The sequence below is a fragment of the Brevibacterium ravenspurgense genome (assembly GCF_001584615.1).
Taxonomy (GTDB): Bacteria; Actinomycetota; Actinomycetes; order Actinomycetales; family Brevibacteriaceae; genus Brevibacterium; species Brevibacterium ravenspurgense.
Genome location: NZ_LQQC01000010.1, coordinates 1 through 57,330 on the forward strand (window position 1 = coordinate 1; position 57,330 = coordinate 57,330).

Consider the following 57,330-nt stretch of genomic DNA (forward strand, 5'->3'; position numbering starts at 1 on the left):
GAAACGCCCGGTCCCCATTCCGAACCCGGAAGCTAAGCCTGACAGCGCTGATGGTACTGCACACATGTGTGGGAGAGTAAGACACTGCCGCAATCACCCATAACGAAGGCCCTGACAGGTCGCCCCCGAGGGTTGAGCATTGATTTGCTCCCCGGGGCACCTGCAGGGCCTTCACCCATTTCTGCTGAAATCATCCAGCATGCTATGTAGTGTTACCGCATGGCCACAGCTATTTCGAACCGGATCATTCAAGCTCCTATGGCCGGTGGACCCACAACACCGTCTTTGGTGAAAGCAGTCCACGATGCCGGTGCACTCGGCTTCTTAGCCGGCGGGTATCTGAGCCCACAGGCCCTTGACCAGCAGATTGTCGATGTCGGCGACCGGCAGTTTGGCGTGAACCTCTTCGTTCCGGAGGCGCACCACCCTAAGTACGAGGATCTCGATTCCTACAGAAATGCTCTGCAGCCAGCGTTTGCCGAGCTTGGTGTAGACCTGCCAGCTGTCCCCTCGTTCACGGACGATTCTTTTAACGCGAAGGTCGATATTGTTCTGCAGCGCCAACCTGGCTACTGCACTTTTACGTTTGGGCTTCCTGACACGAGTGTCGTTTCTTCTCTTCAGTCCGTCGGCATTCGCGTCGGCATCACCGTCACCACCCCGTTTGAAGTAGTCATAGCTGAGGCAAACGGAGCGGACTTCCTGATTCTTCAGGGTCCGGAGGCCGGCGGCCACAGCGCACAGTTTGACCAGTGGGCCGAACCGAGCACGCTCCCTTTGACAGCGTTTATTGACGAAGCTCGCAGCAGAGTCACCCTTCCACTTGTTGCTGCCGGAGGCATCGGGACGCCCGCAGACGCAGCTATCCTTCTGGATCGAGGTGTCGATGCAGTTCAGATCGGAACTCGGTTCCTCACCAGCTACGAGGCTGGGACAAAACCCTGCCACCGCCGTGCTCTCATAGAAGGCACCTACACCGAAACCACACGGACGCGTGCATTCTCTGGACGTCCAGCCAGGGGTCTGCGCAACGAGTTCATTGACCGCTTTGATTCTGAAGCCGTGATCGGATATCCACAGGTGAACACCCTGGTCGGTTCTTTGAAGAAGGCAGCTGGCGATGATCCCGCTTGGCAGAACCTGTGGGCTGGAAGCAGATGGGCTGAATGCAGGGAACAGAGCGCGGTCGAAATCGTGCGCGAATTCTCGGAGTATCTGAACTCACACGGTTTCTGAACGTCCAAACTAGCTGGTAAGCGCGTCCACGATAGACTGTAGCCTGCAGATTTCAATAGGGGAGAACAGTGGCGAATTCATCATCACACGACGGACAGCGCAGCGAACGCCGTCCAGACCGCGGCAGCCGCTTCCAGCGCCGTGATTCCGGAACTGAGCGCAAGAACAACCGTCGCGACGGTCGTTCCTGGGATGGTGAGCGCCGCGATGCTGATCGTCGGAAGAAGTGGGACGGAGAGCGTCGCCGTGACGGTCGTTCCTGGGATGGTGAGCGCCGTGATGGTGACCGTCGGAAGAAGTGGGACGGTGACCGCCGCCGTGACGGTCGTTCCTGGGATGGTGAGCGTCGCGATGGTGGCCGTCGGAAGAAGTGGGACGGAAAACCGCGCTTCAAAGACAATAAGCGCTCGGACCGTCGCCCCAAAAAGCGTGACGACCGTCCACGCTTCAATGCCCCTCCCATCCCTGAGGGCATCACAGGAAAAGAACTCCCCGGCCACGTCAAAAGCGAACTGCGCGGCCTGAGTGCGGAAAACTCGGAACGGACCGCCAAGCACATCGTTGCTGCAGGCTTCCTTCTCGACGTTGACCTCGACCAGGCCTACGAACACGCAAAAGCCGCCGCACGCAGCGCAGGCCGAATCGGTGCAGCCCGTGAAGCACTCGGCCTCGTCGCCTACCACAAGGGCCTGTACGACGAAGCTTCCCGCGAACTTCGCACGCACATGCGGATCACCGGCTCAAAAGACAACCTCGCGGTCATCGCCGATGCCGAACGCGGCCGCGGCAGGCCCCAAAAGGCAATCGACATGTTCGCGGATGCCAATCGCAATGATCTGAGCAAAGACATCTGGCTCGAACTGGCAATCGTCGCCGCGGGAGCCCACTCCGACCTGGGTGACCTTGAAACGGCCCGCAAGACGATTGAAGACGTCGGATTCACTGGCCACAAGCCCGCAAGCGCAATCCGCCTGCTGCAGGCGTATGCCGATCTGCTGCGCGTCAGTGGAGACAGCGAAACCGCGGACAAGTACGACAAACTCGCTCAGGTCACCGCCGAACGCACCGGCCTGACCGATGCCTCTGAAGAAGTCGACATCATCGTCATCGAAGAAGAACTCGAAGACGAAGCCGCCGACGACAAGCAGACCGAAGAAGACCCCGCCGAAGACGAGCAGGCCGAGGAAGCGTCTGATAACGCGGAATCCGCGACTATCGAACTTGCTGAAGACGTTTCGGCTGACTCAGACTTGCGCGATGCTGGGACAGAGAAAGACGAGGAAGCCGGACCAGCCGTGGGGGACGACAAGTCTGAAGGAGCGCCCGCTGACGATGGGCCTGTTCCTGTGGCCGAAGGCAACACCCTCGAAGACGAAATCAACGAGGAAATGGCCGAAATCATGGCCGACATCGACGCTGCTCAGGAACAGCGAAAAGCCGATGAAAAGCCGGAAACCGCGGAAGCTGAAGCGGGTGAAGCCGCAGTCGCCGAAACAGAGGCTGCCAAATCCGAGCCCGCAGAAACCGAAACAGCTCCAGTATCCGAACCTGCACCTGAAGACACGGAATCTGAGGACGCCGAAGCCAAGCGCCAGCCGAGCGTGGACGACGATCCGGAGCCGGGAGACACTCCTCCCATGTTTGACCTGTGACAGGCTGGCTTTTCGACCTCGACGGTGTTGTCTATACCGGCCAAGCGGAGATTCCCGGGGCCGGTGCGGCGCTGAACGAACTCGCCGCTCACAGTCCCATCGCCTTCGTCACGAACAACGCTTCGCGCTCCAACGCTGCAATGGCTGAGCACATTCGCAGCTTCGGCGTCGACATCGCCGACAGCCAGGTCATGACGTCCGCCATTGCGGGAGCACAGTCCCTGTCCGAGGTGCTGCCAGCGGGTTCTCGTGTGCTCATCGTCGGCAGCGAATTCCTCGCCGCCTGTGTGGAGCAGGCAGGCCTCGAACCCGTCCTGCCGACTGCTGACCTCGTCGACGAACTCGACAGCCAAAGGCAGCGAGTTGATGCTGTTCTCCAGGGGCTTGCCGCTGATGTGGGGAACATCGATCTGTGCTGCGCAATCGCCGCGGTGCGCGCCGGCGCGAAGTTCTGTGCAACCAACCCTGACCTCCGCCTGCCGAAAGAAACCGGGTTCTTCCCGGGCAACGGCTCTTTTGTGCGCATCGTGCAGGAATGTACGGGCATCGATCCCGAGGTGTTCGGCAAACCCGAAGCCACCATGCTCACTCTTGCAGCACAAGCCCAGAAAATGAGCGACACCGTTATGGTCGGCGATCAGATCGCAACCGACATCGCTGCGGGCAAAGCAGCCGGTATGCGGACAGCCCTCGTGCTCACCGGCGTCGACTCCGTCCACTCGGCCCTGGCACTGCCGCCAAGCCAGCAGCCCGACGTCATTACCGCGTCGATTGCCACAGTCCGCGCCGCCGTCGAAGACATCCCGGCCGTCCGCTGCGACGGTGAGACCGCCGTGTGCGGCGAAGCCCGCGTGCACGTAGAAGACAACCGCATCGTTCACTCGGGACCAAACGCACACGCCACAGCCGCGGCTCTCGCTCTGTCTGCGCACCTCGATCGCCCGCTGGACGCTGGAACCCTTCCGGAGCGCTTCGCATGATTGGCTCCACGACACCCGGCGCGAAACCGCAGCCGCCACCCACTCCGGACCGCGAGGAGCACAACCTGCGGGCGGCGCTCGATAAGATTCTCAGCGCGGAAACACCAGAAGCGGTTGAAGCCGCAGAAGCGCTGATTGACCGCATCGAATCGATTCTCGACGCGCGCGCATCATGACGCTTCGCCTGGATGCAGCCCTCGTGGAGCGCGGCCTGGTCCGTTCCCGCAACCGAGCCCAACGCGAAATCCGCGCCGGCCGGGTCGCGGTCGACGGCAAGATCGCCATCAAACCCTCTGTTCCAGTCAACGACACTGCCGACATCACCGTGGACAACGCAGATCCCTGGGTTGCTCGTTCGGCTCACAAGCTCATCGGCGCGCTCGACGCCTTCGCACTTGATGCCACCGGACTGAAGTGCCTGGACGCGGGAGCGTCCACGGGCGGCTTCACTCAGGTCCTTTTGTCACGAGGCGCCGAGCATGTCTGGGCGGTCGACGTCGGCACGGACCAGCTCGACTCGAGTCTCCGCGAAAACCCGGCGGTGACGAGCCTCGAAGAGCATAATCTTCGGGAGCTCACGGAGGACTGGGTCGACGGTCACAAGATGCAGATGACTGTCGCCGACGTGTCGTTCATTTCGCTGACCCTCATTGTCCGTCCGCTGCTGGAGAACACCGACGGTGATCTTCTGCTCATGGTCAAACCGCAGTTCGAAGCCGGCCGCAGCGCCCTGGACAAACACGGCGTGGTCACCGATCCGCAGGACCGTGCCGAAGCTGTGCGCTCCGTTGCAGAACACGTCACCGGTCTCGGAGCTCACGTGCGCGGGATCGTTCAATCCTCACTGCCGGGACCGACCGGCAACATCGAATACTTCCTGTGGGCGCACAAGGGGCAGACACAGCGGCCCCTGAGTTCCACCTCGGCGGGGGAGGGCCTCGACCTTGACAGCATTGCCGAGCACATACGCACGGGAGCCGAGCACCCGCTGACCATCCCCGCTCGAACAGAGCGGGAGGGCAACCGGGCTGATAGTTTGGGTGGCAAGGAGGCTCGGTGAATCGAAGAATCGTCGTCGTGGTGCATCCGCACCGCAAGAGTGCCCGCGCGGCTGCGCAGACTGTGTGCGCAAGCCTGATCGACCGCGGAATCACACCGGTGATCGCACAGCGCGAATACGCCAGCCTGTCGTCCTATGGCGACTTGGATCTGACCGGCATTGAGGTCCTCAGCGACTTCGCTGAACTCGACTCTGAAACCGGCCCCGAACTCGTCATGGTCCTAGGCGGGGACGGTACGATCCTGCGCGCAGCATCTCACTTCCACGGCACCGGCGTGCCGATCATGGGCATCAACCTGGGCCACGTGGGCTTTCTCGCAGAAGCCGAGCGCAAAGATCTCCACGACACCGTCGAAGCCGCAATCGCCCGCGACTACGTCGTCGAACAGCGTATGAGCCTCGACATCACCGTCACCCTCGGCGACGAGGTGGTCCACGAAGACTGGGCGCTCAATGAGGCAACCGTGGAAAAAGACCGCGGCGCCTCGATGATCGAAGTGGTTGTCGGAGTCGACAGCCGTCCCGTTTCGTCATTCGGCTGCGATGGCGTCATCATGGGCACCCCGACCGGTTCGACCGCCTACGCGTTCTCGGCCGGCGGGCCGATTATCTGGCCGGACGTCGAAGCGCTCCTCATGGTGCCGATTTCAGCCCACGCGCTGTTCTCCACTCCGCTGGTCGTGTCGCCGTCCTCAACCCTGGGCGTGGAATTCCAGCCGGTGACACCCGGCACAAGGGCTGTCCTTTTCTGCGACGGGCGCTTCCGCTTCGACCTGCCGGAAGGTGCACGCGTGGAAGCTCGCCGCTCGGCCGTCCCGGTGCCGCTGGCACGCCTGAACAAGGGAGTGTTCACCGACCGTCTGGTCGCCAAGTTCCAGCTGCCGGTCGCCGGCTGGCGCGGACCGGGGGGCCCGCGATGATTGAGGTTCTGCGCATTGAGAACCTCGGGGTGATAAAGGCCGCCGAGGTGGAGCTCTCTCCCGGTCTGACAGTCGTCACGGGAGAAACCGGAGCTGGCAAGACGATGTTCGTCACCGCCCTTGACCTCCTGCTGGGCGCTCGCAGCGGCAGCCACGTTGTGCGCGCCGGAGAAGACAAAGCGGTTGTTGAGGGAATCTTCGATATCGACAACCAGCCCGCAGTTGCTGAGCGAGTCGAAGACGCCGGCGGGGAAGCTGAAGGCGAACTCATCGTCACTCGGACAATTCCCGCGTCCGGTCGTGCTCGGGCAACCGCTGGCGGACGCACCGTTCCGGCCGGCCTGCTGTCAGACATCGGCCAGGAACTCGTATCCATGCACGGCCAGTCCGAGCAGATGACCCTGCGCAGCCGCACCCGGCAGCGCGAACTGCTCGACAGCTACGGCGGTGACGAACTTGCCAAGGTGCGCGATGCCTATTCCGCGGCCTACGCCAAGTGGACCTCCCTGAAAGAAGAGCACGCTGAACTGACCGCCACCTCGACCGAAAGAGCACAGCGGATTGAGTTCCTGGAAACCGCGCTCGAAAAGATTGAGGAAGTCCGCCCGCTCGAGGGCGAAGACGCCGAACTGACCGCCCTTGCCAACCGGCTGGCATCGGCTCACGAACTCAAAACCGCAGTCGCGGCGGCCCAGGCGGCACTCACCGGTGCCGACTGGGACGACGCCGCCAATGCTGTTGACCAGGTCAATGCGGCCGCCGCACAGCTGAACCAGGCGGCCGCAGCGGATGAAACCCTCACGGAGCACGCCTCGGCTCTGACCGACCTGGGTCTGCAGCTGTCAGACCGGGCGGCACGACTGAGTGAATACCTGTCCGGCTTTGACGAGCTCGGCGAAAGGTCACTCGAAGACATCGAACAGCGGCGTGCAGACCTCGGCTCCCTGTCCGCCTACGGTGAGGACACCTCGGCGGTTCTGGCGTTTGAAACACAGGCCGGTGAGGAACTCCTGCGGCTGCGCGAAGCCGGTGAAAGCCTCGCCACCATGGATGCGCAGGTCGAAGCCGCCGAAGCGGACATGCTCGAGAAGGGCGCGCAGCTGACCGAACAGCGGAAGAAGTCCGCGGACGGCTTTTCACAGGCTGTCGGTGCTGAACTCGCCGCGCTGTCCATGCCGAAGGCGTCGATCACCTTCGAAATCGAAGAAGCCGAACCGGCCGCCCACGGCTGCGACAGCGTGTCGCTGCTGTTCGCCGCTCACTCATCGACCGTGCCCGGCGAAATCGGCAAACTCGCCTCCGGCGGCGAACTGTCGCGCGTCATGCTCGCCATCGAAGTGGTCATGGCCCGCAGTGTGGCGTTCCCGACGTTTGTCTTCGACGAGGTCGACGCCGGAGTCGGCGGCCGGGCCGCCATTGAAATCGGTCGACGCCTGGCACAGCTGGCTGGGCACTCGCAGGTCATCGTCGTCACTCACCTGGCGCAGGTCGCCGCGTGGGCGGACAACCACGTCACGGTTGCCAAAGACGACGCCGGAGAAGGCGTCGTCTCCGGAGTGACCGTGCTCAGCCGGGACGAACGGGAACACGAACTGGCACGCATGCTGTCCGGCCTGGCCGAATCCGATTCGGCACGCGAACACGCAGACGAACTCCTGGCGATCGCCGCGCAGGAAAAATCCTCCTTCAGCGGCGTGAAAGAATAGCCCCGTGGACACTGCAGAATCTGTTGAAAAAGGGCACGGCGGGATCATCGCCGACCTCGTCGACGACATGGCGACGTTCGTTCACGCTCATCCCGACCTCCTCTTCAGCGCACTCGACCTTCCGGACATCCCCAAATCGATGTTCAAACGCCAAGCGCTGGTCGTATCCGCCGGGTACAACTACAAAGAGGACTTGGCAATGCTCAAGTCCTACATTCGGGAATACCGTCCGCTGCTCATCGGCGTTGACGCAGGCGCCGACGCGCTGCTCGAGGCCGGCCACCGCCCCGACATTGTGATCGGCAACCTCGACGCCGTGGGCGATTCGCCGCTTCTATCCGGCGCTGTGCTCATCGCCCACTACGGTCCAGACCGCCCTGCCGAGGGCATCCAGCGTTTGGAAAAAGAGGGACTGCACTACGACGTCCTGAAAACCGCCGGAACAAACGAAGACGCGGGACTTCTGCTGGCGGACGCCCTCGGAGCGCCGCTCATCGTGTCCGTGGGCTCACCGGCCGTTATCGAATACGCCCACGCTGGTGCTGAAAGCCAGCCGTCGGCATATGTGGTCCGCATGATCCTCGGGTCACGCGTCGTCGACGCCAAGGGAGTGTCGCTGCTCTATCGGCAGCGCGCAGGATCCTGGCAGCTGGTGGTGCTCGCCCTGGCCGGCCTGCTGGCGCTCGCCGCAGCTCTGGCGGCCACCGAGTCCGGGCGTCTTCTGCTGGAGCTCATCGCCGCGCAGCTCGACGGCTTCTTCGGACTCTTCGGAGGCGGGAGCCCGCGCTCCGACGCACTGCTTCACACCCATCTACCGTCCGTTATCCAAGGCTGAGAACCCGTGATCGACTTCCGCTACCATCTGGTTTCCCTGTTTTCGGTGTTCCTGGCGCTGGCCGTTGGGATTGTGCTGGGCGCAGGCCCCCTCAAAGCACCCATCGGAGAGTCCCTGCAAGACCAAGTGCAGGCACTGCGCGAGGACCGTGACAACCTGCGCGGTGAGCTCGATAAGAGCCGTGAGGAAACCAGCAGCCTCAATGAGTTTGTCGAAGCACACGCGCCGGACCTCATCAACGGCAAACTGCGCGGCCGCACTGTTTCGATCATTAGCGCAGAAGAGGCCGCCGGCGCAGATGTGCGCGGGCTCGAGCAGCAGCTGACAGCCGCGGGCGCAAGTGTTGTCGACGGCGGGACGCTGACAAAGACGACGTTCTCGGTGGAAGACCCGCAGGGCGATCTGGTTGAGAAGCTACGCGAATATGTGGACGCGGGCCCACAGGATCCCACGCAGGCAGTTGCCGGAGCGCTGACCGAAGTGTGGGGTGTCGGCAGCAAAGCCGACTCCTTGTCAGAACAGGAAGCAGAAGACGTTCTGAAGATCCTGCGCGACCACGGCCGGATCACCGGCGGCAAGGCGGGCAAAGTCGACGCGCTTGTCTTTGTCGCGGGCGAAGGGACCGCTGTGGCACAGGCACGCGAAGGGGAAACAGCTGAGCCCGCCGAAGACACCGGCGATTACATCGAAGCGATCCGAGAAATGCAGGGCACACTGCCGCTCGTAGCTGCTGGACCGCTGGGCAACAGCGGGCTGATCCACCAGCTGAGGTCAGACCGCACGGGAACAACCGTCGACGGCATTGAAACCAGCGCGGGCGCCGTCATCACGGTGCTGGCGACAGCAGACCTCATCGACGGCGGAAAACCCGCCGCCTACGGCTTCGGCCAGCGCGCCGAAGAACTGTACCCCGGTATGAAGAAGTAGTCTTGGAAGGGAAGAAGGAGTTACACGTGAGCGACACGCTGGCCCCGCAGAAGCGCATTCTGCATGTTCTGACCGAGGCGTCTTCGCCTATTGCCGACACCGCCGCGACCATCATCGCCGGCCAACTCGAACGCGGGTACCGGGTTGCGGTTGCCTCGCGGGCAGATGTATTCCAGGCCCTGAGCGCCCAGCACCCACAGCTGCGGCACATCGATATTCCCGCCCGACCGTCAGCGTTTGACCTGTCAGCGGGCACCTCGGCATTTCGCCTGCACAAGATCTACCGGCACATCGACGTCGTCCACGCCCACGGTCGGCACGCGGCCGTGCTTGCCGGCCTCGGTCTGACCGGTCTGCCCACCAGGATGCACCCGCCGATCATCGCAACCGTCGGCCGTGACGAAGACGATTCCCTCTTCGGCGCGCAGCACTCGATTGTCGCCCGCACTGCAACCGCGGTTCTCGGCACCACGGAGCGGGTTGTTGCCGACTACGAAGACGACGTCGCCGTCGCTGAACGGGCCCAGCTTGTGCGCACCGACGATCAGGGCTTCCCGCGTCCGAACGTGTCCGCTAAGAAGATGCGCCGCCGCCTGTCCGCCGATGACGGCCGCATGGTCATCGCCGTGCCGATCGAAGCCAAAGACACCGTGGAACTGACCGAGGTGGTCGAAGCGATCGTCGCGCTTGACAAGACCCAGTCCGACCGCCGCTGGAGGGTTGTCTTCACCGGCCGCGGCGGAGTCCGTTCGCACCTCGAAAAGCTCTCCCACGCCCTGGACTACGTCACGGTTGCAGCACCCTCAGACGCCGTCAACGTCGTCAATGCCGCAGACATCGTCATTGCGTCTGCCCGCATGACCGGCCTTGATTCCGACGACGTCATGAACGTCGGCAAAGCCACCATCGTGGTCGGCAATGAGCGCCTGGCCAGGGCCTACGGCCCGCACGCCACGGTCGCCAACACGGCAGACGAAATCGGCCAGGCGATCGCAAGCTACGCGGGCAGCCCCGCCGACCGGATCAGCGACGGCTTCGCGCTTCGCAAACGCGTCCGCAGCGGCAACCGGGACCACCTGGTCGAAACGCTGCTGGAACTCTACGCGTACGCCGAGACCCTCAATGCCTGAACGACCACAGCTGGCTGATCAGCTGGTCGACTATCCGACCCACGGGCGGGAAGTCGTGTTTCGCGGTGCCGTGTGGGACGTGTGCCGCGAAACGGTCGACCTGCCGGAAGCAGCCGGTCTGACTCGGGACTTCGTCGACCACACGGGAGCGGTCGGCATTGCCGCAGTCGATGACGAGGACCGGATCCTCCTCATCCAGCAGTACCGGCATCCCGTCCGTCAGCGCGACTGGGAGATCCCAGCCGGTCTGCTCGATGTGCAGGGCGAAGATCCGCTGCTGGCCGCTCAGCGCGAACTGAGTGAAGAAGCCGACCTCCAGGCTGGCTCCTGGGCGGTTCTTGCCGACCAGCTCAGCTCGCCCGGCGGTCTGAGCGAAGTTCTGCGCATCTACCTGGCCCGTGACCTAGCCGAGGACGCCTCGGACTTTGTGCGCGAAGGCGAAGAGGCCGGCCTCGTGCTGCGCTGGACCCCGCTGGGTGAGGCATTCGAGGCGGTCCGTGAGGGCAGGATCGGCAACGCCACCGCGCAGCTGGCCATCCTGCACGCCCACGCATCGCGTGCCGGCGGATGGTCCGGTCTGCGACCGGCCGACTGCGCGTGGCCCGCATACCGCCACCTGCACGGCTGATATGGCCAGACGAGGAGCACAGCTGCTCCCGGACGATGCACCGCGCGCCCTGCGGCAGCCCACCGAGGAGTACCTGACGATGCTGCGCCTGGAGCGCGGCCTGGCACAGAACACCATCGACGGCTACGCCCGGGACCTGGCTGACTATCTGCGGTTCCTGGACGACGAGGGGCTGAGTGACTTCGCGCAGGTCGATCCCGAGGTGGTGCGCCGGTATTCGGAAGTTCTCGCCGAAAGGGGAGCGGCGGCATCGTCACGGGCACGCGCCCTGTCCGCTCTGCGCAGGTTCCACGCGTTCTATGCTGCAGAGGCGCCTGGTCGGATCGACCCGACCGTCGACGTCCAGCTGCCGAAGGACATCAGCCGGCTGCCGAAGGCACTGACAGTCTTCGAAGTCGAATCGATGATTGCCGCAACCGCGGGCGATGACCCGGTGAGTCTGCGTGCGAAGGCTCTTCTGGAAATACTGTACGCAACCGGGGCGCGCATCAGCGAAGCGGTCGGCATCGACATTGACGACCTCGACCTCGACGGCGGGGCTGTGCGCCTGTACGGAAAGGGCAGCAAAGAGAGGATCGTGCCGCTGGGCAGTCACGCAGTTGACGCGCTCGGTGCCTGGCTGACCCGCGGGCGGACCGCCTTCAGCCGCGGCAGCACCGCGGCCGTGTTCATCAACCAAAGGGGCGGGAGGCTCACCCGCCAGTCCGCGTGGGCGGCGGTGCGCACTGCCGCAGAGACCGCGGGACTGACCGGTGTGACGGCCCACAGCCTGCGGCATTCGTGCGCAACGCACCTGCTGGAAGGCGGTGCGGACATTCGTGCGGTGCAAGAGCTGCTGGGGCTCGCCTCGGTGTCGACCACGCAGATCTACACCAAGGTCACGGTGCAGTCCCTGCGTGAAGTATTTGCATCAGCCCACCCCCGGGCGCGGTAGGCTAGAAGAACAGTAGCAAAGAGAAAGGTGAGTGGTGTGGACAACCAGCAGGAAATCGACATCGATGTCCCCGAAATGGGGCCCACTGGACGTCCGCTGACTGATTTTCCAGTCCCACCGCCGGTTGAACAGCACGGTCCCGCGCGGATCATCGCGATCGTCAACCAGAAGGGCGGGGTCGGCAAAACCACCACCTCGATCAACCTGGGTGCTGCGCTGGCCGAATACGGCAGGCGCGTGCTGCTGGTGGACTTCGACCCGCAGGGAGCACTCTCGGTGGGGCTCGGCATCAACCCGCACAGCGTTGACCAGAGCGTCTACAGCCTGCTCATGAACTCCCGCCTGGACCCCCATGACGTCGTCCAGAGCACCGACGTTGAGGGCATCGACGTGCTGCCGGCAAACATCGACCTTTCTGCCGCGGAAGTGCAGCTGGTCGGCGAAGTCGGCCGCGAACGCGCTCTCGATCGCGCCCTGCAGAAACTCGCCCCGGAATACGACGTCATCCTGGTGGACTGCCAGCCCTCACTGGGTCTGCTCACCGTCAACGCGCTGTCAGCAGCCCACGGGGTCATCATTCCCCTGGAAACCGAATTCTTTGCCCTGCGCGGTGTCGCACTCCTTGTCGAATCCATCGAAAAAGTGCAGGAGCGGATCAACCCTGCACTCGAAATCGACGGCATCCTCGCCACCATGTTCGACACCCGCACACTGCACTCGCGAGAAGTTGTGCAGCGCGTTGTCGAAGCCTTCGGGGACAAGGTCTTCGAAACCGTCATCAACCGCACCGTGAAGTTCCCCGACGCGTCCGTCGCAGCAGAGCCCATCACATCGTTCGCATCGTCTCACCGCGGTGCCGAGGCCTACCGGACACTCGCCCGCGAACTCATTGCCCGCGGGGGCGCACCCTGATCGACACGGTCGAAACCCCCGGTCCTGCACAAGCCACAGACGAGGCGGACGCCGCCGAGGCCGGGTTCACGGTTGAGCTCGACGTCTTCACGGGACCCTTCGACGTCCTGCTCGACCTCATTGCCAAACGACGCCTGGACATCACCGACATCGCCTTAGCCGAGGTGACTGACGAGTTCCTCGCCTTCACTGCCCAGCTGCGCGACACCGACCACGCGTCAACCACGGAGGGGCTCGAACAGCTCTCAAGCTTCCTCGTGGTGGCAGCAACTCTGCTCGACCTCAAAACAGCCCGCCTGCTGCCGCAGGGCCAAGTGGAAGATGAGCTCGACCTCGAACTTCTTGAAGCCCGCGACCTCCTGTTCGCCCGCCTGCTGCAGTACCGCGCCTACAAACAGGTGTCCCTGCTGTTCCGCGAGCAGATGACCGCAGCGGGCATGCGGATCCCGCGCACCCCGGAACTCGAAGAGAAGTTCCGCGACATCCTTCCGCCTCTTGAGTTCACAGCGACCCCGGAAGTCATCGCGGCCCTCTACGCCACGGCCATCAGCCGAGACCACACACCGCCGACCGTGGCAGTCGACCACCTGCACCTCGAGCACGTCAGCGTTGCCGAGCAGCGCTCCGTCATTCTGGGGGAGCTGGCCAGCCGCGGGCGAATTGACTTTGCGGAACTGGCGGCCAGTGCCGAAACCACACTCGTCGTCGTTGCGCGGTTCCTCGCGCTGCTGGAACTCTTCAAAGCCCACCTGTGCGATCTGCATCAGGACACCCCGTTGGGGCCGCTGAGCGTCGTTGCCGCGGCCTCCGGCGAGGAGCTGCGCAGCGCCGACCTGGGCGAATCAGAACAAGACGCGGAACCGGACAGGGAGGACTGACGTGCGCGAAGACTGGTACGAAGCTCTCGAGGCGGTGCTCATGATCTCCGCTGAACCGCTCACTGCCGACGACCTCGCCCAGGGACTCGGCATCGACCGAGCCTCGGTCGAAACAGCGCTGGCTGATCTGGCTGCCGACTATGACGGTCTGAACGGCTCCGTTCGCCGAGGGTTTCAGCTGCGGGCATCCAACGGCGGATGGCGCATCAGTTCGCGCGAAGAGCAGTTCGACAACGTCAAGGGCTTCCTCGTGCGAGGCCAATCATCGAAGATGTCGCAGGCGGCGCTGGAAACCCTTGCCGTCGTCGCATACGCCCAGCCGGTCACCCGGGCGCGAATCTCCGCCATCCGCGGCGTCAACGTCGACGGGGTTGTGCGCACCCTCCTGATGCGCGGACTCATCGTCGAGGTCGACAGCGACGACGCTGGGGGAGCACGCCAGTACGTGACATCACAGGTGTTCCTCGAATCAATGGGCATCGACAGTCTCGACCAGCTTCCGGACATCGCCCCCTATCTGCCCGAAGACGTCCCCGCCGACGACTGAGGCCCGCGGGTGGGCCCTCGCCGGGCATAGCCGGCCCGGCCTCTGCGACAATGGGGGACATGAGCACGAAAGACTCTCGCCTCCCTGGCCACCCATCGAAAAGGCCCTCGCGTCGCAAGCGCGCCGAACGCCACCAGCCGTCGCGTGATGTGCACGCAAGCAACGGTGTGCGTCTGCAGAAGGTGCTCGCAGATGCCGGTCTCGGATCGCGCCGTTCGTGCGAACAGCTGATCGTCGACGGTCGCGTGTCGGTTGACGGCACGCAGGTGCGCGAACTCGGCACCCGCATCGATCCGGACAAGCAGAGCGTCGAAGTTGATGCAATGCCGATCACCACCCACACCGACAAGGTGTACCTCGCCTTCAACAAACCCCGGAAGGTTGTCTCCTCCATGGGCGACCCGGAGGGGCGCAAAAACCTTGACGACTACGTGGGCGACCGCCCCGAGCGGCTGTTCCACGTGGGACGGCTGGACTACGAAACTGAGGGCCTGCTCCTGCTGACCAACGACGGTGAACTCTCCAACCGCCTGTCGCACCCCTCCTACGAAATCCCGAAGACCTATCTGGCTCAGGTGCGCGGCACAATCGCCAAGGACGTCAGCGCTCGCCTGCGCGATGGAATCGAACTCGATGACGGCCTGGCCCACGCCGACAGCTTCAAGCTGATCGAAACCGTTCAGGGTGTCTCGCTTGTCGAAATCGTGCTGCACGAAGGCCGCAACCGCATTGTCCGTCGCATGATGGACGCTGTCGGCAACCCCGTCATCCGCCTGGTCCGCACGAAGTTCGGACCCATTGAACTGGCAGAGCAGCGACAGGGCAAAGTCCGCTCGCTGCGGCCGGACGAAATCGGCGCGCTGTTCGAAGCGGTGAAGATGTGAACGTCCACATCATCGGCACTGGCCTGCTGGGCACATCGCTCGGGTTGGCCCTGACTAACGCGGGGCACCGGGTAACGCTGGAAGACCTGTCGCCGACCGCGGTCAACCTGGCCGCCGACATGGGGGCGGGCACCCGCGAAAACCCCACCGACCCGGACGTCGTCATCGTTGCCGCCCCACCGGACGTGTGCGCCGGCATCATCGTCACAGCACTGCGCACGTGGCCGCGGGCAACAGTCACCGACGTGGCCTCCGTCAAGGGAGCCATTCTCGCCCAGGTGCGCGAACAGACCCGTGAACGCGAACTCGACCGCTACATAGGCTCCCACCCCATGGCCGGACGTGAAAAATCCGGGGCTATTGCAGCCCGCGGTGACCTCTTCACCGCGAGCCCCTGGGTGGTCTGCTCTGACGAGGACACCCCGAAGGAGCGCCTGGATCACATCGTCAACATAGCCGAAGCGGTCGGAGCAGCCGTTATCCACCTCGACCCAGACTTCCACGACTCCTCGGTCGCGCGAGTGTCCCACGCCCCGCAGGTTGTCGCCTCGCTCATGGCAGCCCAGCTGCGCGACATGCCGGCAGACGGGATCGCCCTGGCCGGTCAGGGCCTGCGCGACACCACGCGGATCGCAGACTCCGACCCCGGCCTGTGGACCCAGATTCTGTCTGGCAACGCGGCTGAAATCCGCACCGTTCTTGAAGGCCTGCGCGACGACCTCGACACCGTCATCGGCGCGCTTGACCTGGGGCCTGGCGCCTATGCTGCGCTCGCCGGAGCGCTCGCGGCGGGCAACGAGGGGCGCGACAGGATCCCCGGAAAACACGGTTCGGCACCCACCCGATACTCCGTCGTCACGGTCGTCGTCGACGACACCCCGGGTGCTCTGGCGCGTCTGTTTGCGGATATCGGCGAACTCGGCGTCAACATCGAAGACATGCGGATGGACCACGCCACGGGCGTTAAACTGGGCTCCGTTGACGTTTCAGTCCTCCCGGCAAGTGAAATCGACCTCATCAGCGGCCTGCGGGAGCGCGGTTGGCGCCTGCCCGAAGCCGCACTCGAACAAGAAGGAACAGCATGACCACAGTTGCGATTGACGGGCCCAGCGGAGTTGGCAAATCGAGCGTTTCGCGCGAATCCGCTTCGCGTTTGGGCTTCGGCTACCTCGACACCGGCGCCATGTACCGCGCCGTCGTGTGGCTGTGCCTCAACCGCGGCGTTGAAGAACCCGGCGATGTCGTCGAGCAGATCCGCGGCTGCGACCTTGAAATCTCAACGGATCCGAAGAACTTCTACATCGAAGTCGACGGCATCGACGTCACCGAGGAAATCCGCACCGACGAAGTGACCTCCAACGCCACGATCGTTTCGGCTGTGCCTGATGCCAGGGCCGAACTGATTGAAAAGCAGCGAGAGATCATCAGCGCGGCCGAACCTGGCATCGTCGTGGAAGGCCGCGACATCACGACCGTCGTCGCCCCGGATGCTGAAGTGCGGATCCTCATGACCGCCCGCGACGAAGTCCGGATTGCCCGCCGCACCCAGCAGCTGCACGGCAGCGTTGACGAAGCGACGATGAAGGCGACCGCCGAAAACGTCATCGGCCGCGACAAGAAGGACTCGAAGACCACGAGCTTCCTCACCGCGGCAGACGGCGTGCACACACTCGACACTTCGGACATCGACTTCGAAGCTTCCGTGCAGGCGGTCCTCGACCTGGTGGAGGCAGCGCGTGGCTGAGGAGTACACCGGAACCCACGACGATGATTTCGCCCGCCGGATCAGCGAAATCAGCGATGACGACGCGCAGAAGCGGGCGGAATCGCTGCTGGCCGGTCTGCAGGAATATGACCTCGAAGACGAAGACGCGGACCTGCTCAACGCCTATGGCGCAGGCTTTGACGATGACGACGTAGACGACGGCCCAGCGCCCGTGCTGGCCATTGTCGGCCGCCCGAACGTGGGAAAGTCGTCGTTCGTCAACCGCATTCTCGGTCGCCGCGAGGCTGTTGTAGAAGACGTCCCGGGAGTCACCCGCGACCGCGTGAGCTATCCCGCGCAGTGGGCGGGCCGTAAGATCACGCTCGTTGACACCGGCGGTTGGGACATCGACTCGAAGGGCATTGCTTCGCGCATTGCCGAACAGGCTGAAGTTGCCGTTGAGCTTGCCGACGCCGTTGTCCTCGTCGTGGACGTTCGCACGGGTGTTACGGCAACTGACGAACACATTGTGCGCATGCTGCGCCGCACCAAGAAGCCCGTCCTGCTCGCTGCGAACAAGGTCGACAGCGACAAGGATCTTTTGAGCGCGGCCGAACTGTGGTCACTGGGCATGGGGGAGCCGCACCCCATTTCCGCCATGCACGGAAACGGTGTGGCAGACCTCCTCGATGAGGTTCTGAAGATCCTGCCCGAACAGTCGCAGATCGACCAGGCCATGGAACGCGGTGGACCGCGCCGCGTGGCTCTTGTGGGCCGACCCAACGTCGGCAAGTCTTCGCTGCTGAACAAGATCGTCGGCCACAAGCGAGTGGTCGTCGACAACGAAGCCGGAACCACCCGCGACCCCGTGGATGAACTGGTGGAGCTCGGCGGGCGGCAGTGGCGCTTCATCGACACCGCCGGTATCCGCAAGCGCTCAAAGAACGCCAGCGGCTCAGAGTTCTATGCCTCACTGCGCACCCAGACCGCGCTTGAGCGCTCCGAGGTCGCAGTGGTCCTGTTGGAGGCCAGCGAGGTCATCTCCGACCAGGACATGAAGATCATCCGCAACGTCATCGACGCCGGTCGCGGCCTCGTCGTGGCGTTCAACAAGTGGGACCTGCTGGACGATGAGCGCCGGTGGAACCTGGAACGTGAGATCGAACGCGAGTTCGGCCACATCAGCTGGGCTCCGCGCGTCAACATCTCCGCCGAATCGGGCCGACACGTCGAAAGGCTGGTCCCGGCCATGGAAACGGCGCTTGAAAGCTGGGAGAACCGCATTCCCACCGGCAAGCTCAACGCGTTCCTGGCTGAGCTTGTCGCGGCCAACCCCCACCCGCTTCGGGGCGGCAAACAGCCGCGCATCCTGTTCGGAACCCAGGCCGGCAGCAGGCCGCCGAAGTTCGTTCTGTTCACCACCGGCTTCCTCGATCCTGGCTATCGCCGATTCATCGAGCGGCGTCTGCGAGAGGTCTTCGACTTCGAAGGCACCCCGATTGAGATCTCCATGCGCATCCGCGAAAAGCGCAAAAAGCGCTGAGCTCCAACCGCGGCAGAAGGGGCCGGCGGACCATGAGCGTCCCGTCGGCCCCTTCTGCCTTGTGGACACCTCTTGCGGAAAGTTCTGACTGAGCGGTAGAAAAGGAAGCGCACCAGGTTTTCAGCAAAGACGCAGAACCACCAGGAGGAATGATCTATGGCGCGCACAGCAATCGTCACCGGAGCCGCCCGCGGAATCGGTGCGGCAACAGCAAAACGACTCGCAGCTGACGGTCACAAGGTCGCGGTATTCGATCTGAAGGAAGAAGACACACGCGACACAGTTGAGGCGATCAAAGCGGCAGGGTGCGAAGCCATCGGCATCGGCGCTGACGTGTCGGATGAAGAACAGGTGCAGGCGGCGGTGAAGAAAACTGCTGAGGAACTCGGCCCGCCCACGGTCCTGGTCAACAACGCCGGCATCATTCTGGACAATCTGCTGTTTAAGATGCCGCTGCACGACTTCCAGAAGGTGCTCGCCGTGCACCTGGAGGGCAACTTCCTCATGACGAAGGCATGCCAGGAGTACATGGTGGCTGCGAAGTTCGGCCGCATCATCTCGCTGAGCTCCACGTCGGCACTGGGCAACCGCGGTCAGTCGAACTATGCGGCCGCAAAGGCCGGCGTGCAGGGGCTGACGAAGACCTACGCGATTGAACTGGGCAAGTTCGGGGTGACCGCCAACGCAATTGCCCCAGGATTCATCCAGACCGACATGACGAAGGCCACCGCCGAACGCGTGGGCATGGACTTTGATTCGTTCGTCGAACGCGCCGTCAGTGCCATCCCTGTGGGTCGCGGCGGTGTGCCCGAGGACATTGCCAACGCTGCGGCGTTCTTCGCTTCGGAAGCCAGCGGATTCGTGTCCGGTCAGGTTCTCTACGTTGCCGGCGGACCCCGCGGCTGAGCCGGACCCCGCGGCTGAGCCGGACCCCGCGGCTGAGCCGGACCCCGCGGCTGAGCCGGAAACCACTGGACCAGCCCCCATCCCACACAGGAGGACACATGACAGACGCAGTCATCGTTTCGACAGCGCGCACACCGATCGGCAAGGCCTACCGGGGCGCTTTCAACAACACCATGCCGCAGGAGCTTGCCGGCCACGCCATTAAGCACGCGGTCCAGCGAGCAGGCTTGGAAGGCCCTGAAGTCGACGACGTCATTCTCGGTGCGGCCGTCCAGCACGGTGCCCAGAGCACCAACCTGGGCCGCCAGGCCGCCATCCGGGCGGGCCTTCCCACCTCGGTTGCCGGTATGACGATCGACCGGCAGTGCGCTTCCGGCCTTATGGCGATTGCCACGGCGGCCAAGCAGATCATCGTCGACGGCTTCGACATCGCCGTCGGCGGGGGAGTCGAATCGATTTCGCTGGTCCAGAACGAACACTTCGCCGACCAGTACCGCTCCCGTGACCCGTGGTTTGCCGAGCACCAGCCGGACCTCTACATGCCGATGCTGAAAACCGCAGAGGTCGTCGCCGCACGCTACGGTGTGTCCCGCGAAGTGCAGGACGAATACTCCTACCAGTCGCAGATGCGCACCGCCGCAGCACAGGAGGCAGGACGCTTCGATGACGAAATCGTCCCGCTGCCGTCGGTCAAGCTGGTCCAGGACAAAGAGACCAAAGAGATCTCCGAAGTCGAAACCGTCCTGGAGCACGATGAGGGCAACCGCCCCTCCACCACACTGGAAGGACTGGCGGGACTGAACCCCGTTCTGCCGCCGGGGGACTACTCCGACAACCCGACGATCACCGCAGGCAATGCTTCACAGCTGTCCGACGGCGCTTCGGCCTCCGTCCTCATGTCCGCAGAAGAAGCATCCCGCCGTGGGCTTGAGCCCCTGGGCATCTACCGCGGCATTGCGGTTGCCGGTCTGGACCCGGACGAAATGGGCATCGGGCCGGTCTACGCCGTGCCCAAACTGCTCAAACAGCACGGTCTGACGGTTGACGACATTGGCCTGTGGGAACTCAATGAGGCCTTCGCGGTGCAGGCTCTGTACTGCCGTGACCGCTTGGGTATTGACCCGGAGAAGTTCAACGTCAACGGCGGAGCGATCTCGGTGGGCCACCCGTACGGCATGTCCGGTGCCCGCCTCACCGGCCACGCTCTGCTTGAGGGCAAGCGCCGCGGAGCCAAGTACGTTGTCGTCACGATGTGCGTCGGCGGCGGTATGGGTGCTGCTGGTCTGTTCGAAGTCGCCTAACGCGCAAGCAGGGTGAATGAGCCTCACCGACTCATCCGGCTCACTCTGAACACAGCAGCTGCGCCCCGGATCTTGGAAAAGATCCGGGGCGCACTTTGTCAGTCCTTTGCCCCGGTGCGCACTTTTGGCAGGAATCCGTGCAGCGTCAGCAGGGTTCCGCAGAAAATCGAGAAGAAGACCCAACGATAGAAGAATGTCAGGAAGTCGTTTATGTCGTACATTTCTTCGCCGCTGGCATCGACGATCACATTATTGCCGCTGACGACTGTTTCGCCCGGTGATGGTTTTTCAACGACGGCTTCGCCTGTGAGGTACTGACCTTATTCCAGGAACAGCTTCTCACAAGGGGCGTTGTAGATCAGAGGCGTCAGGTGGTGGTTGCAACGCCTGATTTCTTGTGGAGGGTGTTGTGCTGTGTTCGATGTTTGTGTGGTGGATGGATCATGATGCGGTGGCTCGGTTCTGGCAGGGTTGGCCTATGAGAGCGTCGTATGAAGATGTAGGGCTGTTGGAAACGGCGGCTTTGCGGTATTCGGCTTCTGTGGGTGGGATGAAACCACCGGCGTGGAAGAATCCGCGGCGGTTGTTGTCGTATGAGGAGCGCTGTCAGATTCAGGCGCTGCTGGCGACTGGTTTATCGATTCGAAAGGTTGCTGCTCAGTTAGGGCGTGCGCCGTCAACGATCAGTCGTGAGATTCGGAATAACACGTATGCGAAAACCCGTCATCAATTCCGGGCTGCACGAGCGCATCGTTCAGCGTGGAATGCTCGTCGCCGGCCGAAACCGTCGAAGTTCGCAGCTGATCAGCGTTTGCGTCAGTGGGTGCAGCAGCGGCTGGATGAGAACTATTCTCCAGGACAGATTGTGGGACGCTTACAGTGTGAATTGAAAGCCCGGCTGCGCACAGGCCGATCAGTGCGCAAACCTCGTCGTACCGGTGGCGGGAAACGGGGACAGAACAAGAACATGATCAATATCAGCCAGCGACCTGAAGACGCTGGGCTGCGCAGCGTGCCAGGCCATTGGGAAGGCGATCTGATTATCGGCAAGAACGGCGCGTCATGCATCGGAACAGTCGTTGAGCGCTACTCGAATTACCTGCTCTTGATTTGGATGGAACCCGCGAAAAGCAGGATTGATGCGTTCTGTGAAGGGTTGGTAGAGAAATTAGGAGCTCTGCCGGAGAACTTGAAGCAGTCCCTGACATGGGATCAAGGCAAAGAAATGGCTGAGCATCCACATACCCGCAGACCTTGAGTACGTAGAAAACCACATGAACAACCGACCACGCGCCCGCTTGGAATTCCAGAAACGGATCGATTCCAACTACAAGAAATTCTATAGGTGTCGACGATGGAAAATGCCGATATTGTTTGGTTTCAACTCTGCGGAAAATCAGCGCTGTCCGACCTGGGAGTCGAAGGATTCGGTCTCTACGACATCGACTTCTACGACCGCGACGGCACACCCATCGAAGGCTACACAGGGTTCACCGTCGACATCACTGGTCACAGCGAATTCACCTCCCTGCACTGGCATCAAGGCCTTCGCAACGAATGGTTCTTGACCACTCAACAGGTACTCGATGGACTCTACGAGCGTGGTATTGACGGATTCGAAACTGGCCGCGTGCCACGAAAGTGGATCCCACCATGGAAGCCCGGTGGCACCCCTCCGTTACAGCAGACTGACTAGGCAGGCATCGAAGAAGGAGGCTCCGCCTCGGCAGCCCACAAGGCAGCGCCGAGGCGGAGCCTCCTTCACCTCTCACCTGCAGCGAGCAGCACCCACGGTGCGGTTTCAACGTATTTGCATCTGTTGCCGCCCACGGAGCATGTCCTATTGTGTGAGAAGCGAAGGCCCTGCGCCGGCGCCCCAACCCACTGATCCACCCGTTCACAAAGACGTGAAAGGACGACAATGAGCTGGTTTGACGAACGCCCATGGTTGAAGACCGGTGCGCAGCACGAAGGCTATGGCCGCCCGATTCCCGACACCACGATGCTTCATCTGCTTGACGAGGCGGTGCGCACCACTTCTGATGGTCCCGCGATCCGCTACTGGGGCACGACCATCACCTACCGTGAATTCGACGCCTACGCACGGGCTTTTGCACAGGTTCTTGCCGACGGCGGCTTCGGGGCCGGCGACAGGCTGGGCCTGTACATGCAGAACGTGCCGGCGTTCCCGATTGCGGTGTTTGCCGCATGGAAGCTCGGCGGTCAGGTGGTTCCGCTCAACCCCATGTATCGGGGTGAACTCGAACACATCTTCAACGACTCGCAGCCTAAGGCGATTGTCGTGTCCGCTCACGCCTGGAACGACAGGGTCGCGCAGTGGGCGCAGCACATCCCGCAGATCTTCACCGTCAGCGAAGACGACTTCATCACCGGCCAGCTGCCGCCTGCAATTGCGCCGCTGATGCAGAACACGGACACCGGCCAGACTGACTTCCTCACCGCCATCCGAACGGTCCTCGAGAGCGGAAACACCGACAGTGTTCCCACTGAACCCCCGGTCGGCCCAAAAGACCCGGCAATGATCGGCTACACCTCGGGAACGTCCGGCCGTTCCAAAGGTGCCGAGATCCTGCACGTGGGCATCGCCCACAACGCCCAGATGGCGAAAATCCAGAACGGCTACGGTCCGGAGCACTCCTACTTCACCCTGGCTCCGGTCTTCCACATTACGGGCTTCGTCACCCAGATGCTCGCGGCTGTTGCGTGCGCGAGCACGCTCGTCATGAATTACCGGTTCGAACCGTCTTCGGTGTTGCGCATGCTGCGTGAAGAGAAGCCGCACGCTATGGCCGGCCCGGCAACTGCGTTCCTCGCACTCTTGGCCCACCCTGAGTTCACCGGCACTGAGTTCGACAGCTTCACTGCGATCAACTCCGGTGGAGCACCCGTACCGGAAGCGCTCGTTGAAAAGTTCGAAGAGCGCACGGGACACTACGTCGGTCAGGGCTACGGCCTGACGGAAACCTCCGGCCAATCCGCCGCTGTGCCGCAGGGAATGCGCGCACCCGTTGACGAAAAGACCGGTACTCTGTCTGCTGGCCTGCCGCTGGCGGCCACGATGTATCGGATCATCGACCTTGACGGCAAAGAAGTCGGCCCCGGCGAGGTCGGAGAAATCTGTGTGAGCGGTCCCATCATCGCACGGTCCTACCTCAACAATCCCGAAGCCACCGCGGCCAATATTCCCGGCGGCGAACTGCGCACCGGGGACGTGGGCTACATGAACGAGGACGGCTGGCTGTTCATCATCGACCGCGTGAAGGACATGATCAACAGTTCTGGCTACAAGGTGTGGCCGCGCGAGGTCGAAGACGTCCTGTACCGGCATCCCGCCGTGATGGAAGCAGCCGTCGTCGGCGCTCCCGATGAGTACCGGGGCGAAACCGTCGCTGCTTTTGTCAGCCTCAAAGACGGTCAGCAGGCAAGCGAGGACGAACTCATCGCCTTCTGCCGGGAACGCCTCGCTGCTTACAAGGCTCCGCACAGCGTGACGTTCATCGATGAGGTTCCGAAGAACGCCAGCGGCAAGATTCTGCGCCGTGAGGTCCGTCGCACGGCTGCCGAAGCCGCTGAAGCCGCCGGCACTGCCGGCTGACGCGTCACTGCATCCACCACCGCACGCGCCGGTATTCCGGAAGCATCAAGCCTTTCGGGAGACCGGCGCTGTCATGCGGGGCGCTAGACTTTCGGCGATGTCACAACCGCCTGTCTCTCTTAACCGCGAAATCATCCGGCTGGCCCTGCCCGCGCTCGGTGCGTTGGCCGCGGAACCTGTTTTTCTTCTGGCTGACACCGCGATGGTGGGCCACCTGGGTGCTGATGCTCTGGGCAGCTTGGCCGTTGCCGGTGCTGTCGTCCAGACCGTTCTGGGGCTCATGATCTTTCTGGCTTACGCCACGACCCCGCGGGTTGCACGCAGGCTCGGCCGCGGTGACACCCGAGGCGCCGTTTCGGCCGGTTTCGACGGCATGTGGTTGGCTCTTGTCACCTCCGCGGTGCTGCTCGCGGCGGGTCTGCCTTTTCTGGAGAGCGTCGTAAAGCTCATCGGTCCGGCTCCCGAGGTGGTGCCGGGCGCGGTCTCGTATCTCACGATTTCGTGGTGGGGGCTTCCGTTCATGCTCGTCGTCATTGCGGCTACGGGCCTTCTGCGGGGTCTGCAGGATACGCGCACCCCGCTGATAGTCGCTGTCGGCGGTTTCGGGGTCAACATCGCGCTGAACGCCCTTTTCATCTACGGGCTCGACATGGGGGTTGCCGGTTCTGCTTTGGGGACGGTGACTGCCCACGGGCTCATGTGCACCGTGTATGTGGTTATCGCTTTTCGCGCAGCAACCCGGTACGGGGCAAGTCTGCGGCCCGACTGGGCGGGCGTGCTGTTTGCAGCCCGCACCTCCGGATGGCTGCTGCTGCGCAATGCGGCTCTGCGGACTGCGCTCATCATCCTGGTGAGCCTCGCTGCCGTGCGCGGCACGGCTGAACTCGCCGCCCTGCAGATCGCGCAGACGCTCTTCAATTCTCTGGCGCTCGTGCTTGATTCGCTGGCCATAGCGGGTCAGGCTCTCGTGGGCCTGCAGATAGGCCGGCGGGATCGGGCGATGGTCCACGCAGTCAACCGCCGTCTGGTTCTGTGGGGAGTGGGCTTCGGCTGCATTGTCGGAGCACTCCTCGCCGCGGTATCACCGTGGGTGGGCCTTTTCTTCACGTCAGACCCGCAGGTCATCGACATCACGCTGCAGCTGGTGATCGTGTTGGCCATCAGCCTGCCGTTGGCCGGCTATGTCTTCACAATCGACGGCATCCTCATGGGGGCAGAGGATGCCCGCTACCTGGCGCTTGCTCAAGTGGGTGCCTGTGCGGGCTTCGCAGTTTTGGCTTTCACCGCGGAAGCCCTGTGGCCGAGCATCGTGGTGCTGTGGGCGTGCTTTGCCATCGGCTTCGTGGCCTTCCGCGCAATCGGCCTGGGTGTGCGCATGCGGGAGGACACGTGGATCATCCGCGCGGAGAGGCTACAGTGAGTGCCATGGACATCACACCTCTTGAACCCGGCAGCGAAGAACAGCTGCGTCCCTTTGCGGACATGGTTCCCGGTGCGCCCGCTGACTGCGATCAGGGGCTCGTTGCCCGCGTTTCGGGTCAGCCTGTCGGAGCGGCGTGGCTGAAAGACGACGGCCCGGCAGCAGCGGGCTTTGTCGGTGAGGGCATTCCGCAGGTCTATGTCGCCGTTGCCGAAGAACACCAGGGCGAAGGGCTTGGCACGAAGCTTCTGGGCGGAGTGCTGTCACTTGCCCGCATGTCCGGGGCACCCGCTGTGAGCGCTGCAATAGCCGAAGCGAACGAAGCTCAGGAGCTCTTCGGCCGGCTGGGCTTCACGGACGTGGGCTTCGGCGAGGGCACATATGTACTGTTAGCCGACCTCGGCGAGCGCTCATGACACACCCCTTGGATGAAGCTGTCCGCTTCACCACCACCAGTTCTGACGATTCTCGGGCAGTGCTGCGCGCAGCAACCCACCCCGCGTACAACAACATGGTCGGCCCCTTCGGCGGGATCACGGCAGCACAGCTGCTGGCCGCAGTCCAACAGCACCCCGCAGCACAGGGGAATCCTGCCGCCCAAACTCTCAACTACACATCACCTGTGGAGTACGGCGAGTTCGACATTCACCTGGAACTGGTGCAGACGAACAACTCGAACCAGCACTGGAACGTGCGGATTACGCAGGGGGAGAGCACACCGGTCACCGGCAGCGTGGTCTTCACATCCGAACGTGACACCTTTGCACATCAAGAAGCGCGTTTGCCGCAGGTGCCGGGCCCAGAAGAGTGCGAGTCGGCTCCGCCCGTGAATGATCTGCGCTGGCTGGACAACTACGAGTTCCGCTTTGCCCGCGGCGCCTATGAGCTGGGCCGCGAACACGACGACTCCGAATCCGTCTACTGGCTGCGCCACACACCCAGCCGCCACTGGGACGCGCCCTCTTTGGCCAGTGCAGCGGATTCCTTCTTCCCGCGCATCTTTCGACGCACCGGCAAACCGCACCCGGCAGCCACGATCTCACTGACCACGTACTTCCTGGGCACGCCGGAAGAATACGCATCCGCGGGTGAATACGTGCTCTGCCAGGGCCGCGCACAGCGCTTCGGCGGAGGAACAGCAGATCAGAGCGCCCGCCTGTTCAGCTCCGAAGGACACTTGCTGGTCTCAACTCACCAGCTGACGTACTTCCGCGGCTGAGCGCTCCGGAAGTCCCCACCAAAAAGCACGAGGTGCCGCTCAGGTGAGCGGCACCTCGTGCTTCTTCTGGCTGGGGTCAGGGGAGAGCCGGCTTGCGTATCAGGCGTTCTTCGCCGGGAAGCGGCGCAGGCCCTCCACAAGAGCGTCACGGTCGCCGGCAAAGCAGACGCGCACCCAGCCTTCGCCGAAGCTGCCAAACGCGGTGCCCGGAGCGACCGCCACGCGGTGCTCCCGCAGGAAGTTCTGCGCCCATGCGCCGACATCGCCGGCGGAGTCGTGGCTGACGTTGACGAAAAGGTAGAAACCGCCGGCGGGGTTGACGTATTCGAGACCGAGCTCATCAAGCACTTCGAGAGCGGCACGCCGGTTCTCGGTGTAGTGGTCACGCGCAGCTTCGAGGTCGTCCTGCGGGCCTGCCACCGCGGCAATCGCAGCGTACTGCGACGGAGTGTTGACACAGCTTGCATTGGCTTCCTGGACCGCGGCAAAGCGCACGTCGAGGCCCTTGGGCAGCACCAGGTAGCCCAGGCGGGCGCCCGTGAGCGCGTAGCTCTTCGACAGCGAGTACACCGACATCACCCGGCCGTCGGTGTCGAAGACAGCCGGCGAGGTGAAGGGCACCTGCGCGTCTTCGAACAGAATGTGCTCGTAGACCTCATCGCTGATGACCCACAGGTCGTGGCGCTTGGCGAAGTCCATGATCTGCTCGATGAGTGCAGGCGGGATGACAGTGCCCAGAGGGTTGGACGGGCTGTTGATGAGAATCGCCTTCGTCTTCTCGGTCACGAGACCCTCGAGCACGTCAAGGCGCGGCAGGAATCCGTCTTCGGGGTTCAGGTGGTAGGCAACCGGTGTGGCGCTCATGAGCATGGGAGTCATGAAGAACGTGGCGTATCCGGGGTCTGGGACGAGGATTTCGTCACCCGGGTCGAGCGCCATGCTCATGGCCACGTTGAGCGCCTGCGAACCGCCGGCAGCGACGTTGATCTGATCGGGATCGACCGTGTAGCCGTTGTAGGTGCGCAGCTTCTGGGCAAGAGTTTCACGCAGTTCGTCAATGCCCTGGTTGGCGGTGTAGCTCAGGTCGTCGCGCAGCCAGGCGTCAGCGCCGGCCTTCTTCACGTGCTCCGATACAGGCAGGCTGGGTTCGCCGACAGACAGGTCGATGACATTGTCCATTTTTGCGGCGAGTTCGAAGACCGCGCGAATACCGGAATCGGGAACATTGGCAGCGCGCTGGCTCAGCTTCGGCATGGGGACTCCTCGGGGGCACTATGAAATAACTGTCAGGGATGTGCACACAGTCAATCACGCGGTTTCAGTCTTGAAAAGAGCAGCGTATAGCAATGTGCACATATGTCGATGGCTTTCTATGACAGGCATGCGCGCTGCGGCCTAGCCTGTGCGGAGCCAAAGCCCGTTGACAGTCTCATTGACAGTGAGGAAACACCGTGGTTCGTCCGCACCCCATGACCGCCGCACTCGCGGCCGCTGCAATCAGCGCTTCAGCTTTTATGCCGACCGTCCCAGTCAACGCTGCCGAAGGAGCTGCCGCAAAGGCAGTGTGCCCTCCGGCCGCGCAGAACAAAGCCGACCATGAACGGCTGGCGCTTGAAAAAGAGCACACGGACGCGGTTTCCATGTGCCTTGACGGTCAGAAGAACATGCGCCTGTTCACGAAGGCCGACCTCGCTTCCGGGAACGGGCAGCGCCTCGCGCCGGAAGACGTCGCGTTCCACGTGACCGACGCCCTCAAAACCCAGGTGCCCGCCGAAGGCTTCGAATTCACCGGTGCGGCCGGCAAGGACGCCTGGATGATTCCCGAAACTCAGAACCACGACGGGATCTGGGCTGGCTGGAACACCGAAGAAATCCGTGAGGGCATGGTCGACGGAGACCACGTCACGATGCGCCTGAACCAGAAGAAGTCCTCCCTGCCGGAAGGTGCGCAGGTCGAGATCTTCCAGGCCGGTCTGTTCGGGACCAAGCGCATCCTGTCCTCATCAGATCCCAAGCACGCCAGCTTCGACCAGTCGCTGGGAGCACACGTTCACGCCAACTGGACCTTCACCAAACCCGGTGTCTACCGTCTGGTCTTCTCCGCCGAGGCCACCGTTGACGGAAAGAAAACCGCTGACGAAAAGGAATACGTCTTCGCAGTCGGCCAATCCGGCATTGACGAACTGAAGAAGCCCACCGACGATTCGGATGGCCAGCCGAACCCGGACAACCCCGACGGTACGCAGCCGCCCAGCGGTCCCGGGGGCGGCACCTCGGGCCCCGGAGAGGGCCAGGCGCCCAACCAGCCGAACCCGCCCACGGACTCCGGCACCCCTGAACTCGCACCGGACACCGTGAAGGTCACGAAGGACAAAGACTCCTACAAGCTTGGGGACCAGCCGAAGCTGACCGCGAAAGCGGGGGCGAAGACCGATGTTCAAATCCAGTGGCAGACCAAGCAGCGCGGTGACAGCTGGCGCAGCTACCAGGGTGCTGCTGGAAACACACTCGTCCTGCCGAAGCTGACGGACGACTACCGCGACATGCAGGTCCGCGCCCTGGCTGTGGCAAAAACCGGTGCGCAGACTGTCTCGGAGCCGGTGACAATTGACATCGAGGGCAAAGAGCAGAACAAGCAGGCCGGAAAGAAAGACGCGGAGTCAAACGGTGCTCCGTCCGCCGGCGGTACGGCAGCCGCCCCAGCGGCTCCAGGCGCACAGCCTGCAGCGCAGCCGGCCGGATCGGCACCCCAGCCGTGTGTGCCAGATGCGTCAGCCGGTGGTGGTGCCGGTGGTGACGCCGCCGGAAGCGCCGGTGCGTCCGGCGGATCCTCTGCGGGAGGCACAAACGGTGCTGGGGCGCAGGGCAGTACAGCACCAAAGGGGCAGCGCGTGCGCGCAGAAGCCGGGCACTTTGACTTCGGCGCGCGACTGATTGGCGGTCAGGCCTCCGCACAGGTCAAGGATGACCGCACCGCACCGCCGGTGTGGCGCAACCCTGACGACGTTGAATTCATCATCGGCCAGGCCGCAAAGAAGCCCGTTCCGGCCGGCTACGAGTTCCTCGGTGCCGCCGGATCGCAGGTCTACATGATTTCGCAGCAGCAGGAAGACCGTGTTCCGTGGCTGGGCTGGAACACCCAGGACCCAGAGATCATGAACCGCGCATCGAAAGTCACGATGACTCTGACCAATGTCAGCGGTCCCGGCCAGATGCACGTCTTTCTCGGCGGCAGCGGACTCGGCGGCGGCAGCGCCACCCGTGTGTTCAGCAAGGCCGGCGACTCCTACCAGGTGCCGGTGGGAACACACCAGCACGGCTTCTGGGCATTCACAAAACCCGGTAACTACACCGCCACCATCCGGTTCACCGTGGCTCTGAAGTCCGGCGGCACCACGACGGCCGACGGCACCCTGCACTTCAACGTCGGAGGCGGCGCACAGGCCGGCGGCAGCATCAAAGCCGACCAGCAGTCAGCTGAGGGTCAGCAGCCGGCTGGGGAGCAGCCGACAGACGGCGCCACACCTCAGACGGGGGAGCAGATCGCTGACGATTCCGCATCGCCAGCCCGGGAGCCAACGGGTGATCCGTGCGCGCTGCCCCGAACCGGCGTGAACGGCAGCGGCGCGACCGGCGCTGTCGGTCTTGGCCTACTGACCGTCGGTGCGGCCGCCGTCTGGATCCAGCGTCGTCGCACCTCCAAGTGAAGGTCCGCCGACTGCTGAGGGTCGCGGCAGCAAGCGCCGCGGCCCTCGCCCTGACCGGCTGTGCAACGGGTCTGCCCAGCAGCGCAGAACAGCTGCGCGTGGTCGCCACAACCGGCATCATCGCCGACCTGGCCTCCCACGTCGCAGGTGATGCCGCCCAAGTCCAGCCGCTCGTGCCCAAAGGAGCCGACCCGCACAGCTACGAGCCGACCCTGCGGGACGTACGCAGCATCGTCTACGCCGACGTCGCCCTGACGAACTACCAGATGCTCGAAGAGCACCGGCTCATCACGACGGTCGATGCGAACCTGCCGAAAACTGCAATCAACGCGGCGGTGGCCGAAAGCGCTGTGAAACACGGGGCCAACGTCATCCCGCTGGTTGAAGACGTCCACCTGGACACCGTGTGGTTGGGGCTGCGAGTGCACGGCACCGCGGATTCTCGAGGTGCCGACCGCAGTTCCGAGGTGCGTCTGAGGATGACGGGGGCTTCCGTGCCGGAAGGAGCTTCAGCGCACACGTTCCTCACGCGTTCGCTGGGCCAGACGGACGTGCTGTTCGACACGACTGACGGCTTCGGCCAGGAAGATCTGGTGAGTCTGCCGCCGGCGGCCCACACCCACGTGTCCTGGGCCTTCAGCAAACCTGGGGTCTACCGGCTGCGGTTCTCCGCCGGTTTGGCCGCGCGCGCAGAAGACAGCCGCGAAGAGCGGCTGGCCAGCGGCGAATTTGCAGTCGTCGTCGGCAAAGACCCCGCGACGATCCCGGAAATGAAAGACCGCAGGGTTGTCGATGGGGGTCACGCCGACATCACGGTCGATGCCGATGCCGGCAGATTCGCCCTGGCCGTGGACAAAAAGGGCGGGGGACTGGAGTACCTGGACCCGGCGGAAACCGTCGTATCCGTGACCAACAGCGCGTGGAGGGACATCCCGCGCGGAGCATCGTTCCTCGGCCCTGCAGGCACACCCACCTACCTGCTGCCGCAGGCTGTGCTCGGCAAACACGTCCACGGGGAAATCGACCCGCACATGTGGCTGTCAGCAGACAACGCAATCGCCTACGTCAAGGTCATCCGCGATGTCTTCAGCCGTGCCGATCCCGCCAATGCTGAAACCTACAGGGCGAATGCCGCGGAGTACATCGATCAGCTCGACCAGCTGGATGACGAGGTGCGTCGCGACATCGACGCAATACCCAAACACAGGCGGCACATTGTCACAGCGCACGACGCGTACCGGTACTTTGCGGATGCCTACGGGCTCTCAATCGCCGGCTTCGCAAGTCCTCATCCGGGAGCAGAGCCGTCTGCCGCAGACCGGCGCAGACTCGGCGACACCATCCGGAACCTCGACATCCCTGCCGTGTTCCTGGAGCCGATGGGCCGCTCACCTGCGCTGACAGATGCGGCCGCCTCGGAAGGCGCCGAAATCTGCACGCTCTACTCCGACACCTTTGACAACCACGTATCCAGCTACATCGAACTCATGCGCACCAACGCCCGCACTCTGAAAGGCTGCCTCGCACCATGACAATCGCAAAGAGACTCTCAGGCATCCTCGCCGCCGCCATGACCGCAGCCATCGTCGCCAGCGGAACATCAGCGGCAGCGGCACCAGCCGACGGCGGCCAAGACGGACTGCAGCAGAAAGTCACCAGTGACGAAGCATTCGGCAGCGAGCAGGTCATGCGCTCAGAAGGCCACATCGACCTGGGCCCGAAGATCGTCGAGGGCGGACTCGTTTTCGCCGCACGCGATGACACCGAAAGCACACCCGTGTGGCGGCACCTGGACGACCTCGTCCTCCAAGTCGGCGATACCGCCAAGACACAGATCCCAGAAGGAGACCAGTACGACTTCACCGGCGCCTCGACCGGGGAGGACGTGTGGATCATTCCCCAGGTCGAACAGCCCGGAGTGCCGTGGCTGGGCTGGAACACACAGGACCCTGCATTCCTCGACGGCGCGGTTGACAACGTCACCCTGCGCTTCACCGGCGCACAGGGACCGGGGAAGGTGAGCCTGTTCCTGCAGAACGGCGATTTCGGCGAACCCGATGTTCTGTGGACGGCAGACAAAGCTGCTGACGTCAATGTCGACCTCAACACCCACACGCACGCCAACTGGGTCTTCACGAAGCCCGGCATCTACCTGGTGACCGTCAGCCTGAGCTCCAAGCGCAGCGACGGCACCACGAGTGAAGACACGCAGACCATCCGGCTGGCCGTCGGCGATGACGCCGACCCCAAGGAAGCAGCACAGGCAGAAGCCACGCAGCCGGCATCAGGCGAACAGGACAGCGCACAGCAGGCAGACAGTGCCGCTGAGGGCGCCGACCCGGCGGTTCTCATCGCCATCGGCATCGGTGCTGTTGCAGTGCTCGCCGCTGTTTTCTTCACCGTCATCGCCGTCATCAACCGACGCCGCAGGGCCGCAGGTGACCGCCGTGAGTGAACCGCTGCTGACACTTGACGGGGTCACGGCTTCACTGGGTGGGCGGACAATCGTCCGCGGTGCCGACCTTGAGATCCGGGCCGGGGAGTTCACCGCGCTGCTGGGACCCAACGGTGCGGGCAAAACAACCCTGCTGCGCTCCATCCTCGGCACCATCCCGTCTACTGGAACCATCACGGTCAACGGCAAGCCCATCTCCAGGAAGAACCGCCCCGGCTACGTACCGCAGCACCAGTCCTTCGCGTGGGACTTTCCCGTCACGGTGGCCACAGCCGTCATGACGGGGCTGCCCAGGCGCCTGCTGCGGCCGGTCGAGCACTACCGAGCGGTCGACAAAGTGCTGGCTCACGTCCAGCTCGCCGACTTCGCCGACCGGCCCGTCGGTGCGCTCTCGGGTGGGCAGAAACAGCGTGTTCTCGTAGCGCGCGCACTCGTGGGAGGAGCCGATGTTCTCCTGCTTGACGAACCGTTCACCGGAGTCGACATGCCGACACAGGAGTTCCTCACCGAGGTCTTCACCGACCTCGCCGGCAACGGCACCGCCATCTTCATGTCCACCCACGACCTGCCGGCGGCCCTGCGCACCTGCTCCCACTGTGTGCTGTTCGACGGAACCGTGCGCGCACACGGCGCGACAGAGGACATCCGCAGCCGTGAACTGTGGGCTGACGTCTTCGGCATCGACGCGACATCCTCCCTTCTGGAGGCAGTGTGACGCCCCTGGACTTCTTCACCGACCTGTTCAACCCGCAACTGGCATTCCTGCCCCGTGCGCTCGCCATGGCCATCCTGGCCGCAGCACTGTGCGGAATCGTCGGCACCTACGTTGTGCTGCGCGGGATGAGCTTCATTGGCGACGCCGTTTCGCACGCCGTCTTCCCAGGCCTTGCGACCGCCTTCGTCATCGGAGCCGACCTTGCACTGGGCGGCAGCATTGCGGGGCTTGTGACCTCGCTGGCCGTCGCCGTGGTGTCGCAGCTGCGCAGACTGCGGGAAGACTCCGTCATCGGTGTGTTCCTCGTGGCGGCCTTCGGCCTGGGCATCGTCATCATCTCCCGGGCGCCCGGATACGCGGGATCACTCACCGACTTCCTGTTCGGCTCCCTGACGGGAGTCCCGGTGCGCGACCTCGTGATCGTCGCGGCTGTTGGAGCTTTTATCGCGGTGCTGTTGGCGGTTTTCCACCAGCAGCTCGTCGCCGTCAGCCTTGACCGAGAGTTCGCCGCCGTGCAGGGCATTCGCGTGTTCTGGATCGACATGCTGCTCTACGTGTGCGTGACTCTGGCCGTCGTCTTCTCCATTCAGACGGTGGGCAACATCCTGGTGCTCGGTCTGCTCATTACGCCAGCCGCTGCCGCTCGGATGCTGACAGAGCGTCTGTCCGTCATGTTCGTACTCGCGCCGACCATCGGTGCGGTGTCAGCGTTCATCGGCCTGTGGCTGTCCTGGACTCTTGACACCCCGGTCGGCGGCACAATCGTTCTTGTGCTCACCGCAGTCTTCTGTGTGGCATGGCTGGCGGCTCCGCGCCACGGACTCATCTTCCGGTTGAGGTCCGCATGACGATGTGCCGCTGGGCTGTTGCTGCTGCGTGTGCTCTCGCTGTGCTCGCCCCTGGGACGGCCGCCGCTGCCGAACCGAAAGGCGAAGCGCAGATCCGCGTTGAGGGGAAGACGGGAGGAACCGTCGAATTCCCTGCTGCCGGAAGAGCCGTCCTCGCCGGCGACGAACTGAGCTTCGCGGATGCCGACGCGCTGCGCATCCTCGGCAGGCCCGTGCCGCTGACAGCCCACTGGACACACGGAGGTGCCCTCGAGGTGCCCGTCACCGGTCCCGCCGGTGTTTATTGCATTGGTGTTCGCGACGGGGAGCGCACCAGCCCTCGCGTGGAAAAAGTCCTCCTGGGTCAGCGATCCGCACTTGGACCAGAAGCAGACATAGAGTGCCCGGATTCGGTCGAGTCGCTTCCCTCGGTCGATCAGCCGGGCCAGCCCCCACACGAGGACCACCCGGGCGAGCCAGAAGATCAGCCCAGCTCTGCCTCGTCAGAAGAACAGAGTCAAGGAGAGAACCCCGGTGAGCAACAGCCGCCCCCGCAGTTTCGCGCGACGCCCTCTTGGGAAACCGGAACAGCCGACGAAAAACCGGCCCTCCCCGAAGCCCTGCCGGCCTACGCGATGATGTGCGACGGCGATGCCCGCACCATTCGGAGCGGAATCGCCGAAGCAGAAAGCGCCACGGCAATGGGAATTGCCGCAGACGCCAAGCAGCAGGGGGAGTGGCGCACTGGTCTGCCCGGCAGCCCGCAGCTGCAGTTCACGGCCGGCGATGCGGACAAGCAGATTGAGCTGTCCGAAGTCGACGGCCCCGGCAGCGTCTCGCTGCTGACAATCGACCCGGTCGGCGCAGAAGAGCTTCTGGCCCAAGAGGGCGAAAGCTTCTCAGTGCCCGCGCAGAGCACAATGATGCCGACGCTGAGCTTCTCACAGCCGGGCCAATACACGCTCGGCCTGCGGATCGACGGAAAAGACACGAAGCTCAACGTGAGCGTGGGCGAACTGCGCTCCGACAAAGGCAGTGCGGTCGACGCGGCGCTCGAACGCTGCGAAGGCGCCTACAGCCTGGCGTCAGCCGCCGCTGCTCCGCAGGCCGTCCAGCCACAGCAGCGACAGGCGCAGCGCTCGCCGCTGCTGTGGCTGGTGGCAGGCGGTGCCTTCGGCCTCGGAGGGGTTCTGCTTGCCGTGCCCATCGGCATCCTGACGCGGAGGCGCCGATGAAGCACGCGACAGCGGTTGTGTCCGCTCTGCTGGGAATCGCAAGTCTTGTGCTCGGCGGCCTTCTGGTGGTTCAGCTGCAGAACGATGACTCCGCGACCCACCCGACTCCACCACCAGTGCCGGAGCGCCCCGAATCACCTGACCTCCCGGCTGATGAAAAGCAGAGCCCTCAGCCGCCACAGCTCGAATCGCCATGGCTGACAGCAGCAGCCGAAAAGACCGGGATACCGGCGCGTGCTCTGCAGTCTTATGTCACCGCCGAAGCGTGGGCGGGCAGGGAACATCCCGAATGCGGTTTGGGATGGACCACGCTGGCGGGCATCGGGTTCGTCGAAACAGCCCACGGCACCATCGGCGGGTCCGCCGTCGATGACACCGGGGTGGTCAAGCCGGAGATCTTCGGGCCGAAGCTCGACGGCTCTGTGCGCGGCACGGCTGTCATCACCGACACCGACGGGGGACGGCTCGACGGGGACAATGAGCACGATCGGGCGGTCGGACCCATGCAGTTCCTGCCCAGCGTGTGGGACAAGATGGCGGTCGACGCGAACGGCGACGGCAAGAAAGACCCGCACAGCTATGACGATGCGGCCGTGACAGCCGCGGCCTACCTGTGTGCCGAACGCAGCATCACGACACCTGAAGAGTGGACGAAGGCGGTTTTCTCCTACAACCCCGATGAGGCCTATGTGAATGCGGTGTGGCAGGCGGCGAACAAAGCCGGCACTGACGCTGCTGCGTAGGCGAAGTGCGCGTGGGTCGGCAGGTGACTCCTACCTTCTGACCCGACGTGGCACCGACCAGGGGCCACGCCTTTCAGGCGCGTTATGTCCCGAAAGTCAATCTGGCCCCTGTCTGGCCGTCGCTCCCACGAGCCGTGAGTGAAGTCCGGCGTGGGGATAGCCTCGGTCCTTCGCTCGCTGTGGCTCGTGAATGCGAGCAGGTGCGGAACGCTCCCGAGGTGGCTCGATGGGACCAAGCCACCTCGGCCGCCTAGCCGTCGGTGACGAAGGCCCCCTCGTGATGACCATCGGTGTCGAGGTCGACGACCCCGTCGTGGGGGTGTAGTGCATCTGCGTGATGCGCGCGTCGGTGCGCCACAGGCGTTCGGCGGCGAGATAGACGCCCTGTCACAGCCAAACATGTGACACGCCTCACCTGCCAGTACAACCTTCCGAAGCGGTTTTACCTCGTTTGAGGTATGCAACAGACCAAAGTCGCAATCTAAAGTGCAGACAGGGTGAAGGACAGTTTGATGTCGACACATCCGGCGCTCTATTGGCGTCTACTTGCACACCGAAGAAAAGAATATGAAAACTGCTGCTGCAGTCGGCCGGTCAGTTTGGGGCACGCAATGGTTCAAGTTCGCTGGCATCAAGTTGACTGAAACGAAGGTCTGGGGGAAATACTCGTCCAACAAGGGTAAAATCACCAAGATCACCGATTATGGGTGCCAGGTCGTCAAGAACCTCGTGCTTGGCAAGAACGTGACCGTAAGCAAGCAGAGCAAGGCCTTCACGTCCTCGACGGCAACCTTCAAATGCAAGGTCCGCATTGAACGTGGGGCCATCAAGGGGATGAATTGGTCGACCCGCGAGGGCTATCATACTCTTAAGGCCAACGCCGGCGGCAAAGTAACCTTCAATGGCTGGACCTGAAAGGAATCGTGATCTAGATGAATCCTCTAGTACCAGACGCATGGGACATATTCGGGGTTGTCCTGGTGATAGCTATCATCTTGGTCATCACCGGAACCGTAATTTGGATGGTTAGGCGAGCTCGACGTAAGGAACACACATCGGTGTGTGAATCAGAGCCACGAGACGAAGCAGTCGGTCAGAACTAGCGGTTTTCAGGCAGCTCCGCTCCTTGAGTCGGCGTGCAAGGGCCGGACGATAGACGTCACGTTTACCGTCCGGCCCTTGCACGCCGTTGCTCCACGTCTCCTTCGGACCCCACATGCTGCAGGTCAGAGCCCACCGTTGCCCCCCCTGCGCAGACTGCCGTTGGGTATGGCTGTGGGACACCGTCGAGCCCCGGCACCGGAAGCAGGCTCACGGCGGCGATCATTGGTCGTATCGAGCACCCTCACGGCACCGTGCTCGAATTACGCAACCTCACGCACAACGTCCTCCCCTCCGGCCCCTGGTAGAGACCGGGCAGTACACACCTACTGCAGCCTCGAACGCGATGAGCCCAATAGCCGTTGCATCCGTCGTCGGGAACAGCGTCGTGGGTTGAGTCGCAGGTGTATCGAACTGTGACCTCCATAACGCTGGTCCGAGCCTCGTTCACCGCTACCGTAAAGACACTGATGATTCTCCTGGAGGCGAAAGAAGGACAATATTCGGTGGTGACGAGACAATTCGTCGTGAGACCCTCACGCGCGGCGACGCCGAAATGGATCAGTTTCATGAGAGGTCCGAGGTTCGTGGACCTTCCCTTCCGAGTGCTATTGCTCCTTATCAGCGTTGCAGGACTCATGCCGGCGGCAATGGAATCGTCGAATCCTCAGTATGTTGCGTTCCAGGTTCTCGGGGCGATCCTGATTGTCAGCGTCTGTTTCGTCCCGCTCACCGCTGGCTTGATGGGGTTAGTGCTATTCGTTGTCTTTGGGATCACCTTCCCCGAGTTCGTCAATCCATTTCCGACCGTTGCTGGAGCCGCGATCGCGCTTGTCCTGAGTCAGCTGCGGATCCGTTCGTTTTCCTTACTGACGCTGCTGCTATTCGGGATCGTGGTTGCCCATACGGCAGTGGGAATCTGGGAAGGGGATGGTGAGTCGCTCTTTACGATGGCTTTCGGGTGGCTACTTGCCGTGATCCTCGGACTTGCAGCAGCAGCATTCGAGCGGCGTATCCAGTCTGAGATCTTGATGAGAACAGCACAGGCACGCTCACACGAGAGAAACGTAGAGAGGATGCGGTTGGAACTCGCGCTCGATACGCACGACACTGTCTCTCACGGTCTGGCCGCCGAGGCAGCGATCATTCGGATGCTCGGTGTTGAGGCCCGTATGGAGGATCGCTCCGATTCGAGAGTCACGGAGTTGGCGCTGGTCAATGTACACACGCAGCAGCAGCTTCGTGTGCTGCTGGCCCGACTCACCGGCGATCCTGGTGGACGACGGACCATGAGGGCATTCGACGTTGAGATGCTCAAGGCTGCGGAGATGATCGGTTCAGCTACAGAGGCAGGCGGGTTCGATATTGGGATCCGCGTTGAAGCTCTGCCGAGTGACGTGCCTGCAGAGACGCTTGAGACGGCTCAGTTCATTCTCAAGGAGCTCGCTACGAACATGGTCAGACACTCCTCAGCAACGTCCTCATGCGCGATATCTGTCGAGCAGGTTGAGAAGCAGATGGAGATATGGATCGAGTTCGAAGCGTCCAATCCAGCTCTGCAAGCACCTACGCGTACGCCCCGAAGTCTCAGCGCGCGGGTGGAACGTGCAGGAGGGTGTTTGAGCACGTCTCATGACGAGGGGATGTTCGCGATTAAGGTCGCGATTCCCGTAGGGAACGGGGTCGCAATGTAGATACCTCGTATGAGGGATGTCCGAGGAGGTGGAATTGGCGTGCTCTTAGAGCATGAAACTCATCGTCGCCCTCTCGACCGCTGCTGCTCTTCAACTCTCCCCCCTGACCGCCCCAGTCGAACGCGCCCCCGCCACCGTGTCCATCCATTCGGTATCGGCAACTGATGAAATCGACGTCAGCCCCACGCGAAATCCCTACAGGTGCGTTATCTGGCGCGTCATCGACAAGAAGAAGTTTCAGAAGTATTGCAAATGAACCCTTCAAGCCGCCACATCCCGGTGCAAGCGCCGAGCGCTCACGGACGCCTTTCGGTGCTCATCGTGGACGACGACCAATGGACCACACGAGCGCTCTCCTACGCGCTTGTCACTGAGCCCGACATGAGTGTGCTCCCGCCAGTTCATAGCGGTGAAGAAGCCGTTGAAAGCTACCGGCAGCACCGTCCAGATGTGGTCCTCATGGACGTCAATATGCCCGACGGGATCAGCGGCGTGGATGCGACCCTTCGCATTCGTAAGCTCGACCCAGACGCGACTGTGATCATCCTCAGCACCGTCTCCCCGGGGCCAGGGCTCGCACGTGCTCTCGAAGCGGGTGCGGTCGCTGCGGTGAATAAGACTTGCTCCGAATCAACTCTGCGCGAAACGGTCCGCGCTGCTGCACGTGGAGACGACCCCAGCATGTTGAAGTTCCTCGCGCGAGACATCGTCATCGCCGGCGACGCCCTACCTGACGCCCCTGCAGTGAGCCCTCAAATTACCGAACGCGAGCATGAAGTGCTCACTCTGATCTGCGAGGGGCGCGGATACGAGGAGATAGCCGAGACCCAGGGCATCTCCGTTTGGACGGCGAAGACACAGGCGAAGCATCTGCGAGAAAAACTTCAGGCGGAGAATCTGGCTCAACTCATCGTCCGCGCCCTTCAGCACCGCTTCTACTCGACCTAAGAGGCATGGAAGCACCTCAGGGGCGGTCTCAACCAAGGGCATAGGGTAATCGCGAGAAGTGCCGGTCATGTTCGCGGGCTCACCCCGGTATCCGTGTCCTGTGGCATCTGAGGGCAATCGATATCTCGGCATAGGTGAAGCCGGCCGGGCTCCATATACCTCGAATGAGGGGTGAGAGCGGTCTTGCGAGGCACCTATGCTCCTATCGCCGGACATTCCGGTGCGAAACACACTTCAGAAGGAGAACTAATGCTTCGCAAAAGAAAGTGCCTGGCGGGGTTCTTGCTGGCTGGGAGCCCGGCTCTGGCCGGAGGCCATTCCGGCCGGAGGAGCGGGAGGCGCCGGGGGTAGTCGCGAACGACTCCGGACATGACGAAGCCCAGGTCAGAAACAGTGTCTGACCTGGGATTTCTGCGGTCACAAGAGGCCGATTTCACGTCATGCAATGCATGGGATGCATGGTTCTGGTTCCGGTTTGGTCCCGGGTGAGCATAGTGGTTGAGCGCTACGATTTCCCGTTCTTGTCGAGTTTACGACGGCAAGGTGCGTGCGTCTCCTAGCCCCTTCCATGCCGTCGAGGTCCCCTCGGTCTGGGTACGTAAGAACGAAGACGACAAAGAGGATTAACCCAACCGACACGGCGATAACGGGGGTGAAACACACGGCCACCAGCAGGATCGCTGCGAGGACTTGAAACGCCCAGTACAGGGGATCTGGCGCTTCAATCGATGCGGGCGTCAAACCGACGACAGCGATTAATAGCAATAGCACACGGAATGGCGCATCCACGTATCGTGGTCCGCGCAGCACTCTGGTCCAGTTAGTGCTCCGGCTGGATGAAGTCGCCTCTGCCGCCTCAACATCTATTCCCAAAGTCTGCCCTCTTCCCAGCCCGGGGATGCCCTGCCGTCTACTCACCGGACCTGGTCCTCGGCAGTCACGCGCCCTCATCAGGGTCACAGTTCGATACACGTCTATGAGCTGGTGCGACGTACCTCAAACGAGGGATGTGGGGCCGAATGCTCTGCTTCTAGATTCGACTCACCGGACACTGCCGGCACCCAGGTCTTCGAAAAAGGGAAAGCTATTCTGCAACTGGTGATACAGGGAAGGTGCGCACCATGAACAGCAAGCAAGGTCGAGTAAGAATCTGGACGGCCGCGGCTCTCGCACTGGCGGGACTCGTGCTCCTGATCGTCTGGGCAGTCTCGCTCTACAGGTACGGAATCTGGGTGGACGCCAATGCGGCTGTGGGAGACGCGCGGCCGTTGGACTACGCTCTCTTTGCGTTGGGTGTCGTATTGCTCGGGGCGTCCCTTCTCGTGTTCCTCGTTCGACGAAGAGCTCATTGCTAACTGCACTGTTGGCGGTTCGTCGTCCAGCAAACCTGATCAAGGTCGACGTACGGGATCTCGCGTATCCTCTATTCCTCGTTGGGAGCTGCAAATCGGTGGTCCAGTGTGTAGCGAGTGTTCGTGGGAGATTTCGAGGGAGCCGGCGGCTTCGGTGACGTCATCGCGGAGATCGGCGTTCTCGACGAGGTAGTTGCGGACGTCCTCGCGGGTGCGCACGATGCCGACGAGGCCGAGCTTCTCACGGGCGGCGTGGTGGACGCGGGTGTAGTCGTCCTCGCTGAGAGTATTGATATCGATGATCGACCGGCCCGACACCGCGGCATCCCGCTTAACGTGCTCCAGAAGATCCTCGGCCACAAATCGATCGAGACAACCAAGGGCTACCTCCACCCTGATCTTGATCACATCGCCCAGGCGGGGGACCTGGCCAACCGGTTCCTCGACGCCCAGACAGAGGGACCCGAGCGGTCGTCTGGCAAAGGGCGAGGGAAGCCGAAGCGTGGTCCCGACGATCGGGGCCAGTGAGGCCGAAAATGGGCATCTGGTCCCGGTTTGGTCCCGGGTGTTCAACTTAGGCGCCTCGAGGCGTCTGCGGGAGGCGATGCAAGCGGGAGGTTCCGGAGGAGTGGACGAAGGCCGTTTTCTCCTACAACCTGGCCGACGTCTATGTGAATGCGGTGTGGCAGGCGGCTGACAAAGCCGGTGCTGATGCCAACGCACGAGGCTGAGCGACGCCTCGCAGGCAGGAACAGCGAGCCCTCCGTTTGCCAGATCAGTGAAACTGGCCAGAAAAAAGAAGTCCCGAAGCGATGTGCTTCGGGACTTCTTCAGTGAGTCGGGCTAGCGGGATTTGAACCCACGACCTCTTGACCCCCAGTCAAGCGCGCTACCAAGCTGCGCCATAGCCCGTGGTGTTGAGCCTTGTAAATACTAGCGAGTTGTCTCAGGGAAGGCAAAACGGGATGTGTGCTCATGTTTCGGTCGGCACGGTCAGTTGCGCACAGGGGACGAGGTGGAGGTGCAGGAACCGCTGATCGGGCAATTATTACGGGCCGGTATGTGAGACGCAGGACTCAAAGTTGATACGATGATCTGGCCGTATCATTTCAGCTTCGCAACATAAGGCGTCTGCTGTTGCGCAGATGTTATCTTCGGAGCTGAAAGGTAGGTTTGAGTAAGCCTGAGCAAGGAGAAGACATGTCTGACGCTGCAGCACCGCAGAATCTCAAATACTCGCGGGACCACGAATGGGTCGACGCGACCGCTGATGCTGCCACCGTGCGCATCGGCATCACCGACTTTGCTCAGGACCAGCTCGGCGACGTCGTCTTCGTGGACCTGCCCGAAGTCGGCGACACCCTGGAAGTCGGAGAGGACTTCGGCGAGGTCGAATCGACCAAGAGCGTCTCTGACCTCAAGGCTCCCGTCTCCGGTGAAGTGCTGCGTGTCAACGACGCTCTGGAAGACGCGCCCGAGATCATCAACAGCGACCCCTACGGTGACGGCTGGATGCTGGAAGTCGCGCTTTCCGACCCTTCGGAAGTCGAAGCGCTCCTTGACGCCGACGCCTACAGCGCACACGTCGAAAGTGAAGGTGCTTGATGACTCAGCAGCCTCAGCCCGGCAACCCGGAAGGAACCGGCGAACAGCAGCCGGAAACCACCTCGCACCAGACGCAGGCGGCTCAGCCGGCGCCCATCAGCGGAATCCTTGATCCGCGCACCGGCGAAATCCGTCCCGTTCCCGACGTCGACCACCTGCAGGAAACCGACGCCCTCCTCGTCGTAGTCTCCGGACCCGACGCCGGTGCGCAGATCCTGCTTGACACCGACGTTGTCACCGTCGGCCGCAGCCCCAACGCCGACATCTTCCTGGACGATGTGACGGTTTCGCGCAAGCACGCTGAATTCGTCCGCACTCCCTCGGGCTTCACCCTGCGCGACACCGGATCGCTCAACGGCACCTACGTGGGCCGTGAGCTCATCGACAAGGTCGAACTGCAGAACGGCGCCGACGTGCAGATTGGCAAGTTCCGCATGATCTTCCAGCAGCGCCCGAGGACTGCGTGACCGACATTCAGCTCGAAGTCGTCGGCGTTCGCATCGAACTGCCGGCGAACCAGCCGATCCTGCTTCTCAAAGAAGCCTCCCAGGCGCGCTTCCTGCCCATCTGGATCGGATCTTCGGAGGCAAACGCGATCGGCATTGCACTGCGCGGGGTAACCCCGCCTCGTCCGCTCTCGCACGACCTCATGGTCAACCTCATCGAGGAGTACGGCGACACCCTCGAATCCGTGCACATCACGGAAGCTGACTCCCACACCTACTATGCGGAACTTCGCACAAGCGGCGGGCACACGGTGTCAGCGCGCCCATCCGATGCGGTCGCAATGGCGCTCGTCGCAGGATGCCCCGTCTATACCACCGCGGAGCTGATGGGGCAGGCCGGAATCGAAGGTCCGGAGCCTGACGAAGAAGAAGTCGCCCAGTTCCGCGAGTTCCTTGACCACGTGTCACCCGAAGACTTCGAAGGCGAATCCTGACCCGCCTATACTGAGGAATTCCGAATGCTCCGGGCCTTAGTGGACCGGAGAAGATCGCCCTTGCTGACAGCAGAGAGTGGATGATTGTGAAAAGCGTTAACCCGATGTTCGAGCTGGCCGGCGATGCCCGCGCCTCCGAGGAAACCCTCAAAGGTCTCGACGCCTGGCGCGATCTCGACCCCAAACAGCAGCCGCAGTACACCGACCCGGCAGAGCTTGAGGGCGCGCTTGAACAGCTGCGCAGGGTTCCGCCGCTGGTGTTCGCCGGCGAAGCCGACCAGCTGAAAGCCCAGATTGCAGCTGCCTCGCGCGGCGAAGCGTTCCTGCTTGCCGGCGGAGACTGCGCAGAATCCTTCGAAGATTCCACCGCCGACAGCATTCGCCGTCGCGTTCAGACGATCCTCCAGATGGCCGCTGTGCTCACCTACGGCGCTGCCGTTCCCGTCGTCAAGATGGGGCGCATGGCCGGCCAGTACGCCAAGCCGCGCTCATCCGATGTTGAAACCCGGGACGGCGTGACGCTGCCCAGCTACCGCGGGGACATCGTCAACTCCCACGAATTCACAGAAGAGGCTCGACGACCCGACCCGGCCCGTCTGCTCGACGCCTACCATGCATCAGCCTCGACCCTGAATCTCATGCGCGCCTTCACCAAGGGAGGCTTCGCGGACCTGCGCCAGGTGCACCAGTGGAACCGCGGCTTCCTCGGGGCGAACGAAAACTACGTCCGCTACGAAAAAATGGCCGGCGACATCGACCGTGCACTGCGCTTCATGGACGCTTGCGGTGTCGACTTCGACGCTATGCGGACCGTCGAGTTCTACTCGGCCCACGAAGCTCTGCTTCTGGAATACGAGCAGGCACTCACGCGCATTGATTCGCGCACGGGCGACCCCTACGACGTTTCTGGCCACTTCCTGTGGATCGGTGAGCGCACCCGCGACATCGACGGTGCGCACGTCGACTTCCTGTCGCGCGTGAAGAACCCCATCGGCGTGAAACTCGGCCCCAACGCAACGGCAGACGATGCTCTGCGCCTGGCCGAAAAGCTTGACCCGGAAGGCGAACCCGGTCGTCTGACCTTCATCACCCGCATGGGCGCACAGACAATCGGCGAGGCGCTTCCCAAGCTGCTGGCCGCCGTTAAGGACGACCTCCCGCAGGTCACCTGGATGTGCGACCCGATGCACGGCAACACCATTACGGCCTCCAACGGCTACAAAACCCGCCGCTTTGAAGACGTCATGGGTGAAGTCACCGGATTCTTCCGCGCCCACCAGGAAGTCGGCACGGTGCCCGGCGGCATCCATGTTGAGCTCACCGGCAATGACGTCACCGAAGTCATGGGCGGCGGAGCCAACATCGACGAAGAGGGCCTGCAGCGCCGCTACGAAACCCTCGTGGACCCGCGCCTGAACCACGACCAGTCACTCGAAATGGCGTTCCAGGTGGCCGAATACCTGACAGAGGGCACGGACTGACGAACCTGACATAGAAGAGCAAAGCCGCCGGGAGAGAAATCTCCCGGCGGCTTTGCTTGTGCCACACGAAGCTGATGGAGGCGGACTGAGCCGCGAAGAGCAGCAGACTGAGCGTCAGTCTTTCGGCTTGTCGTCTTTCTTCTTTTCGTCCTTCGGCTTGTCGTCCTTCGGTGGCTCCTTCCCCTTGGAGACTTTGAGGATCACCAGAGTGTCCGCAGTCCTCTTCTTGCCGGGGCCGGGGTACATGGCCACAACCTTGCCCTTGGGCGTGTATTCGCTGTAGACGTCATCGCGTGCAACCCGGAAGCCCATGCCCAGCAGACGCTTATACGAAGCTTCGTAGTCCTGCCCTCGCAAGTCCGGGATGGCGATCGTCTCCGGGCCGCTTGAGACCGTGATGTCAATCGCGCTGCCCTTCTCAGCCTGACTGTCGGCCTTGGTGCTTTGGGAAACAACGCGGCCCTTCTTGCCCTGTCCTTCGACTGTCGAAACCTTGCCCTTCTTCAGGCCGGCGTCTTCCAGGGCCTTAGCCGCTTCGTCCTCTGTCTTGCCGACGAGCTTGGGAACTGCGACCATTTCGGGTCCGTCGGACGTGACAAGGGTGACTGACGATCCTTCTTGCAGCTGTTCTCCCGCGGCGGGGCGAGTCTCAATGACGGTGCCCTTGGCGATGTCGGCGTGCTTACGGCCTTCGGTGCTGACCGTGAAACCGGCCTGCTCGAGAATCTGCCGAGCATCAGCCTCGGCTGTGCCTGCCTCGATCTGGGGAACCGCAGCCATGACGACTTCCTGCTCGGTTTCGCCCCCGATCACACCGGAGGCTTTTGCAATGCCGAACGTGCCCGCCAGGCCAAGAGCAGCGACAGCCGCAACCAGACCAACGAAGACAGGCCGGCGGCGGCGTGAGTCGCGCGGCTCATCGTTATCTTCGAGTTCTTCCGCGGTCGGCGGCTCGTTTTCAAGCGGTGGAAGGTCAACCGGGGGAGTGCCGTCAGCCGAAACCGCGGCGGCGGTCAGAGTGCCGGGGATCTCAGTCGTCGAACTGACTGCGGCAGGGGTTTCGTCAGTGGAGAGCTTGGGAATCTCACCCGTGCCGGGAACCGGTTCAGGAGCTTCGAGGCCGATCTGCTCGTCAATGTCGGCGGTTGCTGTCAGCGCCGGTTCGGTGGGATCGGCCGCATCCGATGTGCCGCCGAAGTCAAGCTGCTCATCCGTCATCGCCAACCGGGCTTCGCCAAGAGCCTGGCGCATTGCAGTGGCGCTTTCTGGGCGGTCGTCCGGCTTGGGGCTTGTAGCCCACAGGACAAGAGCATCCAATTGGGGGCTGAGCCCGGGAACTGCCTCCGACGGTGCTGTCACACGGTCGTGCACGTGGCGGTAGGCGACCTGAATCGGGACGTCGTCCGTGTACGGCTGGGATCCGGTGAGCATCTCGTAGAACATGATGCCCAGCGTGTAGAGGTCTGTGCGTTCGTCAGCGCCGCTGCGCGTGACAAGCTCCGGTGCGACGTAGCCGACAGTGCCGATGAGCGTTTTCGTCGTGGTTTCGCTCGTCACAGCGCGTGCGAGTCCGAAGTCAGCGAGTTTGATCTGCCCGTCGGTGCCCAGAAGCACGTTGTCGGGTTTGAGATCCCGGTGGATCATCCCGGCTTCGTGAACAGCTTCGAGCGCGGCGAGGATCGCGTCGACGACGCTGATGGCCTGGCGGGGTGTGAAGCGGCCGCGGAACTTCAGTTCCTTGCGCAGAGTGACCGACTCCAGGTACTCCATGACCAGATACACGACGTCCCCATCGCGGGACTGATCGTTTACCGCGATGAGGTTGGGGTGGGACAGCCGGGCGGCGTTCATCGCCTCGCGTTCGAAGCGCTCAACAAACGAGGGGTCGCTCGCCAGGTGCGCGTGCATGACCTTGACCGCGATCTCACGGTCAAGCCGCAGGTCGGTTCCGCGGTACACCATGGCCATGCCGCCGCGAGCGACAACGGATTCGATGCGGTAGCGGCCGTCGAGGACGACGCCGATCAGCTGATCACGGATCTGTGCCATGCGGCACCTCCGAATTGTGGCTGTAGCGTTCGGTGAGGATGTCGACGGTGCGCACGAACGAACGCGTGTCCGGCGCCATTCCCGTCTGCTCAATGCTGGCGGCACCCTGGTAGTAGGCGGCGACGGCGGCCGAGCGGTTGTCGGTTGTCGCCAAGAGCCTGCGCAGGATCGCAAGCCCTGCGACGATGTTGTTTTCAGGGTCGAGGATGTCCAGACGACGGCCGATGAGCGATGAGGCCCACTGGCCTGCCCGCGGTGTCAGCTGCATGATGCCGATGCCGTTGACGGGGGAGACCAGCCGGTGGTTCAGCCCGGATTCTTGGGTTGCAACGGCCAGTGCCAGTGGTCCGTCAACACCGATTTCACCGGCCAGGCGAAGGATCGTTTTGCGCACCCAGGCGCGTGATGGAGAAGGGCGGCGCATGAGCTGGGCCTTATTCAGCCGGGCCGCCATCAGCACGTCCTCCGGGTATTCCCGTCCATCGACGGAGTGGGGAATGTTCGGCAGCTTTTCCGGCAGGGTGGGTTTGACGCGGGCGCTCGTGGCACCGGAACCGGACAGTGCGAGGACTTCTCCAACGGTGATGAGAACGGAGGTTCCCATTGCGTTGGCGCGCTGCAGTGCCGCGGTCGAGGTGCCGTGTTGGCGGGCGATGGATTCGAGGGTGTCGCCGGGTTTGACGGTGTGGCCGGCAGGCGGCGGTGGGACGTTCTTTTCGGGCAGGGAGAGGATCTGTCCGGGTGTCAGTGAGGTGCGTCCGCGCAGTTCGTTCAGTTCGATGAGAGCGGGAGCCGAAACGCCGTGCTTTTTGGCCACGCTGATGACGGTGTCGCCCGTGCGCACACGGTAGGTGCGGCCGCCGTGGGTGACGGGTACGGCCTCAGTGATGGTTCCCGAGGTGAAACCCGGCGCGGGCGCACCTGTAGGGTCGCGCCTGGTGTCTCGCTGCATGGGACGCTTTCTGTGGGGAAGTTGGTATGCCCCCAGGTTAGGTGCACCGGTCGGCGGGCACAGCCAGGCCCGGCGGCGTGTCGGATCATCCGACTGTCCGGCCGTCACGCCTTAGACAGTGGTCGTGCCGTAGGCTTGAAGTGTGAAAAAAGCTGAAGAGATCGTTGACGAATGGGTGACCGCAGCAGAAGCTGCTGAGCTTCTCGACGTGCCGGTGACAAAAGTCCACCGCAAGATCGAGGACCGTGTTCTTCTGGGCCTGAAATCCGGAACTCCGCCGACCATGCGGATTCCGGCGCTCTTCATAAAAGACGGCCAGCCCGTGCCTGCTCTGCGCGGAACTCTTATTCTGCTATCCGACGCCGGATTCTCGGACGATGAGGCGATCGCCTGGCTGTACGAAGAAGACGACACCCTGCCCGGGCGGGCCATTGACTTCCTGCGCCGCGGCGAAAAATCTGAGATCCGCCGGCGCGCCCAGGCGCTGGCCATCTGAGTCGGCCCGGGCTTTCGGACCCTCAGCTTGAGCGAACGGTGAGGGACTGCGCGTAGCCGCGCAGCACCTTGTGTCCTTCGGCGTCCAGACCGAGCTCACTGAGCCTGTCGAGTGCCGCCTCGGAATCGGCGACTTCCCGCGCAATGAGCTGCTCCATGCGCTCAAGCGCACCGGAAGAGCGGATGAGGTCGGTCATCCGCGCGATGTCCTTAGCGGTTTTGCGCTCAGCGGCTAGGGCGCTGACAAACCAATCGCGCTCACCCTCCGGAAGAGCCTCGAGGGTGTGGCCCACCAACACGGTCTTCTTGCCCTGGCGCAGATCATCGCCCGCGGGCTTGCCGGTGACCTCCGGGTCGCCGAAAACGCCGAGTTCGTCATCGCGCAGCTGAAAGGCCCGGCCCAGGGGCAGGGCGAAAGCACGCAGCGCGTCAATGACCGCCTCATCGGCTCCGGCAATCGATGCGCCGACGGCAAAGGGCTGTTCGACGGAATACTTTGCGGTTTTGTAGGTGAGCACTTCCCAGGCGCGGTCCGTGACTTCGGCCGCCGGAACGGGGGCGTCCTGTACGTAGATGTCGAGAAACTGTCCGAACATGACGTCCCGGCGCAGGTCGTTGCGCGCCTCCAGTGCAGCCGGTGACGTCGCATCCGGCAGGCCGGTCATCGACCAGAACTCTTCTGACAGGGCCAAACAGAGGTCGCCGGCGACAATTGCCGTGGCAATTCCGAAGTGTTCGCTGTCGCCGGCAAAGCCGTCGTTCCTGTGCAGGGCTTCAAACTGCCGGTGCACCGACGGAGCGCCCCGGCGGGTGTCGGATGCATCAATCACGTCGTCGTGAATGAGAGCTGCGGCGTGCAGAAGTTCGACAGCCGCGGCGGCATTTGCGATGCCGGGGTGGGCTTCGGCGCTGCCGCCGGCAATCTCAAAGCCCCACCAGGCGGCCAGAGCGCGGATGCGCTTGCCGGAGGCCGTGAAGTCCAGAATAGGCCGCATCAGGTGTTCAGCGGACGGTGACAGCGCTGTGAAGCGGCTGGAGGTGCTGTCCAGGCCCTCGCGCAGAGCGGCATCAACCTGGCGGCGGACATCAGACGGATCTGTAAGGCTCATGCCCTAAGCCTAAACGGGCCGCGGCCGGGGTTGGACGCGGGATGAAACGGGCCTCTCTCCGGGTTTCTGTCCGTGTACGATGCGAACAGGGGGACGCATGAGCAGAAAGCAGCTGGACCGCACGGGCGGTGATCTGACGGGCCTGGGTGATGACGACACCGGCTGCACAATCCTCCACCTCGACATGGACGCGTTCTTCGTGTCCGTTGAACGCCTCCTCGACCCTTCGCTTATCGGCCTTCCCGTCATAGTCGGCGGTCGCAGCAACAGGGGAGTGGTGGCCTCGGCCAGCTATGAGGCCCGAGCCTACGGAGTGCACTCGGCCATGCCGATCGGCCGTGCCCTCACACTGTGCCCGAACGCGGTCGTCGTACCACCGACGAAGGGCGTCTACTCCGAGTATTCAGACCGTGTTTTTGCTGTTGTCAGCGACGTCACCCCGGACTTCAGCCGCGTCAGCGTCGATGAGGGCTACATCGATGTGTCCGGTGCGGTGCGCAGGCTTGGCAGTCCCGCGCGCATCGCCCTGCACCTGCGGCAGACGATTGCCGAAAGAACGGGCCTGCCGTCCTCCATCGGGCTGTCCCGGTCGATGGTCGTTGCCAAGATTGCGTCAGCCAGGGCCAAGCCCAACGGACAGCTGGTGGTGCCGGTGGGGAAAGAAGCTCAGTTCATGGAGTCGATGCCCGTCACAGCGCTGCCGGGGGTTGGCCGAGCCACGCACGAAACCCTGTCGCGCTACGGCATTCGCACAATCGGCGATCTGGCCCGCCAAACACCGGCCTGGGCAGCGAAGACCCTCGGCTCGGCCGGTCCAGCACTTGTCGGCTACGCGCAGGGGCGCGACAGCCGGACTGTGCACGACAGGGCAAAAGACCATTCGATCAGTGCGGAGAGCACATTCGACGACGACATCTACCAGCTGGAACGGCTGCGCACCGAGCTTCTCCGTCTGGCTGACAAAGTGACCGCCCGAGTGCGGGCCGAGGGGCTCGCCGCCGGCACTGTCACTCTGAAGTTCCGGTCACCCGACTTCACCACCATCACCCGGTCGGTCACCCTGCCGGCTCCGACAGATGTCACGGGCGAGGTGTACGAGGCTCTCCTCGGACCTCTCGAGGTGGCCGCGGCCAAGCGCACGGGCGCCAGGCTGCTGGGAGTGGCGGCATCGAACCTCCAACCCGTCGGGGTTGTCGGCAGGCAGGAGACCCTGGAAAGCAGCGGCAGGTCAACACGCGAATCGGACATCGCGGTCGACGAAATCCGCAAGAAGTTCGGCAAGGGAGCTATCTCTCCCGCCTCACTCCTGCGCCCGGAGTAGGGACTTTTTCTCCCGCCCATGGAATTCAAAGACTCATGTGGCACTATCATTAGTCGTATCGACTTCAGAAAGTTTTGGGCAGGAAGTTCACACCATGGCTCTTTCAGATCACGAACAGCAGCTTCTCGACCAGCTTGAACAGCAGCTGCGGAGCGAAGACCCCAGCTTCGCCCAGAACATTTCGCGCCCTGCGGAGGACGCTCCCGGCCTGCGCCTTTCGCCGCGTCGCCTGGTTTTGGGCATCGTCATTCTCGTTGTGGGCCTGGCAGTCGCAATGGCCTCGCTTTTCTTCTTCAACATGCCCCTGGCGGCTGTCGGCGGCGTGGTCGGCTTCGCAGCCATGGTCTTCGGCGGCTACTACGCCGTGACCCCGGATGAAAACGCTGCGGCTTCTTCGTCCAGCACAGGATCAGCGCCCCGCAAATCAGGTGCGCCCAAGCGCCGCTCGTCCTTCATGGAGCGCATGGAAGATCGCTGGGACAAGCGCCAAGAGGGCTGAAACGAACATAAACGCGTAAGCGGCGGTGGAGTTTTCCACCGCCGCTTACGCGTTTATCGCCTTCTTCATCGGCGTCGTTCGAACACGCTTGCCGGCAGCAGCGTCTTCAGCACTCGCTGCGGACCGGACAGACGGCCGAACAGCTCGTCGTGAACATCCGCCACCAGGCCACGGCTGTCATCTGCACTCAGCTGAACGTCCGCGTTGCCGTAGCGCTGAGCGTCCGACGCCCGTGCAGCACTCGCCAGTTCAGCCGCGCTATCAGGCGCGTACTCAGCCAGCGCGGCGGCAGCAGCCGGTGCCGTCATTGACGAGCGCAAGCCGAGCCCCGCATCGGCGGCGGTCGCCGTGATCTCGTCCCACAGGCCTGCCGCACCCGCCCGCAGGCGGCGACGGCGCTGAACGGCACGAACAATCATCGGCAGAAGCAGCAGCGCAATGATGATCGCTGCGGCCAGAAGCAGCCAGACCCACGCCGGGATTGGGGCAGCGGCCTCAGCGGACCCTTCCGCTGTGTCATCGGATTCGTCGTCTTCTTCGCTGCCGGCGTCTTCGGTTTCTTCCGGAGTCGGTTCGGGGCTTGCAGAAGTCGGCTCTTCCGTCGGCTCATCGTCAGGTTCTTCTGACTGTCCGCCAGCAGTCGTCCAGGCGGGAATATCGCCGACCGGACCGCCGGGGGTCGGTTCGAAGCGCACCCAGCCGATGCCGTCGAAGTACAGCTCCGGCCACGCGTGAGCTTCGGCCAGAGTCACCTGATATTCGCCGTCGCCGATTTCAGAGCCTGCGGTGAAGCCCACGCCGATTCGCGTGGGAATGCCCAGGGAGCGGGTCATCGACGCCATTGCAGCCGAGAACTGCACGCAGTAGCCCTTCTTCTGCTTCATGAAGTCCGCCAGCGCCGAACTCGATGCCGTAGTCGGCGCTTCGAGTGAATAGGTGAAATCTCCGCCGCGGAAATACGCCTGAATGGCAGCGGCCTTCGCCCACTGCGAATCCGCGTCCTCCGTGAGTTCGCGTGCCGTGTCGGTGATGACCGCTGGGACATCGTCAGGCAGCTGGGTGTACTTCTGGTCAGCTGAACGTCCCGCATTCTCTCCGGCGTCGTCGAGCTCTTTCGCCGTCGGCTGCAGGGACAGGTAGTCGACCGAATAGTTCAGCCCGCGCGAAGTCACTCCGCTGCCCACAATCGTGAGCGTCTTCGGGTCGTACAGCCACTGCGGACCCGCATCATGAGTCTGCGTGGGAGCAAACGGAGCCGGCAGATACGCCTGATCAAGTGCGCCGATCGAAAACTCCGTGCTCTGCTGAACACCAGCGGGAGCCTGCGAGTGCGCATTGGACAGACCGCCGTCAGCGGTGCGCGACCGGCTGAGGGGGAACTCCGCGGGTTTCCACACTTCGCCGTCGAACTCGCTGACCGAGGTCAGGCGGATGGGCTCTCCGGCACCCGGATCGGTCGTCGTGTAGGTGAAGACGGGGTCAGTGGAGGGGTTCTGCAGGTCGTTGCGGATGGTGAGGAACGGGTTGATGATCGTGAGATCCTCAGCGCGCTCACTGGAGTAGTGGGGTGTTGCCGTGATTGCCGGCAGGACGGTCGGCAGGCCCATGCCCAGCAGGAGCGCCAAAGCGCCCGCCAGCAGCGCGGTTCCGGGGAACCTGCGCAGGCCGTTCTTCGCCCGACCGACCACGGTGCCGCGCTGGCGCAGGGCTTCTGCGCCGGGCCGGCTTGCGGCCGTGTGCTTCTCATGGCCGGCAGTCGAGCCCACTCCGGTGTGCGCTGTGAGAACAGAGCTGGCGTACTCGGTGAGCAGCACGATGATGAAGGCCGCACTGATGGCTGCCATGTGGACCGGCTGCGTGTGCACCGAGGCGAAGTACACGGGGAAAGCCCACACCGTCAGCAGCAGGAAGGCGGGGACCTTCGATATGCGCAGGTCCGACACCAGGCCGTCGATGATGAGCGCTAGGAACCCGAAGCCCAGAGTGAAGATGGTGATGAGGCCGCCGGTGGCCTCCAGCGGAATCTGCTTGGTCGCGACATCCTCAAAGCCGGCGCTGACAGACGACACGAGAGCCGAAATCGACGACGGGCCCGGTATGAAGCCCGCGATGAGCGAATCGGGCACGCAGATGAAGAGCACTGCAAAGCTCGCCGCGAGGAACTGCACGAGAACCGCGAGTCCGGATTCGGCCACCTTGCGGACCATGCGCGCCAGCCATCCCACCAGCAGGGTGATGCCGATGATCGAAACGACCGGCACAAGCAGTTCGAGCCCGGAGAACATGGCGGTCGTGGCATATGCGGCCAGCGACAGCGCGGCAAACAGGAGGAGAGAGCGGATCATCTGCATCAGCGACCCCTCCCTGCTGTCAGCGTCCACCGTTTGGGGACAGCGGGCTCGGTTCCAGCGGCGGGGATCTCAAGCGAATCGGCGGCCCACACGTGGGCGCGGGCCGGAACGTTCACGCTCAGGCTGCTTCGGTCGGCACACACGATGACTGTTTCGACGTTCTGCGGCAGACGCACGCCCGCGGGCACGCTTCGGCCATCAGCCTGGGAAATCGCCAGTTCTGCGTGCGGAAGATCGAGTGAACGGGCCTCGACCCGGACGTCGTCTTCTCCGCACAGCAGGCGGATGTCATAGCCGGCGGCGAAGTAGGCGCGCACGGCAGCCGCCGCGGCGGCCGCAAGCGTTTCAAACTGCGGGCTGGGCTCCGAGGCTTCGCCGTCCGCAGGTGCGGGCAGCCCGCCGTCGAGGACGACAATCGCGGTGGCGTGTTCCTCTTCTGCTTCCTGGCGGACCGCCAGTTCGCCCAGCCGGGCCGTGGTCTTCCAGTGAATATGGCGCAGATCGTCGCCGGGAGCGTATTCGCGTGTGAAGTAGTCACGTGTTCCGCGACCGCGTGACACGCGGTCACTCGAGATGCGCGACAGGTGAGCCGACAGCGACTGCGGATAGCCGACAGGCACCTCGGCCGGTGCTGCCGCAACATCCAGTGAACCGGGAACCGACCGCATTGAGGAGGCCAGACCAAACGGCCCGGCGACAGCGGCCGACAGCTTCTCAATCCCGGTCATCCCACGGTGAGTGGGCACGAAAACAGCCTGCACGTCCGCGTACCCTCGCGCGGGCAGGGAGCCCAAGTGCGCATCCTGATCAGGTCCGAAGCCCGGCTTCGCGTGCAGAGTGAGATCAAAGGGAAGCAGGGGAGTGGGCAGACGGTTCGCCGCGCGCACCGTGACGACGAGTTCATCGCCCACTTTGGTGATGGCGGTTCCGTCCAGGGCCGGCGCATCAGCCACCAGCTTGGCACTCAGCTGCGAACTGGTGAGCAGTGCTGCCAGCAGACTGAACACGACAAGCCCGATGAACACGATGCCCACGGGAAGCAGCCCCGGAAAGCCGAAGCGGTAGGCGGCGATGATGAGCGCTGCCCCGAGGATGACGAAAACCCAGCCGGAGGTGTTGATCCTCATGCCGAAACAGGCACCCTCCTGATGATGTCGGCGATCAGCTGCTCGGCAACATCGGGAGCGTCGGTGTCCTGGGCGATGATGCGGTGAGAAAGGACCGGCACGGCCATTGTCTGCACGTCGTGCGGTGTGACATAGCCGCGGCCCTCGAGCACCGCGTTGGCCTGTGCTGCACGCAGCAGAGCCACTGACCCACGCGGAGAAACACCCATGCGGATCGAGGCATCGCTGCGGGTTTCGGTGACCAGGCCCACGATGTAGGTGCGCAGCTCATCGGTCGCGGGGAGAGCCGCAACCGCCTGGCGCAGTGCCGTGAGCTCTTCTGTTGTGGTCACGGCTCCAAGCTGGTCGAGTGGATCGGGGCCCACGTGTGAGCCGAGCATCGAGACTTCGTCCGCCAGCGAGGGGTAGCCCACCGAGGTGCGCATGAGAAAACGGTCGCGCTGAGCTTCCGGCAGGGCGTAGGTGCCTTCCATTTCAATGGGGTTCTGGGTTGCCACAACCATGAACGGGTCGGGCATGAGGTACGTGGTCCCGTCGATTGTCGCCTGGGATTCGGCCATGGCCTCCAGCAGCGCTGACTGGGTTTTGGGGGAGGCGCGGTTGATTTCATCGGCGATGACGATGTTGGAGAAGATCGGGCCGGCGCGGAATTCGAACTGGCGGGTCTCCTGGTTGAACAGGTTGACGCCCAGAACATCCGAGGGCAGCAGGTCAGGGGTGAACTGGATGCGGCGCACGCTGCCGCCGACCGAGCGGCTGAGCGCTTTGGCCAGCAGGGTTTTGCCGACGCCGGGAACGTCTTCCAGCAGCAGGTGGCCGCCCGCGAACAGAGATGTGATGGCCAGGCGAACAGTGTCGGCCTTGCCGTCGAGGACTGAGCTGACCGCGGTTGTCAGTCGCGAGGCGATTTCTCCGTAGTGCTGAATGTCTTCGGGCGCTGGTGTCGTCATGCGCTCCATTCTGCCCCACAGCCGAAGGCCGCTCCACTTTTCACCCCACTTCCCTCCACCGGGTCACTCCACTTTCCTCCCCACGCGCCCCCACTTTCCTCCCTGCGGCCCTCCATAGGGGTGTTTTGGCGTGTTTTTCGTGGGTTTTCTTCTCCCGAGGTGCCTGTTGGGTGGTCTTTTCCGCGCCCCTTTGGTCTGGTCACCCCACTTTCCACCACCTCTGTGACCAGGGGAAATGCAGATTCTAGGCGGGTATTTCTTCCCTGGGGAGGACATGGTGGGGGAAAGTGGAGTATAGTGGGGCTCATCGGAGTCGAGTGGCTTCGAAAGGGGTGAGACGACATGTTCTTGGGCACGCACTTTCAGCGGCTCGATGACAAGGGTCGTCTTCTCCTGCCCGCAAAGTTTCGTGAGGAACTGGCCGGGGGCCTGGTCATCACCCGGGGTCAAGAGCGCTGCCTCACCCTGTTCTCGACCCGGGAGTTTGAAACCGTCCACGAGCAGCTTCGCGCCGCTCCCATGACGAGCAAGGACGCCAGGGACTACCTCCGCGTGTTTCTCTCCGGAGCTTCGGCCGAGCAGCCGGACAAGCAGGGGCGGTTCACCATTCCGCAGATCCTGCGCCGGTACGCATCGCTTGACCGCGATGTCGCAGTGATCGGCATGGGAAACCGTGCTGAGATCTGGGATTCGGCTCTGTGGGAGGAATACCTCGCAGACACCGAGCAGGGATTC

The 57,330-nt window shown here is 63.2% G+C and carries 55 protein-coding genes, 1 tRNA gene and 1 rRNA gene (1 of these 57 only partly in view); 48 read left to right on the forward strand and 9 right to left on the reverse strand.

Annotated features, from left to right (window positions below):
- From rrf to Bravens_RS04615, 22 genes are all read left to right on the forward strand, one after another.
- Window positions 1–93 (forward strand): 5S ribosomal RNA (gene rrf / locus Bravens_RS04510); the annotation flags it as partial.
- Window positions 94–219: 126 nt separating this feature from the next.
- Complete coding sequence (locus Bravens_RS04515; protein ID WP_082791033.1) at window positions 220–1,236, forward strand: NAD(P)H-dependent flavin oxidoreductase; 1,017 nt, start codon at window positions 220–222, stop codon at window positions 1,234–1,236.
- Between the two features lie 68 nt (window positions 1,237–1,304).
- A complete protein-coding gene (locus Bravens_RS04520; RefSeq protein WP_062020706.1) occupies window positions 1,305–2,888 on the forward strand; it encodes a tetratricopeptide repeat protein in 1,584 nt (527 codons plus the stop codon).
- Window positions 2,885–3,868, forward strand: coding sequence for an HAD-IIA family hydrolase (locus tag Bravens_RS04525; RefSeq protein WP_062020709.1), 984 nt, complete (start codon window positions 2,885–2,887; stop codon window positions 3,866–3,868). Before Bravens_RS04520 ends, Bravens_RS04525 begins: the two co-directional genes overlap by 4 nt.
- Window positions 3,865–4,044 carry a hypothetical protein gene (locus tag Bravens_RS04530; protein ID WP_061944304.1) on the forward strand — a complete coding sequence of 60 codons (180 nt, stop codon included), beginning with the start codon at window positions 3,865–3,867 and terminating at the stop codon, window positions 4,042–4,044. Before Bravens_RS04525 ends, Bravens_RS04530 begins: the two co-directional genes overlap by 4 nt.
- On the forward strand, window positions 4,041–4,928 hold the full coding sequence (locus tag Bravens_RS04535; protein WP_062020712.1) for a TlyA family RNA methyltransferase: 888 nt from the start codon (window positions 4,041–4,043) through the stop codon (window positions 4,926–4,928). Before Bravens_RS04530 ends, Bravens_RS04535 begins: the two co-directional genes overlap by 4 nt.
- Entirely contained in the window at window positions 4,925–5,848 is a 924-nt protein-coding gene (locus tag Bravens_RS04540) for an NAD kinase (protein ID WP_062020715.1), read from the forward strand. Before Bravens_RS04535 ends, Bravens_RS04540 begins: the two co-directional genes overlap by 4 nt.
- Entirely contained in the window at window positions 5,845–7,554 is a 1,710-nt protein-coding gene (gene recN / locus Bravens_RS04545; RefSeq protein WP_062020718.1) for a DNA repair protein RecN, read from the forward strand. The genes Bravens_RS04540 and recN overlap by 4 nt, the downstream gene beginning before the upstream one ends.
- A 4-nt stretch (window positions 7,555–7,558) precedes the next feature.
- Window positions 7,559–8,389, forward strand: a complete 831-nt coding sequence (steA, locus tag Bravens_RS04550; protein ID WP_061944317.1) for a putative cytokinetic ring protein SteA — start codon at window positions 7,559–7,561, stop codon at window positions 8,387–8,389.
- A 6-nt stretch (window positions 8,390–8,395) separates the two neighbouring features.
- Entirely contained in the window at window positions 8,396–9,316 is a 921-nt protein-coding gene (locus Bravens_RS04555) for a copper transporter (RefSeq protein WP_062020721.1), read from the forward strand.
- 26 nt (window positions 9,317–9,342) lie between these two features.
- Window positions 9,343–10,446 (forward strand): glycosyltransferase family protein, encoded by a 1,104-nt coding sequence (locus Bravens_RS04560; protein WP_062020725.1) that lies wholly within the window; start codon window positions 9,343–9,345, stop codon window positions 10,444–10,446.
- Complete coding sequence (locus Bravens_RS04565; protein ID WP_062020728.1) at window positions 10,439–11,074, forward strand: NUDIX domain-containing protein; 636 nt, start codon at window positions 10,439–10,441, stop codon at window positions 11,072–11,074. Before Bravens_RS04560 ends, Bravens_RS04565 begins: the two co-directional genes overlap by 8 nt.
- Before the next feature lies 1 nt (window position 11,075).
- Window positions 11,076–12,008 (forward strand): tyrosine recombinase, encoded by a 933-nt coding sequence (locus tag Bravens_RS04570; protein ID WP_062020731.1) that lies wholly within the window; start codon window positions 11,076–11,078, stop codon window positions 12,006–12,008.
- A gap of 75 nt (window positions 12,009–12,083) precedes the next feature.
- Window positions 12,084–12,920: a ParA family protein gene (locus Bravens_RS04575; RefSeq protein WP_231864047.1), complete on the forward strand. Its 837-nt coding sequence runs from the start codon at window positions 12,084–12,086 to the stop codon at window positions 12,918–12,920.
- A 119-nt stretch (window positions 12,921–13,039) separates the two neighbouring features.
- The gene (locus tag Bravens_RS04580; protein WP_082791034.1) at window positions 13,040–13,798 is read left to right on the forward strand and encodes a segregation and condensation protein A; all 759 of its coding nucleotides are present in this window, start codon (window positions 13,040–13,042) and stop codon (window positions 13,796–13,798) included.
- Window position 13,799: 1 nt separating this feature from the next.
- On the forward strand, window positions 13,800–14,345 hold the full coding sequence (gene scpB, locus Bravens_RS04585; RefSeq protein ID WP_019175322.1) for an SMC-Scp complex subunit ScpB: 546 nt from the start codon (window positions 13,800–13,802) through the stop codon (window positions 14,343–14,345).
- Between the two features lie 59 nt (window positions 14,346–14,404).
- Complete coding sequence (locus Bravens_RS04590) at window positions 14,405–15,229, forward strand: pseudouridine synthase (protein WP_061944351.1); 825 nt, start codon at window positions 14,405–14,407, stop codon at window positions 15,227–15,229.
- The gene (locus tag Bravens_RS04595) at window positions 15,226–16,314 is read left to right on the forward strand and encodes a prephenate dehydrogenase (protein WP_062020736.1); all 1,089 of its coding nucleotides are present in this window, start codon (window positions 15,226–15,228) and stop codon (window positions 16,312–16,314) included. Before Bravens_RS04590 ends, Bravens_RS04595 begins: the two co-directional genes overlap by 4 nt.
- The gene (gene cmk / locus Bravens_RS04600; protein ID WP_062020739.1) at window positions 16,311–16,973 is read left to right on the forward strand and encodes a (d)CMP kinase; all 663 of its coding nucleotides are present in this window, start codon (window positions 16,311–16,313) and stop codon (window positions 16,971–16,973) included. The genes Bravens_RS04595 and cmk overlap by 4 nt, the downstream gene beginning before the upstream one ends.
- Window positions 16,966–18,477: a ribosome biogenesis GTPase Der gene (gene der, locus Bravens_RS04605; protein ID WP_061944362.1), complete on the forward strand. Its 1,512-nt coding sequence runs from the start codon at window positions 16,966–16,968 to the stop codon at window positions 18,475–18,477. The genes cmk and der overlap by 8 nt, the downstream gene beginning before the upstream one ends.
- 156 nt (window positions 18,478–18,633) lie before the next feature.
- Window positions 18,634–19,383, forward strand: a complete 750-nt coding sequence (locus tag Bravens_RS04610; RefSeq protein WP_062020742.1) for an SDR family oxidoreductase — start codon at window positions 18,634–18,636, stop codon at window positions 19,381–19,383.
- 98 nt (window positions 19,384–19,481) lie between these two features.
- Complete coding sequence (locus Bravens_RS04615) at window positions 19,482–20,684, forward strand: acetyl-CoA C-acyltransferase (protein ID WP_019175316.1); 1,203 nt, start codon at window positions 19,482–19,484, stop codon at window positions 20,682–20,684.
- A gap of 98 nt (window positions 20,685–20,782) precedes the next feature.
- Here the strand turns inward: Bravens_RS04615 and Bravens_RS10535 are convergent, their stop codons facing one another.
- Window positions 20,783–20,932, reverse strand: coding sequence for a hypothetical protein (locus tag Bravens_RS10535; RefSeq protein ID WP_157452705.1), 150 nt, complete (start codon window positions 20,930–20,932; stop codon window positions 20,783–20,785).
- 230 nt (window positions 20,933–21,162) lie between these two features.
- On the opposite strand from Bravens_RS10535, the gene Bravens_RS10410 reads away from it, so the two are divergent.
- The 6 genes from Bravens_RS10410 to Bravens_RS04645 all read left to right on the forward strand — a co-directional run bounded on the left by Bravens_RS10410 (window position 21,163) and on the right by Bravens_RS04645 (window position 26,939).
- A complete protein-coding gene (locus tag Bravens_RS10410) occupies window positions 21,163–21,942 on the forward strand; it encodes an IS30 family transposase (protein WP_167346392.1) in 780 nt (259 codons plus the stop codon).
- 96 nt (window positions 21,943–22,038) lie between these two features.
- A complete protein-coding gene (locus Bravens_RS04625) occupies window positions 22,039–22,380 on the forward strand; it encodes a hypothetical protein (RefSeq protein ID WP_019175313.1) in 342 nt (113 codons plus the stop codon).
- Between the two features lie 225 nt (window positions 22,381–22,605).
- Entirely contained in the window at window positions 22,606–24,300 is a 1,695-nt protein-coding gene (locus tag Bravens_RS04630; protein WP_062020748.1) for an AMP-binding protein, read from the forward strand.
- Window positions 24,301–24,397: 97 nt separating this feature from the next.
- Complete coding sequence (locus Bravens_RS04635) at window positions 24,398–25,720, forward strand: MATE family efflux transporter (RefSeq protein WP_062020751.1); 1,323 nt, start codon at window positions 24,398–24,400, stop codon at window positions 25,718–25,720.
- A 5-nt stretch (window positions 25,721–25,725) separates the two neighbouring features.
- Window positions 25,726–26,136, forward strand: a complete 411-nt coding sequence (locus Bravens_RS04640; RefSeq protein WP_157452706.1) for a GNAT family N-acetyltransferase — start codon at window positions 25,726–25,728, stop codon at window positions 26,134–26,136.
- Window positions 26,133–26,939: an acyl-CoA thioesterase gene (locus Bravens_RS04645; protein WP_082791038.1), complete on the forward strand. Its 807-nt coding sequence runs from the start codon at window positions 26,133–26,135 to the stop codon at window positions 26,937–26,939. The genes Bravens_RS04640 and Bravens_RS04645 overlap by 4 nt, the downstream gene beginning before the upstream one ends.
- A gap of 99 nt (window positions 26,940–27,038) precedes the next feature.
- On the opposite strand, the gene Bravens_RS04650 is transcribed toward Bravens_RS04645, so the two are convergent.
- Entirely contained in the window at window positions 27,039–28,193 is a 1,155-nt protein-coding gene (locus Bravens_RS04650) for a pyridoxal phosphate-dependent aminotransferase (protein ID WP_062020759.1), read from the reverse strand.
- 197 nt (window positions 28,194–28,390) lie between these two features.
- Between Bravens_RS04650 and Bravens_RS04655 the strand changes: the two genes are divergently transcribed.
- The 12 genes from Bravens_RS04655 (at window position 28,391) to Bravens_RS10700 (ending at window position 42,244) form a co-directional block, all read left to right on the forward strand.
- On the forward strand, window positions 28,391–30,646 hold the full coding sequence (locus tag Bravens_RS04655; RefSeq protein ID WP_157452707.1) for a TIGR03773 family transporter-associated surface protein: 2,256 nt from the start codon (window positions 28,391–28,393) through the stop codon (window positions 30,644–30,646).
- Window positions 30,643–32,178: an anchored repeat ABC transporter, substrate-binding protein gene (locus tag Bravens_RS04660; RefSeq protein WP_062020766.1), complete on the forward strand. Its 1,536-nt coding sequence runs from the start codon at window positions 30,643–30,645 to the stop codon at window positions 32,176–32,178. Before Bravens_RS04655 ends, Bravens_RS04660 begins: the two co-directional genes overlap by 4 nt.
- Window positions 32,175–33,101, forward strand: a complete 927-nt coding sequence (locus tag Bravens_RS04665) for a choice-of-anchor M domain-containing protein (protein WP_062020769.1) — start codon at window positions 32,175–32,177, stop codon at window positions 33,099–33,101. The genes Bravens_RS04660 and Bravens_RS04665 overlap by 4 nt, the downstream gene beginning before the upstream one ends.
- Window positions 33,094–33,816 (forward strand): metal ABC transporter ATP-binding protein, encoded by a 723-nt coding sequence (locus tag Bravens_RS04670; RefSeq protein ID WP_062022243.1) that lies wholly within the window; start codon window positions 33,094–33,096, stop codon window positions 33,814–33,816. Before Bravens_RS04665 ends, Bravens_RS04670 begins: the two co-directional genes overlap by 8 nt.
- On the forward strand, window positions 33,813–34,664 hold the full coding sequence (locus Bravens_RS04675; RefSeq protein ID WP_062020772.1) for an anchored repeat-type ABC transporter permease subunit: 852 nt from the start codon (window positions 33,813–33,815) through the stop codon (window positions 34,662–34,664). Before Bravens_RS04670 ends, Bravens_RS04675 begins: the two co-directional genes overlap by 4 nt.
- Complete coding sequence (locus Bravens_RS04680) at window positions 34,661–35,878, forward strand: hypothetical protein (RefSeq protein WP_062020775.1); 1,218 nt, start codon at window positions 34,661–34,663, stop codon at window positions 35,876–35,878. Before Bravens_RS04675 ends, Bravens_RS04680 begins: the two co-directional genes overlap by 4 nt.
- Window positions 35,875–36,621 carry a lytic transglycosylase domain-containing protein gene (locus Bravens_RS04685; protein WP_062020777.1) on the forward strand — a complete coding sequence of 249 codons (747 nt, stop codon included), beginning with the start codon at window positions 35,875–35,877 and terminating at the stop codon, window positions 36,619–36,621. Before Bravens_RS04680 ends, Bravens_RS04685 begins: the two co-directional genes overlap by 4 nt.
- Window positions 36,622–37,188: 567 nt before the next feature.
- A complete protein-coding gene (locus tag Bravens_RS04690) occupies window positions 37,189–37,536 on the forward strand; it encodes a hypothetical protein (RefSeq protein WP_062020780.1) in 348 nt (115 codons plus the stop codon).
- Window positions 37,537–38,192: 656 nt separating this feature from the next.
- Entirely contained in the window at window positions 38,193–39,416 is a 1,224-nt protein-coding gene (locus Bravens_RS04695) for a sensor histidine kinase (protein WP_062020782.1), read from the forward strand.
- A gap of 52 nt (window positions 39,417–39,468) precedes the next feature.
- A complete protein-coding gene (locus Bravens_RS04700; RefSeq protein WP_062020785.1) occupies window positions 39,469–39,672 on the forward strand; it encodes a hypothetical protein in 204 nt (67 codons plus the stop codon).
- A 65-nt stretch (window positions 39,673–39,737) separates the two neighbouring features.
- Window positions 39,738–40,364 carry a response regulator transcription factor gene (locus tag Bravens_RS04705; protein WP_239233132.1) on the forward strand — a complete coding sequence of 209 codons (627 nt, stop codon included), beginning with the start codon at window positions 39,738–39,740 and terminating at the stop codon, window positions 40,362–40,364.
- Window positions 40,365–41,833: 1,469 nt separating this feature from the next.
- On the forward strand, window positions 41,834–42,244 hold the full coding sequence (locus Bravens_RS10700; protein WP_061944427.1) for a tyrosine-type recombinase/integrase: 411 nt from the start codon (window positions 41,834–41,836) through the stop codon (window positions 42,242–42,244).
- Between the two features lie 310 nt (window positions 42,245–42,554).
- Here Bravens_RS10700 and Bravens_RS04720 read toward each other — a convergent pair.
- A tRNA-Pro gene (locus Bravens_RS04720) sits at window positions 42,555–42,628 on the reverse strand.
- A gap of 288 nt (window positions 42,629–42,916) precedes the next feature.
- Between Bravens_RS04720 and gcvH the strand changes: the two genes are divergently transcribed.
- The 4 genes from gcvH (at window position 42,917) to Bravens_RS04740 (ending at window position 45,742) form a co-directional block, all read left to right on the forward strand.
- Entirely contained in the window at window positions 42,917–43,321 is a 405-nt protein-coding gene (gene gcvH, locus Bravens_RS04725) for a glycine cleavage system protein GcvH (protein ID WP_062020793.1), read from the forward strand.
- The gene (locus Bravens_RS04730; protein WP_209435916.1) at window positions 43,321–43,788 is read left to right on the forward strand and encodes an FHA domain-containing protein; all 468 of its coding nucleotides are present in this window, start codon (window positions 43,321–43,323) and stop codon (window positions 43,786–43,788) included. Before gcvH ends, Bravens_RS04730 begins: the two co-directional genes overlap by 1 nt.
- Window positions 43,785–44,261 carry a bifunctional nuclease family protein gene (locus Bravens_RS04735; RefSeq protein WP_062020796.1) on the forward strand — a complete coding sequence of 159 codons (477 nt, stop codon included), beginning with the start codon at window positions 43,785–43,787 and terminating at the stop codon, window positions 44,259–44,261. The genes Bravens_RS04730 and Bravens_RS04735 overlap by 4 nt, the downstream gene beginning before the upstream one ends.
- Window positions 44,262–44,365: 104 nt before the next feature.
- The gene (locus Bravens_RS04740) at window positions 44,366–45,742 is read left to right on the forward strand and encodes a class II 3-deoxy-7-phosphoheptulonate synthase (protein ID WP_062022246.1); all 1,377 of its coding nucleotides are present in this window, start codon (window positions 44,366–44,368) and stop codon (window positions 45,740–45,742) included.
- 114 nt (window positions 45,743–45,856) lie between these two features.
- On the opposite strand, the gene pknB is transcribed toward Bravens_RS04740, so the two are convergent.
- Both pknB and Bravens_RS04750 read right to left on the reverse strand, forming a co-directional pair.
- Complete coding sequence (pknB, locus tag Bravens_RS04745) at window positions 45,857–47,791, reverse strand: Stk1 family PASTA domain-containing Ser/Thr kinase (protein ID WP_062020799.1); 1,935 nt, start codon at window positions 47,789–47,791, stop codon at window positions 45,857–45,859.
- Window positions 47,775–48,743, reverse strand: coding sequence for a lytic transglycosylase (locus Bravens_RS04750; protein ID WP_062020801.1), 969 nt, complete (start codon window positions 48,741–48,743; stop codon window positions 47,775–47,777). Before Bravens_RS04750 ends, pknB begins: the two co-directional genes overlap by 17 nt.
- Before the next feature lie 142 nt (window positions 48,744–48,885).
- Here Bravens_RS04750 and Bravens_RS04755 point away from each other — a divergent pair, with 142 nt between their 5' ends.
- Window positions 48,886–49,239, forward strand: a complete 354-nt coding sequence (locus Bravens_RS04755; protein WP_062020803.1) for an Rv2175c family DNA-binding protein — start codon at window positions 48,886–48,888, stop codon at window positions 49,237–49,239.
- Between the two features lie 22 nt (window positions 49,240–49,261).
- On the opposite strand, the gene Bravens_RS04760 is transcribed toward Bravens_RS04755, so the two are convergent.
- Window positions 49,262–50,347, reverse strand: coding sequence for a polyprenyl synthetase family protein (locus Bravens_RS04760; protein WP_062020806.1), 1,086 nt, complete (start codon window positions 50,345–50,347; stop codon window positions 49,262–49,264).
- A 97-nt stretch (window positions 50,348–50,444) separates the two neighbouring features.
- On the opposite strand from Bravens_RS04760, the gene dinB reads away from it, so the two are divergent.
- Both dinB and Bravens_RS04770 read left to right on the forward strand, forming a co-directional pair.
- A complete protein-coding gene (gene dinB, locus Bravens_RS04765) occupies window positions 50,445–51,668 on the forward strand; it encodes a DNA polymerase IV (protein WP_062020809.1) in 1,224 nt (407 codons plus the stop codon).
- 94 nt (window positions 51,669–51,762) lie between these two features.
- Window positions 51,763–52,167 (forward strand): DUF3040 domain-containing protein, encoded by a 405-nt coding sequence (locus tag Bravens_RS04770; RefSeq protein WP_062020812.1) that lies wholly within the window; start codon window positions 51,763–51,765, stop codon window positions 52,165–52,167.
- A gap of 65 nt (window positions 52,168–52,232) precedes the next feature.
- Here Bravens_RS04770 and Bravens_RS04775 read toward each other — a convergent pair whose 3' ends face one another.
- From Bravens_RS04775 to Bravens_RS04785, 3 genes are read right to left on the reverse strand one after another with little or no spacing between them, the layout of a single operon-like run.
- Complete coding sequence (locus Bravens_RS04775; RefSeq protein WP_167346393.1) at window positions 52,233–54,512, reverse strand: transglutaminase TgpA family protein; 2,280 nt, start codon at window positions 54,510–54,512, stop codon at window positions 52,233–52,235.
- Between the two features lie 5 nt (window positions 54,513–54,517).
- The gene (locus Bravens_RS04780; RefSeq protein WP_062020817.1) at window positions 54,518–55,645 is read right to left on the reverse strand and encodes a DUF58 domain-containing protein; all 1,128 of its coding nucleotides are present in this window, start codon (window positions 55,643–55,645) and stop codon (window positions 54,518–54,520) included.
- Window positions 55,642–56,595, reverse strand: a complete 954-nt coding sequence (locus tag Bravens_RS04785) for an AAA family ATPase (RefSeq protein ID WP_061941301.1) — start codon at window positions 56,593–56,595, stop codon at window positions 55,642–55,644. The genes Bravens_RS04780 and Bravens_RS04785 overlap by 4 nt, the downstream gene beginning before the upstream one ends.
- Before the next feature lie 342 nt (window positions 56,596–56,937).
- Between Bravens_RS04785 and mraZ the strand changes: the two genes are divergently transcribed.
- A protein-coding gene (gene mraZ, locus Bravens_RS04790; RefSeq protein ID WP_019175277.1) for a division/cell wall cluster transcriptional repressor MraZ crosses the window boundary here: on the forward strand, window positions 56,938–57,330 show its 5' portion. The gene runs 39 nt beyond the window's last position; 393 of the gene's 432 nt are visible here — the first part of the coding sequence; its start codon is at window positions 56,938–56,940; the stop codon falls past the right edge of the window.

Excerpts from the sequence above, each read along its gene's own strand:
- Bravens_RS04515 (WP_082791033.1), top strand. The coding sequence starts at position 220 with ATGGCCACAGCTATTTCGAACCGGATCATTCAAGCTCCTATGGCCGGT.
- Bravens_RS04530 (WP_061944304.1), top strand. The coding sequence starts at position 3,865 with ATGATTGGCTCCACGACACCCGGCGCGAAACCGCAGCCGCCACCCACT.
- Bravens_RS04535 (WP_062020712.1), top strand. The coding sequence starts at position 4,041 with ATGACGCTTCGCCTGGATGCAGCCCTCGTGGAGCGCGGCCTGGTCCGT.
- recN (WP_062020718.1), top strand. The coding sequence starts at position 5,845 with ATGATTGAGGTTCTGCGCATTGAGAACCTCGGGGTGATAAAGGCCGCC.
- Bravens_RS04565 (WP_062020728.1), top strand. The coding sequence starts at position 10,439 with ATGCCTGAACGACCACAGCTGGCTGATCAGCTGGTCGACTATCCGACC.
- Bravens_RS04570 (WP_062020731.1), top strand. The coding sequence starts at position 11,076 with ATGGCCAGACGAGGAGCACAGCTGCTCCCGGACGATGCACCGCGCGCC.
- Bravens_RS04575 (WP_231864047.1), top strand. The coding sequence starts at position 12,084 with ATGGGGCCCACTGGACGTCCGCTGACTGATTTTCCAGTCCCACCGCCG.
- Bravens_RS04590 (WP_061944351.1), top strand. The coding sequence starts at position 14,405 with ATGAGCACGAAAGACTCTCGCCTCCCTGGCCACCCATCGAAAAGGCCC.
- cmk (WP_062020739.1), top strand. The coding sequence starts at position 16,311 with ATGACCACAGTTGCGATTGACGGGCCCAGCGGAGTTGGCAAATCGAGC.
- Bravens_RS04610 (WP_062020742.1), top strand. The coding sequence starts at position 18,634 with ATGGCGCGCACAGCAATCGTCACCGGAGCCGCCCGCGGAATCGGTGCG.
- Bravens_RS04615 (WP_019175316.1), top strand. The coding sequence starts at position 19,482 with ATGACAGACGCAGTCATCGTTTCGACAGCGCGCACACCGATCGGCAAG.
- Bravens_RS10410 (WP_167346392.1), top strand. The coding sequence starts at position 21,163 with ATGAGAGCGTCGTATGAAGATGTAGGGCTGTTGGAAACGGCGGCTTTG.
- Bravens_RS04625 (WP_019175313.1), top strand. The coding sequence starts at position 22,039 with ATGGAAAATGCCGATATTGTTTGGTTTCAACTCTGCGGAAAATCAGCG.
- Bravens_RS04630 (WP_062020748.1), top strand. The coding sequence starts at position 22,606 with ATGAGCTGGTTTGACGAACGCCCATGGTTGAAGACCGGTGCGCAGCAC.
- Bravens_RS04635 (WP_062020751.1), top strand. The coding sequence starts at position 24,398 with ATGTCACAACCGCCTGTCTCTCTTAACCGCGAAATCATCCGGCTGGCC.
- Bravens_RS04640 (WP_157452706.1), top strand. The coding sequence starts at position 25,726 with ATGGACATCACACCTCTTGAACCCGGCAGCGAAGAACAGCTGCGTCCC.
- Bravens_RS04645 (WP_082791038.1), top strand. The coding sequence starts at position 26,133 with ATGACACACCCCTTGGATGAAGCTGTCCGCTTCACCACCACCAGTTCT.
- Bravens_RS04650 (WP_062020759.1), bottom strand. The coding sequence starts at position 28,193 with ATGCCGAAGCTGAGCCAGCGCGCTGCCAATGTTCCCGATTCCGGTATT.
- Bravens_RS04665 (WP_062020769.1), top strand. The coding sequence starts at position 32,175 with ATGACAATCGCAAAGAGACTCTCAGGCATCCTCGCCGCCGCCATGACC.
- Bravens_RS04680 (WP_062020775.1), top strand. The coding sequence starts at position 34,661 with ATGACGATGTGCCGCTGGGCTGTTGCTGCTGCGTGTGCTCTCGCTGTG.
- Bravens_RS04685 (WP_062020777.1), top strand. The coding sequence starts at position 35,875 with ATGAAGCACGCGACAGCGGTTGTGTCCGCTCTGCTGGGAATCGCAAGT.
- Bravens_RS04690 (WP_062020780.1), top strand. The coding sequence starts at position 37,189 with ATGAAAACTGCTGCTGCAGTCGGCCGGTCAGTTTGGGGCACGCAATGG.
- Bravens_RS04695 (WP_062020782.1), top strand. The coding sequence starts at position 38,193 with ATGATTCTCCTGGAGGCGAAAGAAGGACAATATTCGGTGGTGACGAGA.
- Bravens_RS04700 (WP_062020785.1), top strand. The coding sequence starts at position 39,469 with ATGAAACTCATCGTCGCCCTCTCGACCGCTGCTGCTCTTCAACTCTCC.
- gcvH (WP_062020793.1), top strand. The coding sequence starts at position 42,917 with ATGTCTGACGCTGCAGCACCGCAGAATCTCAAATACTCGCGGGACCAC.
- Bravens_RS04730 (WP_209435916.1), top strand. The coding sequence starts at position 43,321 with ATGACTCAGCAGCCTCAGCCCGGCAACCCGGAAGGAACCGGCGAACAG.
- Bravens_RS04740 (WP_062022246.1), top strand. The coding sequence starts at position 44,366 with ATGTTCGAGCTGGCCGGCGATGCCCGCGCCTCCGAGGAAACCCTCAAA.
- pknB (WP_062020799.1), bottom strand. The coding sequence starts at position 47,791 with ATGGCACAGATCCGTGATCAGCTGATCGGCGTCGTCCTCGACGGCCGC.
- Bravens_RS04750 (WP_062020801.1), bottom strand. The coding sequence starts at position 48,743 with ATGCAGCGAGACACCAGGCGCGACCCTACAGGTGCGCCCGCGCCGGGT.
- Bravens_RS04760 (WP_062020806.1), bottom strand. The coding sequence starts at position 50,347 with ATGAGCCTTACAGATCCGTCTGATGTCCGCCGCCAGGTTGATGCCGCT.
- dinB (WP_062020809.1), top strand. The coding sequence starts at position 50,445 with ATGAGCAGAAAGCAGCTGGACCGCACGGGCGGTGATCTGACGGGCCTG.
- Bravens_RS04770 (WP_062020812.1), top strand. The coding sequence starts at position 51,763 with ATGGCTCTTTCAGATCACGAACAGCAGCTTCTCGACCAGCTTGAACAG.
- Bravens_RS04775 (WP_167346393.1), bottom strand. The coding sequence starts at position 54,512 with ATGATCCGCTCTCTCCTCCTGTTTGCCGCGCTGTCGCTGGCCGCATAT.
- Bravens_RS04780 (WP_062020817.1), bottom strand. The coding sequence starts at position 55,645 with ATGAGGATCAACACCTCCGGCTGGGTTTTCGTCATCCTCGGGGCAGCG.
- Bravens_RS04785 (WP_061941301.1), bottom strand. The coding sequence starts at position 56,595 with ATGACGACACCAGCGCCCGAAGACATTCAGCACTACGGAGAAATCGCC.